49 protein-coding genes and 3 tRNA genes (1 of these 52 running past the window's edge) are annotated in these 57,262 nt (G+C 64.1%); 19 read left to right on the forward strand and 33 right to left on the reverse strand.

Features of this window, described 5'->3' with window-relative positions:
- Both DOM32_RS00690 and DOM32_RS00695 read right to left on the reverse strand, forming a co-directional pair.
- On the reverse strand, positions 1-1,928 hold a 1,928-nt coding region (locus tag DOM32_RS00690; RefSeq protein ID WP_157956993.1), incomplete at its 3' end, for a GGDEF domain-containing phosphodiesterase.
- Positions 1,925-2,491: a heme NO-binding domain-containing protein gene (locus DOM32_RS00695; protein WP_110630315.1), complete on the reverse strand. Its 567-nt coding sequence runs from the start codon at positions 2,489-2,491 to the stop codon at positions 1,925-1,927. The genes DOM32_RS00695 and DOM32_RS00690, both read right to left, overlap by 4 nt.
- Positions 2,492-2,713: 222 nt before the next feature.
- Between DOM32_RS00695 and DOM32_RS00700 the strand changes: the two genes are divergently transcribed.
- Positions 2,714-3,601 carry an ion transporter gene (locus tag DOM32_RS00700; protein WP_110630317.1) on the forward strand — a complete coding sequence of 296 codons (888 nt, stop codon included), beginning with the start codon at positions 2,714-2,716 and terminating at the stop codon, positions 3,599-3,601.
- A gap of 117 nt (positions 3,602-3,718) precedes the next feature.
- Positions 3,719-5,413, forward strand: coding sequence for a methyl-accepting chemotaxis protein (locus tag DOM32_RS00705; protein ID WP_110630319.1), 1,695 nt, complete (start codon positions 3,719-3,721; stop codon positions 5,411-5,413).
- A gap of 12 nt (positions 5,414-5,425) precedes the next feature.
- Here DOM32_RS00705 and DOM32_RS00710 read toward each other — a convergent pair whose 3' ends face one another.
- The gene (locus DOM32_RS00710; RefSeq protein ID WP_071230671.1) at positions 5,426-6,046 is read right to left on the reverse strand and encodes an L-threonylcarbamoyladenylate synthase; all 621 of its coding nucleotides are present in this window, start codon (positions 6,044-6,046) and stop codon (positions 5,426-5,428) included.
- A gap of 117 nt (positions 6,047-6,163) precedes the next feature.
- Complete coding sequence (locus DOM32_RS00715) at positions 6,164-7,087, reverse strand: PHP domain-containing protein (protein WP_071230670.1); 924 nt, start codon at positions 7,085-7,087, stop codon at positions 6,164-6,166.
- A gap of 110 nt (positions 7,088-7,197) precedes the next feature.
- Here DOM32_RS00715 and DOM32_RS00720 point away from each other — a divergent pair, with 110 nt between their 5' ends.
- From DOM32_RS00720 to mnmC, 3 genes are all read left to right on the forward strand, one after another.
- Positions 7,198-7,749 (forward strand): septation protein A, encoded by a 552-nt coding sequence (locus DOM32_RS00720; RefSeq protein ID WP_071230669.1) that lies wholly within the window; start codon positions 7,198-7,200, stop codon positions 7,747-7,749.
- Positions 7,749-8,048, forward strand: coding sequence for a YciI family protein (locus tag DOM32_RS00725; protein WP_071230668.1), 300 nt, complete (start codon positions 7,749-7,751; stop codon positions 8,046-8,048). Before DOM32_RS00720 ends, DOM32_RS00725 begins: the two co-directional genes overlap by 1 nt.
- 203 nt (positions 8,049-8,251) lie before the next feature.
- Positions 8,252-10,306 (forward strand): bifunctional tRNA (5-methylaminomethyl-2-thiouridine)(34)-methyltransferase MnmC2/FAD-dependent 5-carboxymethylaminomethyl-2-thiouridine(34) oxidoreductase MnmC1, encoded by a 2,055-nt coding sequence (mnmC, locus tag DOM32_RS00730; protein WP_110630321.1) that lies wholly within the window; start codon positions 8,252-8,254, stop codon positions 10,304-10,306.
- 76 nt (positions 10,307-10,382) lie between these two features.
- Here mnmC and DOM32_RS00735 read toward each other — a convergent pair whose 3' ends face one another.
- Both DOM32_RS00735 and DOM32_RS00740 read right to left on the reverse strand, forming a co-directional pair.
- Positions 10,383-11,114, reverse strand: a complete 732-nt coding sequence (locus DOM32_RS00735) for a response regulator (protein ID WP_071230666.1) — start codon at positions 11,112-11,114, stop codon at positions 10,383-10,385.
- Between the two features lie 3 nt (positions 11,115-11,117).
- Positions 11,118-12,719: an ATP-binding protein gene (locus DOM32_RS00740; RefSeq protein WP_244179748.1), complete on the reverse strand. Its 1,602-nt coding sequence runs from the start codon at positions 12,717-12,719 to the stop codon at positions 11,118-11,120.
- Positions 12,720-13,063: 344 nt separating this feature from the next.
- Here DOM32_RS00740 and DOM32_RS00745 point away from each other — a divergent pair, with 344 nt between their 5' ends.
- A complete protein-coding gene (locus DOM32_RS00745; RefSeq protein WP_110630323.1) occupies positions 13,064-14,377 on the forward strand; it encodes a 2-hydroxycarboxylate transporter family protein in 1,314 nt (437 codons plus the stop codon).
- Positions 14,378-14,741: 364 nt separating this feature from the next.
- On the opposite strand, the gene DOM32_RS00750 is transcribed toward DOM32_RS00745, so the two are convergent.
- The 4 genes from DOM32_RS00750 to smc all read right to left on the reverse strand — a co-directional run bounded on the left by DOM32_RS00750 (position 14,742) and on the right by smc (position 22,229).
- On the reverse strand, positions 14,742-15,011 hold the full coding sequence (locus tag DOM32_RS00750; RefSeq protein WP_071230665.1) for a YheU family protein: 270 nt from the start codon (positions 15,009-15,011) through the stop codon (positions 14,742-14,744).
- Positions 15,008-17,044, reverse strand: a complete 2,037-nt coding sequence (gene ligA, locus DOM32_RS00755) for an NAD-dependent DNA ligase LigA (RefSeq protein WP_110630325.1) — start codon at positions 17,042-17,044, stop codon at positions 15,008-15,010. The genes DOM32_RS00750 and ligA overlap by 4 nt, the downstream gene beginning before the upstream one ends.
- A gap of 166 nt (positions 17,045-17,210) precedes the next feature.
- A complete protein-coding gene (gene zipA, locus DOM32_RS00760; RefSeq protein ID WP_110630327.1) occupies positions 17,211-18,518 on the reverse strand; it encodes a cell division protein ZipA in 1,308 nt (435 codons plus the stop codon).
- A 207-nt stretch (positions 18,519-18,725) separates the two neighbouring features.
- The gene (gene smc / locus DOM32_RS00765; protein ID WP_110630329.1) at positions 18,726-22,229 is read right to left on the reverse strand and encodes a chromosome segregation protein SMC; all 3,504 of its coding nucleotides are present in this window, start codon (positions 22,227-22,229) and stop codon (positions 18,726-18,728) included.
- A 261-nt stretch (positions 22,230-22,490) separates the two neighbouring features.
- Here smc and DOM32_RS00770 point away from each other — a divergent pair, with 261 nt between their 5' ends.
- Both DOM32_RS00770 and DOM32_RS00775 read left to right on the forward strand, forming a co-directional pair.
- Positions 22,491-22,964, forward strand: a complete 474-nt coding sequence (locus DOM32_RS00770) for a LexA family protein (protein WP_087718159.1) — start codon at positions 22,491-22,493, stop codon at positions 22,962-22,964.
- 89 nt (positions 22,965-23,053) lie between these two features.
- On the forward strand, positions 23,054-23,665 hold the full coding sequence (locus tag DOM32_RS00775) for an IMPACT family protein (RefSeq protein WP_110630331.1): 612 nt from the start codon (positions 23,054-23,056) through the stop codon (positions 23,663-23,665).
- 20 nt (positions 23,666-23,685) lie between these two features.
- Here DOM32_RS00775 and DOM32_RS00780 read toward each other — a convergent pair whose 3' ends face one another.
- Positions 23,686-24,387 carry a GntR family transcriptional regulator gene (locus tag DOM32_RS00780; protein ID WP_110630333.1) on the reverse strand — a complete coding sequence of 234 codons (702 nt, stop codon included), beginning with the start codon at positions 24,385-24,387 and terminating at the stop codon, positions 23,686-23,688.
- Positions 24,388-24,581: 194 nt separating this feature from the next.
- Between DOM32_RS00780 and DOM32_RS00785 the strand changes: the two genes are divergently transcribed.
- The 7 genes from DOM32_RS00785 (at position 24,582) to DOM32_RS00815 (ending at position 31,853) form a co-directional block, all read left to right on the forward strand.
- On the forward strand, positions 24,582-26,213 hold the full coding sequence (locus DOM32_RS00785; protein WP_110630335.1) for a gamma-glutamyltransferase family protein: 1,632 nt from the start codon (positions 24,582-24,584) through the stop codon (positions 26,211-26,213).
- Between the two features lie 3 nt (positions 26,214-26,216).
- A complete protein-coding gene (locus tag DOM32_RS00790; protein WP_110630337.1) occupies positions 26,217-26,795 on the forward strand; it encodes a chromate transporter in 579 nt (192 codons plus the stop codon).
- Positions 26,792-27,322, forward strand: a complete 531-nt coding sequence (locus DOM32_RS00795) for a chromate transporter (protein ID WP_071230657.1) — start codon at positions 26,792-26,794, stop codon at positions 27,320-27,322. The genes DOM32_RS00790 and DOM32_RS00795 overlap by 4 nt, the downstream gene beginning before the upstream one ends.
- A 113-nt stretch (positions 27,323-27,435) precedes the next feature.
- A complete protein-coding gene (locus DOM32_RS00800; protein ID WP_208625269.1) occupies positions 27,436-28,449 on the forward strand; it encodes a Bug family tripartite tricarboxylate transporter substrate binding protein in 1,014 nt (337 codons plus the stop codon).
- On the forward strand, positions 28,446-28,994 hold the full coding sequence (locus DOM32_RS00805; RefSeq protein ID WP_071230656.1) for a tripartite tricarboxylate transporter TctB family protein: 549 nt from the start codon (positions 28,446-28,448) through the stop codon (positions 28,992-28,994). The genes DOM32_RS00800 and DOM32_RS00805 overlap by 4 nt, the downstream gene beginning before the upstream one ends.
- Before the next feature lie 82 nt (positions 28,995-29,076).
- Positions 29,077-30,582, forward strand: a complete 1,506-nt coding sequence (locus DOM32_RS00810) for a tripartite tricarboxylate transporter permease (RefSeq protein WP_244179749.1) — start codon at positions 29,077-29,079, stop codon at positions 30,580-30,582.
- 278 nt (positions 30,583-30,860) lie between these two features.
- On the forward strand, positions 30,861-31,853 hold the full coding sequence (locus DOM32_RS00815) for a tRNA dihydrouridine synthase (protein WP_110630492.1): 993 nt from the start codon (positions 30,861-30,863) through the stop codon (positions 31,851-31,853).
- A gap of 167 nt (positions 31,854-32,020) precedes the next feature.
- Here the strand turns inward: DOM32_RS00815 and DOM32_RS00820 are convergent.
- The 9 genes from DOM32_RS00820 to DOM32_RS00860 form a co-directional block, all read right to left on the reverse strand.
- A tRNA-Arg gene (locus DOM32_RS00820) sits at positions 32,021-32,097 on the reverse strand.
- A gap of 47 nt (positions 32,098-32,144) precedes the next feature.
- Positions 32,145-32,221, reverse strand: a tRNA-Arg gene (locus DOM32_RS00825).
- A 71-nt stretch (positions 32,222-32,292) separates the two neighbouring features.
- Positions 32,293-32,385: transfer RNA gene (locus DOM32_RS00830), tRNA-Ser, on the reverse strand.
- Between the two features lie 217 nt (positions 32,386-32,602).
- The gene (csrA, locus tag DOM32_RS00835; RefSeq protein WP_075570877.1) at positions 32,603-32,800 is read right to left on the reverse strand and encodes a carbon storage regulator CsrA; all 198 of its coding nucleotides are present in this window, start codon (positions 32,798-32,800) and stop codon (positions 32,603-32,605) included.
- 229 nt (positions 32,801-33,029) lie between these two features.
- Positions 33,030-34,274 carry an aspartate kinase gene (locus DOM32_RS00840; RefSeq protein ID WP_110630339.1) on the reverse strand — a complete coding sequence of 415 codons (1,245 nt, stop codon included), beginning with the start codon at positions 34,272-34,274 and terminating at the stop codon, positions 33,030-33,032.
- 74 nt (positions 34,275-34,348) lie between these two features.
- Complete coding sequence (gene alaS, locus DOM32_RS00845) at positions 34,349-36,952, reverse strand: alanine--tRNA ligase (protein WP_110630341.1); 2,604 nt, start codon at positions 36,950-36,952, stop codon at positions 34,349-34,351.
- A gap of 385 nt (positions 36,953-37,337) precedes the next feature.
- On the reverse strand, positions 37,338-37,829 hold the full coding sequence (locus DOM32_RS00850; RefSeq protein WP_110630343.1) for a regulatory protein RecX: 492 nt from the start codon (positions 37,827-37,829) through the stop codon (positions 37,338-37,340).
- 19 nt (positions 37,830-37,848) lie between these two features.
- On the reverse strand, positions 37,849-38,913 hold the full coding sequence (recA, locus tag DOM32_RS00855; protein WP_071230651.1) for a recombinase RecA: 1,065 nt from the start codon (positions 38,911-38,913) through the stop codon (positions 37,849-37,851).
- 179 nt (positions 38,914-39,092) lie between these two features.
- Entirely contained in the window at positions 39,093-39,623 is a 531-nt protein-coding gene (locus tag DOM32_RS00860) for a CinA family protein (RefSeq protein WP_071230650.1), read from the reverse strand.
- A 368-nt stretch (positions 39,624-39,991) separates the two neighbouring features.
- Between DOM32_RS00860 and DOM32_RS00865 the strand changes: the two genes are divergently transcribed.
- On the forward strand, positions 39,992-40,597 hold the full coding sequence (locus DOM32_RS00865) for a hypothetical protein (protein WP_110630345.1): 606 nt from the start codon (positions 39,992-39,994) through the stop codon (positions 40,595-40,597).
- A gap of 68 nt (positions 40,598-40,665) precedes the next feature.
- On the opposite strand, the gene DOM32_RS00870 is transcribed toward DOM32_RS00865, so the two are convergent.
- From DOM32_RS00870 to DOM32_RS00900, 7 genes are all read right to left on the reverse strand, one after another.
- The gene (locus tag DOM32_RS00870; protein WP_110630348.1) at positions 40,666-41,526 is read right to left on the reverse strand and encodes a universal stress protein; all 861 of its coding nucleotides are present in this window, start codon (positions 41,524-41,526) and stop codon (positions 40,666-40,668) included.
- 67 nt (positions 41,527-41,593) lie between these two features.
- Complete coding sequence (locus DOM32_RS00875; protein ID WP_110630350.1) at positions 41,594-43,081, reverse strand: SulP family inorganic anion transporter; 1,488 nt, start codon at positions 43,079-43,081, stop codon at positions 41,594-41,596.
- A 435-nt stretch (positions 43,082-43,516) separates the two neighbouring features.
- Positions 43,517-43,939 (reverse strand): manganese-binding transcriptional regulator MntR, encoded by a 423-nt coding sequence (mntR, locus tag DOM32_RS00880; protein WP_071230646.1) that lies wholly within the window; start codon positions 43,937-43,939, stop codon positions 43,517-43,519.
- Positions 43,940-44,015: 76 nt separating this feature from the next.
- On the reverse strand, positions 44,016-45,293 hold the full coding sequence (locus tag DOM32_RS00885; protein WP_244179750.1) for an Nramp family divalent metal transporter: 1,278 nt from the start codon (positions 45,291-45,293) through the stop codon (positions 44,016-44,018).
- A 231-nt stretch (positions 45,294-45,524) separates the two neighbouring features.
- Positions 45,525-46,229 carry an HAD family hydrolase gene (locus DOM32_RS00890; RefSeq protein WP_110630352.1) on the reverse strand — a complete coding sequence of 235 codons (705 nt, stop codon included), beginning with the start codon at positions 46,227-46,229 and terminating at the stop codon, positions 45,525-45,527.
- Between the two features lie 71 nt (positions 46,230-46,300).
- Complete coding sequence (locus DOM32_RS00895) at positions 46,301-47,089, reverse strand: slipin family protein (RefSeq protein WP_071230644.1); 789 nt, start codon at positions 47,087-47,089, stop codon at positions 46,301-46,303.
- A 71-nt stretch (positions 47,090-47,160) separates the two neighbouring features.
- Positions 47,161-48,531: an NfeD family protein gene (locus tag DOM32_RS00900; protein WP_110630354.1), complete on the reverse strand. Its 1,371-nt coding sequence runs from the start codon at positions 48,529-48,531 to the stop codon at positions 47,161-47,163.
- Positions 48,532-48,746: 215 nt separating this feature from the next.
- On the opposite strand from DOM32_RS00900, the gene DOM32_RS00905 reads away from it, so the two are divergent.
- Positions 48,747-49,745, forward strand: a complete 999-nt coding sequence (locus DOM32_RS00905; protein ID WP_110630356.1) for a GlxA family transcriptional regulator — start codon at positions 48,747-48,749, stop codon at positions 49,743-49,745.
- Between the two features lie 156 nt (positions 49,746-49,901).
- Here the strand turns inward: DOM32_RS00905 and DOM32_RS00910 are convergent, their stop codons facing one another.
- From DOM32_RS00910 to DOM32_RS00920, 3 genes are all read right to left on the reverse strand, one after another.
- On the reverse strand, positions 49,902-50,372 hold the full coding sequence (locus DOM32_RS00910; protein ID WP_110630358.1) for a thioesterase family protein: 471 nt from the start codon (positions 50,370-50,372) through the stop codon (positions 49,902-49,904).
- 17 nt (positions 50,373-50,389) lie between these two features.
- The gene (locus DOM32_RS00915) at positions 50,390-51,361 is read right to left on the reverse strand and encodes an L-carnitine dehydrogenase (protein ID WP_110630360.1); all 972 of its coding nucleotides are present in this window, start codon (positions 51,359-51,361) and stop codon (positions 50,390-50,392) included.
- A 97-nt stretch (positions 51,362-51,458) separates the two neighbouring features.
- On the reverse strand, positions 51,459-52,340 hold the full coding sequence (locus tag DOM32_RS00920; protein WP_110630362.1) for a beta-keto acid cleavage family enzyme: 882 nt from the start codon (positions 52,338-52,340) through the stop codon (positions 51,459-51,461).
- A 280-nt stretch (positions 52,341-52,620) separates the two neighbouring features.
- Between DOM32_RS00920 and DOM32_RS00925 the strand changes: the two genes are divergently transcribed.
- Positions 52,621-53,841, forward strand: coding sequence for a pyridoxal phosphate-dependent aminotransferase (locus DOM32_RS00925; protein WP_110630364.1), 1,221 nt, complete (start codon positions 52,621-52,623; stop codon positions 53,839-53,841).
- A 62-nt stretch (positions 53,842-53,903) separates the two neighbouring features.
- Positions 53,904-54,905 carry an N-acetyl-gamma-glutamyl-phosphate reductase gene (gene argC, locus DOM32_RS00930; protein ID WP_110630366.1) on the forward strand — a complete coding sequence of 334 codons (1,002 nt, stop codon included), beginning with the start codon at positions 53,904-53,906 and terminating at the stop codon, positions 54,903-54,905.
- Positions 54,906-55,023: 118 nt separating this feature from the next.
- Here argC and DOM32_RS00935 read toward each other — a convergent pair whose 3' ends face one another.
- The 3 genes from DOM32_RS00935 to DOM32_RS00945 all read right to left on the reverse strand — a co-directional run.
- Positions 55,024-55,911, reverse strand: coding sequence for an NAD(P)-dependent oxidoreductase (locus DOM32_RS00935; RefSeq protein WP_110630369.1), 888 nt, complete (start codon positions 55,909-55,911; stop codon positions 55,024-55,026).
- Positions 55,912-55,983: 72 nt separating this feature from the next.
- On the reverse strand, positions 55,984-56,490 hold the full coding sequence (locus DOM32_RS00940) for a cupin domain-containing protein (protein ID WP_110630371.1): 507 nt from the start codon (positions 56,488-56,490) through the stop codon (positions 55,984-55,986).
- Positions 56,491-56,548: 58 nt separating this feature from the next.
- Positions 56,549-57,262, reverse strand: partial view of an MFS transporter gene (locus DOM32_RS00945; RefSeq protein WP_208625270.1) — the 3' portion only. It continues 459 nt past the right edge of the window; 714 of the gene's 1,173 nt are visible here — the last part of the coding sequence; its start codon lies off the right edge, out of view; its stop codon occupies positions 56,549-56,551.

Below are 57,262 nucleotides of genomic sequence, written 5' to 3' on the forward strand. Positions count from 1 at the left end.
CAACAGACCCTAGCGCTCTCGGCATCAATGTCAGGCCGACAAGGCTTGAGTGACGGGAAGTCATCGACCAGCCGATCCAGCGATAGCGGCCGGGCGTAGACATAGCCCTGAATGTCGGTGACGCCCCATGCACACAGAAGGTTCAGGGTTTCGCACTCCTCGACACCTTCCACGACAATGCCGTAGTCGAGGCGCTGACAGAGCGCGATCACTGCCGACAGCACATGGCGCTTGCGCGGCAGCGTGGTGACGTCCGTGACCAGCTCGCGATCGATCTTGACCGTATCCATCGGCATCGAGGTCAACTGCGCCAGCGAAGAATAGCCGCTGCCGAAGTCGTCCAGCGCCACACGGATGCCGGCAGCCCGGATCCGGTCGAGAATGCGAAACGCCTTGACCGGATCGCTGAGCACCGAGGTTTCGGTGACTTCGATCTGGAGTCGATGACAGGGAATCCCGTGGTGGTCCAATGCCTCGAGCAGGGTGTCGAGAAGGCTCGGGTCCATCACCTGGCGCGTCGAGAGATTGACGCTCAACAGAAAGCGGTCGCCGAAGCGCTGACGGATGGCATCGTCCTTGAGCATCGGCAATGCCTGCTTCATCAGCGCTTCCCATAGCGGGGAGATCAATCCGGAACGTTCAGCGACTTCGATGAAGCTGCCAGGCTCCACGATTTTCCCGCCGGGCGCTTGCAGGCGCATCAGCGCCTCGAAGCAGCGCACCTCGCCCTTCGAAACATCGATGATCGGCTGCACGAAGCAGCGAACCCCGCGAGTCGCCAGCGCTCCGCGAATCAACTGCTCGGCCTGGCTGTTCTGTCGCTCCCACTGCCGCAGCGACTCGCTGTAATAGCGCCGCGAGCCGATATCCGACTGGCGTGCATTGGCCAGGGCCAGACGCGACCGATGGCGCCATTCGTCGACACTCACCGGCTCTGACGGGCTCAATACCGCCACCCCACTGACGTGCGACAGCCAGACCTGCTGCCCGTCTATCTCCACCGGTTGCGCGAGCAGCGCCTCCAGGGGTTCGAGAACGTGATCGAGCCGTTCGGCATCACCGATCTCGAAAATCATTGCAAAGGTGTGTTCCGGCAAGGCGGCCAGAGCCACCTGCAGGGGCAACTGGCGGCGCATCTGCTGGACCAGCCCCCGTAGCGCAGTGATCGCGTCCTCAACCGCTACGCCGTCGAACAGCGAGGCCACGTTGAGCAGTTGGAACTTGACCAGCGCCATCGGTGACAGTGGCGAATGCGACAGGCGTTCTCGCAGCAGCAGATCGAGATAATCGCCATTGGGCAGCAGCGTCAACGGATCGACGAGTCGCTGTTCGGTGGTATCGGTCTGGGTGCCGGCCATGCGAGTCGCCACACCATGATCATCGCGCTGGCACAATCCCCGGCATAGCATCATTCGCCAGCTGCCGCGAGCGTCGCGAATGCGGTATTCCACGTTGACCGACGAGGTCAACCCGTCGAGATGCTGGTACAGCGACTGCTGGACCTTGGCGCGATCGTCATCGTGAATCCGCCGTAACCATTCATCGACATCCTGCTGCCCTGCGGCATACGGCAACCCCAGCATGCTGGACCAGCGCTGCGACAACGTGATGTTGCCACTGGCGATATCCCACTCCCAGACACCGTCGTTGGTGGCGGTCAGCACCAGGTTCAGGCGTTGCGTCCGCTCCTCGACGCGAGTCTCGAGCTCGTCTCGTGAGGCCTGGAGATCCCGGATCGTGCGCCGCACCGAATCGAGGACGAAGTTATTGAGCTGAGCCAGCTTCTGCACCGCGATTTCGTCGCTGTCGGTATGGACGTGGAACTCGAAATTGCCGTCCACGGCCTGACATAGCTGGTTGCTGATGGAGTCGACCTCCTCCAGCAGGTGCCGCTCGCGCTCTTCCGAACCCCCAGGCCCTCTTCTCATGCCACCGCCTCCTCCGCGAACGTCATTTCGAATCGACAGCAATCGTCACCGCGATGCCGACAGCGCGTCTCGACCAGCTCGCCGGTCTGACCATACACCTCGAGCACCCGGGGGAAGATGGCGCGGTAGAGCGAACAGAGCCCATTCGGCGAACGGTATTCGACGACCAGCCAGGACGCGCTCTGCTCGACGACCCGAAACTTGTCATTCACTCGGCTACGCAGTTTGGGGTCACGCACACCGGCGCCGAGGGACGCATGAATGGCCGGCTGGCGCCCCAGCAGGGCTTGCGCCGATTCGGCCATCGAGAAGAACATGGGGTAGTGTCGGCGCGTCCATTGGATGAACAGATCCGCGTACAGCGCCATCAGCGCCTCATGATCGAGCTCGAGGTAATCGCCGACTGCAGCGAAGAACGCCAGCGTATCGGCATCGTCGTAATCCGTGTCGATACGTCGCCCGGGCGACGGCACGCCTGCCCGCTCCGCGATCACCTGTACGGCAGTTTCGCCGTAGTTGGCCTCGACATGGTCAATGAGAACACGTTGAATCAACCCGATCATGAAAATACTACCCTCGCGTCAGTTTATGCCTGGGCATGGTACCGGTACATCGCAATGACTCGACGAACTTCAAATGCGCATGAGCTGACGGCCAATGACATCCAGCAATTCTAAGTAATCTTAGTATTATCGGTATCCACGCCGAGAACTGAAATGTGCCGTAAACGAATTGCCAGGCGCGCGCTACGGCGCCACTCAACACCAGGGACGGGAACTCAATCGATGCAATCGGGCGACTCATCGCTACGCAAACGGCTATTCCAGATCATCTTCGAATCGGACACGCCACAGGCCAAGGCTTTCGACATTGCGCTGATCACCCTCATTCTGGTGAGCGTGGGGACCGTCTTCCTCGACAGCGTGCCGGGGCTGCATGAACGCTTCGGAGACATTTTCTATGTCATGGAATGGGGCTTCACGCTGATCTTCACGCTGGAGCTGGCGCTCAGGCTCTACTGTCTCGAACGGCCCTGGCGCTATCTGCGCAGTTTCTACGGCATTCTCGACGTGCTGGCGATTCTTCCGACCTGGCTCAGCCTGCTGATACCCGGCGCCCAATCGCTACTGGTGGTGCGCGTCCTGCGCGTCCTGCGCGTGTTCCGCGTTCTCAGGCTCATGGAGTTCGTCGGCGAGGGCCGCATGCTGATGCAGGCGCTGCAGCGCAGCCAGCGCAAGATCCTGCTGTTTCTGACCACGGTGTTGTTGATCATCACGATCTTCGGCGCTCTGATCTACATGATAGAGCCGCCGGAGGCGGGCTTCACCAGCATGCCGCGTTCGATGTACTGGGCGATCGTCACGCTGACCACGGTGGGATACGGCGATATCGCTCCGGTGACGCCGCTGGGACAGTTCATCTCCGCCTTCATGATGATCCTGGGCTACTCGATCATCGCCGTGCCGACCGGGGTCTTCTCGGCCGAAGTGATTCGCTCGATCCAGCGCGAGCGCTATTCCGAGGAAGCCTGCCCGGGCTGCGGCCGCGAAGGTCACGAGCGCGACGCCAGATACTGCCGCTTCTGCGGGACCTGGCTCAATGAAGAGACGCCGGACCCGAACGCGCGCAACGAGGGCGAGACGCCGGCCAACGACGACCAACCGTCGCACTGACCCTGTCGCACTGACCTTGGGCCAGAGAAACGTTACCGTTGTCATCATTCTGTGACATGACCGCGACAGACTCCTTCGAGCCCGCCTCGAGCGGTGCGTATTCATCGGGAGTCTGTCATGAAATCGTTTCGTTTCACGCTGCGGGGCGGCCTCATCGCCATGCTGCTGCTCTTCGCCCTGCTGACGTCGCTGATTGGCGGCGGCAGCTACCTGGCGATGAAGCAAGCCAGGGATGCCTTCGATTCCGTCCATGCGCTCAATGTCGTCCAGCTCGGCACCGCGCGCGAGATCTACGCGGCGCTGATGCAGACCCGCGTCCTGCTGGACAGCTACGAGACCGACTACAACCGCCTGCGCGTCAAGCCCGCCAAGAAGACCTGGGCACAGGCCGAAGCCACCTTCGACCACGCGAAACAGCGGCTTGCCGACCTTTCCCCGACGGGCGACCCCTCTTCGGAGCGCAGCCGGACCCATCGCGACCTGCAAAGCCGTTTCCAGGCACTGATCGACGACGGCATACAGCCCGGTTTTGACTCGCTCAAGGCCTGGGACGTCTCGGCGTACCAGGCCAGCGTGCAGAGAGCCAGCGACCTGACCGCGGCGCTGGATGCCAGTCTCGCAACGCTGACCGCCGCCGCGAACGCCAACGCGGCGTCGGGCGCCGAGGCCATGGCACGCAACGTTCGTCACCTGCAGCTGGGGCTATCGGCGACCGCAGCGGTCACCGCGCTGCTGGTCCTGCTTGCTTTCTACCTGTTTCAGCGCCATCTGCTGCGCCCGCTTGGCGAAGTCAGACGGCACTGCGCCGATATCGCCCAGGGCAATCTCGGCACGCGCCTGTCGACCCGCGGCGTGCGCGAAATGGCACTGCTCAAATCCGGCGTGGATGCCATGCAGCTCGCGCTGCTGGATCTGGTCTCTCAGCTGCAGCAGGGAAGCCGGGCACTACGTGACGACGCGCTGGAATTGACCGACGCCAGCCACGCCCTCAACGATCAGAGCCGACAGCAGGCCCAGGCGCTGCAGCAGACCACGGCGAGCATGGAAGAGATCACCGCGACCGTCTCGCATACGGCAGAGCATGCCGATCAGGGGCGGGCCCTGTCGGCGGAAAACCAGCGCCGGATCGATTCCAGCGGAGAACAGGTCTCGACGGCGATCAGTGAAATGCAAGCTGCCCGGGCTCGCTCCGAGGCCTCGCTGGAAGTGATCGCCATGATCGACTCGCTGGCTTTCCAGACCAACCTGCTGGCGCTCAACGCATCGGTCGAGGCCGCCCGGGCCGGCACGCAGGGGCGCGGATTCGCGGTGGTCGCCGAAGAGGTTCGCCGCCTGTCGGCTCGCTCCGCCGAGGCCGCCGGAACGATTCGCGAGCAGATCGAAGGCACGCATCGCCAGGTACAGCAAGGCACCCGCGTATTGGTCGACGCCGGGGAAACGCTGACCACGGCCATGGGCTCCAGTCAGCAGCTCAGCGAGCTGCTGGACGGCATCACTCTCTCCTGCCAGCAACAGCGCGACGGCATTCGCCAGATCGACCAGGCCATCAACGCCATTGATGCCGCCACCCAGCGCAATGTCGCGCTGGCGGAGCGGACGCTCCACGCCACGCGGGATCTCGACGACCGCGCTCAGCGCCAGCAGGAACGCTGCGACGCGTTCAAGCTGATGGCACCGCCACCCGCTGCCGCAGCCGCGACGCTCCTACCGGAACCGCTCTCCCCTGCCGCGCCCGCCGATACGGACTCGACCGTCGACTCGAGGTCGGTCGCCGATACGAGGCACAAGGCCCCTGAACCGTTACCGGCTTGATAGAGATTTCGCTCAACGGAAGGCTTCGGAATCGCCCCGCCCTTCGCGGACGATCACCGGCGGGATCTCGCGCAGGTCGACCACGGTGGTCGGTTCGAGCTGACAGGCGCCGCCGTCGATGATCAGCTCCAGATGCGCCCCGAAGCGCTCGCGGATCTCTTCCGCGTCGGTCATCGGCAAGGTCTCTCCCACCGGAATCAGCGTCACGCTCATCAGCGGCTCGCCGAGAGCATCGAGCAGGGCGTGGGTGATCTTGTGGTCCGGCACCCGGACACCGATCGAACGACGCTTGGGATGCAACAGCAGACGCGGCACTTCGCTGGTGGCGGTGAGAATAAAGGTGTAGGCGCCGGGCGTATGCGACTTGAGCAGGCGGAACACGCTGTTGTCGACCTTGGCGTAGGTGCCGATTTCCGACAGGTCGGAGCACACCAGGGTAAAGTTGTGGCGGTCGTCGAGCTGGCGCAGCCACTTGATCTTCTCGATCGCTTTCTTTTCGCCCAGCCGGCAACCCAGCGCATAGCCGGAGTCGGTGGGGTAGGCGATCACGCCGCCCTGGCGCAGGATCTCGATGGCCTGATCGATCAGGCGCTTCTGCGGATTCTGCGAATGAATCTGGAAGAATTGGGTCATTGCACGCTCTCCTGAAACCGCTTTGGAAACCCGCCACGACACGCATGACAGCGGTCGTCCGTAGGATGACCCTCGCTTTTCCGAGCGTCACCGCCTTTCAGCGTAACAGACGCCGCGTCATTCGCCGCAGGCAAAGCCTCGCAGGGACGGATGACACCACACCGGCTTGACGTGGGAACGCGGCGGCGGGCTGATCGTTCCCGGCGACAGCGCACCGCCGGGATAGTGGAAATCGCTGCCGATCGAGCCGTACAGGCCATGGAAGTCGAGCTGCCGGGCCAGATCGTGGGTCGTATCCGGATTCTGGTAGCCGCTGACCAGCTCCGCCGCCTCGCCGCCGGCCTCGATGAAGGCCGAGAACATCAGGTCCCGCTTGCGCCGGGTCATGCCGTAGCGCAGCGGATGCGCAACGACGGCGATGCCTTGGGCGTCGCGAATCCAGCCGACCACCGTCGCCAGCTCCGGCCAGTGCATCCTGACGTCGCCGCGCTTGCCGGCGCCAAGGTAGCGCTTGAACGCCGTCTTGATATCCGGCACCACACCGGCGGAGACCAGCGCTGCCGCGAAGTCCGGCCGCCCCAGCGGGCGCTCGCTTCCGGCTTCCCGCCGCGCCCTGGCGAGCCCGTCGTCCAGGCCGACCTTTTCCAGACGGTGGGCAATTTCTCGGGATCGCAGCTCGCGGGCGTGGGCCAGCGACGCCAGGCCGGCATCGAGGGCGCGGGAGGTGCCGTGGGGCAACAGCGCCACGATGTGAAGCGCGATGCCCCGCCACTGGCAGGAGAGCTCGGCGGCCGCCATCAGGTGGATGCCATGGTGACGGCATCGCTGTCGCGCTTCCTCGACGCCATCGAGCGTGTCGTGGTCGGTCAGCGCGACGTGCGTCATCCCGCGGGCATGGCACAGGTCCGCCAGTTCGGTGGGTGAAAGCTTGCCGTCGGAAGACGTGGAGTGCAGGTGCAGATCGACCCCGCGAACGCTTTCCAGCGTTTCTGGCAGCGTCAACGAACGAGTCTCGCGATCATCGGTGGGAAAAACGCTCATGGGCATGACGCCAGCCAGCGTCTTTGTCAGAATAGATCGACTATGGTGACGGGCGCGACGAGCCGGGTCAAACGTCTGCGCCGCCACCACCCGCCAGAGGCCTAGCCCGTATGAAACTGCTGTTCGACTTTCTGCCCATCGCGATCTTCTTCGCCGTGTACCACCTGAGCGGCGACATCATCATGGCAACGATGGTGCTGATTCCCGCTACCGTGGCGCAATTGGGCATCGTCTGGTGGCGTCAGCGCCGCATCGAGAAGATGCTGCTGATCACCTCGATCATCGTGATCGCCTCGGCCGGCGCCACCATCGCGTTTCGCAACCCGGCCTTCATTCAGTGGAAACCCACCGTCATCAATGCACTGTTCGGCGTCGCATTTCTGCTGTCTCCGCTGTTCGGCGGGCAGACGCTGACCCAGCGGATGATGGGCAAGGCGGTAGCGCTGCCCGCGGCCGTGTGGCGGCGGCTCAATCTGGCGTGGGTGCTGTTCTTCTTCGCCATGGCGGCGCTCAATGTCTATGTCTTCAGCTACTACGACGAGGCGACCTGGGTCGACTTCAAGCTTTTCGGCATGCTGGGACTGACGCTGCTGTTCGTGGTCGGGCAGGCCCTGTTCCTGGCCCGCCATCTTTCGCAATCACAATCGGAGGAAGGTTCCTGATGCTATACGCCATTATCAGTGACGATGTCGACGACAGCCTGGAAAAGCGGCTCTCGGTTCGCCCGGCGCACCTCGAGCGTCTGGAAGCGCTGAAGGACGAAGGCCGACTCGTGCTCGCCGGGCCTCATCCGGCCATCGACAGCGACAATCCGGGCAAGGCCGGCTTCAGCGGCAGCCTGATCGTGGCCGAGTTCGGATCGCTCGAAGCCGCGCAGCGCTGGGCCGACGCCGACCCGTACGTCGCGGCCGGCGTCTACTCACAAGTGCAAGTCAAGCCGTTCAAGCGGGTTCTGCCGTAAGTCGGACGCACCCGTCGCCCCGTTATCCACAACCGCTCGCGTCACGGTTTTGCACAATGGCTGTGGATAACACTGTTAAGATCCCGCGGACGTCTTTCCGTGCCGCCGACAAGCCGCCGCCTGGCGGAAAGTGTTCAATTTTTATACAGCTCGCCGCCTGGCTTTCCTGAAGCGATTGCCTGGCGGCGCTGGACGTGGAAACCATGACCGGCAACTCGGTTCCTCCTCATCGCCATGCCATCCGCTACTCCATCCGACATGCCGAACTGGACTGGCGTGTCGACGATGGCGACGTCGAGGCTCCCTTCTCGACCGCTTACGACGATGTCTATTTCTCGCGTCAGGATGGCCGCGAGGAGAGCCGTTTCGTCTTCATCGACAACAACGATCTGCCACGACGCCTGGCCGCCTGGCGGGCTCGGCGGCCGTTCACGATCGGCGAGACCGGCTTCGGCACCGGGCTCAACATGCTGTGCGCCTGGGCGTGCTTCGATGAGAACGCTCCTGCCGAGGCCAGGCTGCATCTGGTCTCGACCGAGAAGCATCCGCTCACCCGCGAGGCGCTGGAACGCGCCTGGCGCAGCTGGCCGCAGCTGTCGTCCCGGGCCGCTTCGCTGCTCGAGCAGTGGCCCCCGGCCGTGGCTGGTGTCCACCGCCTGCAGCTGGATGCCCGCGTCATCCTGGACCTTCACTTCGGCGATGCCGCGGACTGCCTGTCGCAGCTGGACGGCCAGGTCGACGCCTGGTTCCTCGACGGTTTCGCGCCGTCGAAGAATCCCGACATGTGGCGCCTTGAGCTGTTCGAGGCCATGGCCGCCGCCAGCCGGCCGGGGGCGACCTTTGCCACTTTCACCTGCGCGGGGTTCGTTCGCCGCGGCCTGGCCGCGGCCGGCTTCCACTGGCGCAAGGTGCCGGGCTTCGGCCGCAAGCGGGAGATGCTGCGCGGCGAGCGGGACGAATCGATGCGACCTGCGTCCGAGTCGACGCGACCTGCGTCCGAGACCATTTCCGCTCGAGCGGCGACCCCCTGGTTCCAGCCGCCGCCCGCTCGGCCGGCGGCGCACGTGGCCGTGATCGGCGCCGGTATCGCCGGCACCAGCGTGGCGGCGGCACTGGCGCGCCGGGGCAGTCGGGTGACGCTGGTGGATCGCGCGGGCATCGCGGCCGGGGCATCCGGCAATCCTCAGGCCGCGCTCTACGTCAAACTGGCGGTGGAACCCAATCTCCAGAGCCGCTTCTATCTCGCCGCGCTGCTCTACACGCAGCGCTGGCTGGCGCGCCTCGATCCCCAGCGCCGCTGGTGGTCGGACTGCGGGCTGCTGCAACTGGCCGGGGACGCGCGTGGCATCGAACGCCAGCGCCGGTTCCTGGACCTCTACGATCTGCCGTCGACGGTCGTCTCCGCCAGCGAGCCCGCCGACGCCACGTCACTCGCCGGCATCGATCTGGAAGAGGCTGCCCTCCATTATCCCCAGGCGGGCTGGGTGGATCCGGTGGCGCTGTGTCGTCACCTCGCGGCGACGCCCGGCGTCGAAATACGCCAGGCCGAACTTCGTTCACTGCGGGAGACGGAAAGCGGCTGGCAGTTGCAGCTGGGCCAGAGCCCGCTGTGCGTCGACCAGGTCGTGTTCGCCACCGGCCACGCCAGCCGCGACTGGCTCGATGGCCTGCCGCTGCAATCGGTTCGCGGCCAGGTGTCCACCCTGGCGCTACCGCAGCAGGCCGAGTCCGGCAACGGTCCGGCCCTGGAGCGCGTACTCTGCGCCGAGGGCTACGTGATGCCGGCCCGCAACGGAATGCTCACCTTCGGCGCGACCTTCTCGCCCCACGATGCCGATACGACGCTGCGCGAATCGGATCATCGCCGCAATCTCGACGAGCTGACCCGGACGGCTCCGACGCTGGCCCGCCAGTTTGCCGGAATCAATCCCGCCAGTTGCGGCGGCCGCGCCAGCGTTCGTGCCGCCAGCCCGGACAAGACGCCCTACGTCGGGCCGCTGCCGGACGTCGCACGCTGGCGCAACGACTACGCCGCGCTGGGCAAGGACGCCAGGCGCCGCTTCGAATGCCCCGGCAGCCACTATCCGGGATTGTGGGTCACGACCGCGCACGGCTCCCGCGGCATGGTCAGCGCCCCGCTGTGTGCCGAACTGATCGCCTCACGGCTATACGATGAACCAATGCCGCTGGAACGCGAGCTGGTGGATCACCTCCACCCCGGTCGACGCATCATTGCCGACCTGATTCGCGGGCGCTGAAACGCCCTCTGCGTTCCGGGGAGCCTCCGATTGACGCCGTATTGCCCAAGGGAATCGTCAATCAGGTTTGCTGGCCTCACGAGCCCGGCATGCCGGCCTCTCCCAGATGCGCCAGCGTCTCGCCATCGAGGCAGCGGTAGGTGAAGGAGGGGCGGCCGATCTGGCCGTAATGGAAGGACTCCTCGAGCACGCCGCGATCCACCAGATGCTTGAGGTACTTGCGCACCGATACCCGCGACATGCCGGTGTTCTCGCTCAGCGCCTCGGTGGTGAAAGGTTCGCCGTCCTGTTCGGCGGCGGCTCTCGCCACCTGGGCGAGCGAGTTGGTCGTCAGCCCCTTGGGCAGGTCGCCGGGGCGGGCCGGCTGGGCAGCGACCGAGTCGCGACGGAACAGCGCATCCAGATCGCGCTGGTGTGCGCGCGCCGGCAGCCGGGACAGCCGCCGGTGGGTATCGAGACAGCGGGTCAGGGCCTCCTTGAAGCGCTCGAACTCGAAGGGCTTGACCAGATAGTCGCTGACGCCGAGATGCTTGGCTTCACGCACGGTTTCCATTTCCGAAGCCGCCGTGATCAGCACGATCTGGATATCCCTGGCCTGGCGACGCAGGTCGCGCACCAGCGAGAGGCCATTATGCCCGCGGAGATAGACATCGAGCAGGAGCAGATCCACCGACTCCCGCGCCAGCAAGTCTCTGGCCGCCGGCAAGTCTTCGCACTGCGCCACCAGATCGATGCCGTCAATGCGATTGAGAAACTCGACATTGAGCCGCATCACCATCGGATCATCTTCTACTACCAATACGCGCATGGATCACGTCACTCCGTCGGTTACCCGCGTTACCGCCATCGCATAGGGTACTGTCACCTCGATCAGCGTGCCACGCCCCAGCGTCGAATAGAGAGCCAGCGAGCCACCGAGCGATTCCACGTGCGTCTTGACCATGGCCAACCCATAGCCTCGACCCTCGCCCTTGGAAGAAACCCCCTGCTCCATGGCGAGCCGCTGCTGATCCTCGGCCATGCCTTTGCCGTTGTCCGACACGTGCAGCGAGAGCGCGCCGGCGTCGACGCCCAGTGTCAGGCTCACCTGGGGCGCCTCGCGCCCGGCCACCGCCTCGAACGCGTTCTCCACCAGATTGCCGATGATCGATACCAGCAGATGGATGGTCTCGCTTTCGTCGGGCGCCGGAATCTCGCTTTCCAGATCGATCTCGAACGCCACTCGCCGCTCTCTGGCCTCGCTGCCCTTGGCCAGCAGAAAGCCGGCCAGGACCGGATCCCTGACCCCGGCGATCCGGGCCGCTGCCGGCGCGATCAGGGTGTCGTCCAGCTCACGCAGATAACGCTCCAGGCGCCCCAGATCACGCAACTGCACGAGCCCCAGGATGACGTGCAACCGGTTCTTGAATTCATGGGTGGAGGCACGCAGTGCCTGGGCGTATCGGCTGACGCCGGTCAGCTCTTCGGCGAGCCGATTCACTTCGCTGCGATCTCGCAGCGTCACCACGCTCCCGTCGGCGCCGCGTTCGCCGCGAATGGGCACCCGATTGACGATCAGCGCTCGCCCGTTCAGCGTCAGCCGGCGGTCGAGCGAGGAAACGCCGCTGTCGAACAGCTCCTTTAGCGTCGCGGCCGGAATCCCCGCACCGTCCTCTGCCGCCGAGGAACCCAGCAATTGGCAGGCCGCCGGATTGACCAGCGTGATCTCTCCCTCGCCATTGATCGCCAGAACTCCTTCGTGCAGCGAGGAGAGCATCGCCTGACGCTCCCGAACCCACTGGGAGATCTGGTGCGGCTCGAATCCCAGCAGGATCCGCTTGATATAGCGCGCCAGGCACCAGGCGCCCGAGGCCCCGATCAGCATCAGTAGTGAAATACCCAGCAGCAAACCCTGGCGCCGCTCGGCCAGCAACAGGCCGACACGGCTGAGCGTGACCCCGGTCGAGACGGCACCGATGACCGTGCCGCCGGCATCGAGCACGGGCGAGAATCCGCGAATGCTGACGCCCAGCGTGCCCTCCGAGCGAGAGACGTAGGATTCCCCGGCCAGCGCGGGGTCTTCGTCGCCACCCCGGAAGTGCCGCCCGACCTCGTCGGGATCGGGATGCGTCAGGCGTAGATGATCGAGATCCATGACGGTGATGAAATCCACCCCCAGGCGCTCGCGCAGTCTCTCGATCTGCTGACGCAGGGCGGAATCGGGGTCGTGGACGATGGGGCGGGCGGAGAGCGCCGCCTTGATATCACTGCGGTCGGCCAGCACCGTCGCCAGCCCCATCACCCTCTCGCCCTGGGTGTCCTCGAGATTGGCGCGCAGCTGGTAGTTGAACAACAACAGCGCCACGCCCAGCGTCAGCACGATCATGCTGGCGACCAGGATGAATATCTGGGCACTCAGACGTAGCCGTTTCACGCCACGTTCCCACCAGCCGGGCGCATGGACCCGATCTCGAAAGGCCTGCCGCCGCGTCGAGCCAATTCGGACATCTTCCACTACTCCTCTTTGCGATACCGACCCGCCAGCTGCCCCTTGAGGTAACCAGCCGGTAACCGCCATGGCTTTAGACCATGGTGGTATACCCTCCAGACCAGGCCTGTGCAGCCTTCAAGCACGTTTCTTTCAATAGTTTATAAAGGCTTTAATAATTTCCTAAAACTTGGTCGACACCGTGAGGTCACTATCCTCGGCACCGTACTGCCCGCCGGGCAAGAATCCCGCTTACCGCCCTTTGGGCGAGAATCCATGGGGAGCCAACCATGACTTCAACCGTGACGCAAACTGCACAGGCCGATTCCGGCCATCGAGACAGCTGGCTGTCGACGCCGATTTTCGGCATTCCCCTACCACTTTTCGCCATCGCCACCATTGTCTTGATCATCTCCATGGCGACGGACACGATCCCGACCGGGATGATCGGCGCCCTGCTGGTGATGATGATCCTCGGTGAGCTCATGGGCTTCATCGGTGATCGGCTGCCGATCGTCAAGAGCTATCTCGGCGGCGGCGCGATCCTGGCCATCTTCGGCGCCGCCGCGCTGGTCTATGTGCAGTGGCTGCCGACCGGCGTCGTCGACAACGTGACCCAGTTCATGAAAGGCGGCGGCTTCCTCAATTTCTATATCGCCGCGCTGATCACCGGCAGCATTCTGGGCATGGACTCCCGCGTGCTGGTCAAGGTCGGCTCGCGCTACGCCTTGCCGCTGGTCTGCGCCGTGCTGTTCGCCGCCCTGTTCGCGATCGCCGTCGGCTGGGTGATGGGCTTCTCGCCGCAGGACGCGGTCGTGGTCATCGCCCTGCCGATCATGGGCGGCGGCATGGGCGCCGGTGCGGTACCGATGAGCCAGATCTACGAGCAACTGCTGGGTCAGCCGGCCAGTTACTACATCTCCATTCTGGTACCGGCACTGGCATTGGGTAACGTCTTCGCCATCATCATCGCCGGCCTGCTCAATGGCCTGGCCAACCGCATGCCGAGCCTGACCGGCAACGGCCAGATGATGCCGGGCGTGGAAATCGAAGAGCGCGAGAGCAAACCCGACCTCTCCAAGCTGGGTATCGGCGTCGTCGCTGCGCTCACCTTCTTCGTCGCCGGCGAGATTCTGGGCGGATTCATTCCGCTGCATCCGTACGCGCTGATGATCATTCTGGTCGCCGTTCTCAAGATCGCCAACGTCGTGCCGGAATCGATCAACGACGCCGCGGCGCAGTGGTTCCAGTTCGTCGCCAAGAACTGGACCTTTGCCCTGCTGTTCGGCATCGGCATCGCCTACACCGATCTCGGCCAGGTGATCGACGCCATCTCCATCACCTACGTGCTGATCGTCTTTGCCGTCGTCGCCGGCGCAGCCTTCGGTGCCGGCCTGGTCGGCAAGCTGGTCGGCTTCTACCCGATCGAGTCCGCGATCACTGCCGGGCTGTGCATGGCCAACATGGGCGGCACCGGGGACGTGGCCGTGCTCTCCGCTGCCAAGCGCATGCAACTGATGCCGTTCGCGCAGATTTCGTCACGCCTCGGTGGTGCGCTGATCCTGCTCATCTCCAGTATCGTGGTGCCGCTATTCTTCACCTGAACCGGCTCTGACCGCAACGGCAATGGCGCCCCGTTCTCAAGAACGGAGGCGCCGTTTTGGTTTGCTGATAAACCGATACGCTTGAATTCCCCACCCGATGACGCCTTCCAGAACGGCGCTGAACGACGATCGCCGCGCCGGGTCTCGCGTCATGGATGACGCGAGAGGCGCGTTGGGCAGGATGCCCTTTCGCGCCGACCCGAGCACGGGCGGTTGGCGTTCAGGGGCTCGCCGTCTGGGGCGTCAAGAAAGGGGAGCGCGAGGGGCTTGCCCCTCGCAATAATGAGCAAAAGGGCGGTTGATGCTCGGTCAGTGGTAAGCAAATGCTGCTCGAATTAGTCACCTGGCAAAACGGACACACCGTTTAGCCTTCCTCCTCGTCATCGGCCAGGTCCCGCCCGAAGCTGCGCCATTGGGTCAGGGTCATCACTTCGGTGCTCTCGGTCTGCAGGTCATGAACGATCAACAGCTCGCCCCGCTCCAGTTGTCGCTTGAGATCCCGCACCCAGTCATGCATGTCCGTCGCGACATCGGTGGTGTCGTATCCCTGCCGCGTGACGAACGTCTCCAGCAGCGCATCCAGCGTCTCCGCGGGCAGCATGCGGTGCGGGACTTCGATGAAGCGTCCACTCATGTTCCTGCCTCCCATGACTTCAGCCGTTCGATGAACGTGGCTTCGTCGATCACCTCGACGCCCAGCTCTTCGGCCTTGGCCAGCTTGCTGCCGGCGCCGGGCCCGGCGACGACGGTGGCGGTCTTCTTCGAGACGCTGCCGGCAACCTTGGCGCCGAGCGCCTGCAGGCGTTCCTTGCCTTCGTCACGGGTCATCGCCTCCAGCGTGCCGGTCAGCACCCAGGTCTGCCCTGCCAGCGGCTGCGGCCGTTCGCCGATATCCTCCTCTTCCCAGGTCACGCCCACCTTCAGCAGATCGTCCAGCGTCTCCTGATTGTGCGCCTGTCGGAAGAACGTATGGATATGGTGGGCCACCACCGGGCCGACGTCGTCGACGGCCTTCAAGGCCTCCAGAGAGGCCTCGCGCAGCGCCTGGAGCGTACCGAAGTGGCGCGCCAGGCTGGCCGCCGTGGCTTCGCCCACCTCACGGATGCCGATGGCGTAGACGAAACGCGCGAGCGTGGTGTGCTTGGCTGCCTCGAGGGAGTTGACCAGATTGCTGGCGGACTTTTCCGCCAGCCGGGGAAGCTCGGCCAGCCGCTCGGCCCTGAGCCGGAACAGATCCGCCGGCGTCTTGACCCAGTCGCGCTCGACCAACTGATCGATCAGCTTCTCGCCGAGACCGTCGATATCCAGCGCACGCCGGCTGGCGAAGTGCTTCAATGCCTCCTTGCGCTGCGCCGGGCAGTAGAGGCCACCGGAACAGCGTGCCGCAACCTCGCCTTCCAGTCGTTCGATCTGCGAGCCGCAGACCGGGCAGGCCGTCGGCATCTCGATGGCGCGGGTCCCCTCCGGGCGCTGCGACTCGACGACACCGACGATCTGCGGAATGACGTCGCCGGCTCGCCGCACGATCACGGTATCGCCGATACGCACACCAAGCCGCTCGACCTCGTCCATGTTGTGCAGCGTGGCATTGGAGACCGTCACGCCGGCGACCTGCACCGGCTCCAGCTTGGCCACCGGCGTCAGCGTGCCGACGCGGCCGACCTGGAACGCCACGTCGTTGAGCGTCGTGGTCTGTTCCTGGGCCGGGTACTTGTAGGCGATGGCCCAGCGCGGCGCGCGGGAGACGAAGCCCAGCTCGCGCTGATCGCGCAGGCTGTCGACCTTCAGCACGGCGCCGTCGATGTCGTAGTCGAGCGTCTCGCGCTGCTCGCCCAGCGTCCGGCAGAACGAGACGACACCGCTCGCACCTTCGACGACATCGAGCAGCGGGCTGGTGCGAAAGCCCAGCTCGCGCAATCGCTTCAGGTAATCCGAATGGGATTGCGCGCTATCGTCGCCCTCAAGCCGTGCGACCTGATAGGCGCAGAATTCGAGTGGCCGTTTGGCGGCGATCGAGGAATCCAGCTGCCGCAGGCTGCCGGCAGCGGCGTTGCGCGGGTTGGCGAAGACCTTGTCGCCGTTCTCCCGCGCGCGCTGGTTCATCGCCTCGAAACCCGAATGGCGCATATAGACTTCGCCGCGCACCTCGATCAGCGACGGCACCGACTTGCCGCGCAACTTGAGGGGAATGGAGTGGAGCGTACGCAGGTTGAGTGTGACGTCTTCGCCGGTCCGCCCGTCGCCGCGCGTCGCGCCCTGGACCAGCCGGCCGTTCTCGTAGACCAGCGATACCGCCAGCCCGTCGAGCTTGGGTTCGCAGCAGAAACTCAGCGTCTCCGGATCGCTTTCGAGCTTGTCGGCGACACGCTTGACGAATGCCTCGAGCTCTTCCGTGCTGAACGCGTTATCGAGCGACAGCATCGGCACGGCGTGCGTCACTTCCCGAAAGCGTTCGGCTGGCGAGGCACCGACGCGCTGCGTCGGCGAGTCCGGCGTCACCAGTTCGGGATGATCGGCTTCCAGCGACTGCAGCTCGCGCAGCAGCTTGTCGTACTCGATATCCGGTATCTGCGGCTGATCTTCGACGTAATAGTGGTAGTTGGCATCGTCCAACTGCTGGCGCAGGGCATCGGCCCGTTCGAGGACCGCTTGGGGGATCTGGCTCATGACGCTCGATTCGATCGCTGCACAAAGTGACCCGCATTGTAGCGGAAGCCGGTCATGGCTGCCGTAACGTCAGGGCCGGACCCAGCCCGAGCCCCTGAAACGAAACGACGACGGGGCCTCGAAGGGCCCCGTCGTCAAGTTCGGCTCGGTTCGAGCCTTTGCCAACTCAATTGGCTTGATAGCGATGCAGCCGATGGCGACGCTCGAACTCCTGCACCCGCTGGCGCGCGAACTCGATCGTCTGGGCGGTCATCACGCTGTGGTTCTCGTCCTTGAGTTCGCCACCGAGGTTGCGCACCAGCACCATCGCGGTTTCCAGCATCGCCTCGAAAGCGGCCGCGGTGTCGTTGGCGCCCGGCAGCGGCATCAGGAAGGAAACCCCCGGCGTCACGATTTCCTGCATGCTGTCGAGATCGAAGACGCCCGGCTTGACCACGTTGACCATCGAGAATTGAAGCTCGCTGTCATCGGCTTCGGTCTCGTAGCGATGGAAAATGCCCATCTCGCTGAAACGCAGGCCGCAGGCCAGCATCAGGTTGAGCAGGTCGGCACCGTCGAATCCGTCGTCGGTTCTCGCCAATACGCTGATGACGATGATCTCTTCGGCGTGCGACAGGGTCTCGCGAGCGCGGGCGGCACTCACGTGGTGACGCTTGGCGCGCTCCACCGCCGGATGCGGCGTCACGACGTCGTGTCGTGGCGACACGCTGAGCTCGTCGGCTGGCGCGACGGGCCGTTCGGCCATCTCCGGTTCGACACGGCGTTCCGCAAGGGTCGGCTCGGACTGATCGACCGGTTGCACCTCATCGGCTCCACGGTCACCGTCATACGCCATTGGCGCACCTTCCGGCGGCACCAGCGTCGTGATCTTCAGGCGGCTGGCGTGATCGGCGGCATCGGCCTCCCGAGACGCCGGACCTGGTTGCTGATGGCGTTCAGCTTTCTGAATCCGCGCCGCTTCGGCGTCGCGACTGACTGCTTCCGGTTCACGGCCGGCATCGTCGCGTCTGGCATCGTCGCGTCGGTGACTCAGGCGATGCGCCGAATCACTGACACGCTTGGCACCGGCACGAACGGCATTCTTGAACTTTTGCTGCACATCGACACTGTGCTGCTTGTCGGCAAACGAAGAGCGCGTTCGGCGATCGACGATACTGCTCTGCAGTTCCTCTTTCGGAATTCGCGCCTGCCGCTTGGGTTCGGAAGGCCTGATCGGCTCCGAGCCGTTGCCGCTGCGTTCAAACGTCGCCGGACGTACGACACGTGCCCCTCCATTGGGCAATTCCCAGTTGACCTCGGCCTCGCGGGCCGCCTGCTCCGGATCCCTTTCGGATCCGCCGTCGATCTCACTGTCTTCGATCGTCTGATCGAGGCGTGGAACCCGACGTTGGCGCTGAAGACGACGGAAACCATCGATCACGATGGTCGCCACCAAAACCAGCCCCAGGATGATCAGCCACTCTCTTAGTTCCATGGGTCGTCTTGCCTGTTCGCGGTGCCACTATGCTGGAAGAGGACAACATGCTCATGCATGTCCGCACTAGCATAGCGTGATTTGTCAAAAATGGGCCACTTTTTTTCTTTGTCAAGCGAAGTTTTGCCCACCAGCAATCACCCTTCAATTCATCCCGTGCGCGATATCCTATTACGCCGTAAGCCGGTTTGGCTATTTTCGCCAGTATCAGGATGTATCCGCCATCGATGCCGCTTCTTCCACGCCCACCGATACCAAGCGTGACACCCCCGGCTCCTGCATCGTCACGCCCATCAAACGCTCTGCCGCCTCCATGGCAATCTTGTTGTGCGTGATGAAGATGAATTGCACGCTCTCCGACATTTCCTTGACCAGTTTCGCATAGCGCCCCACGTTCGCATCGTCGAGCGGCGCGTCGACTTCGTCGAGCATGCAGAAAGGGGCCGGATTGAGCTGGAAGATGGCAAACACCAGCGACAGCGCCGTCAACGCTTTTTCGCCGCCGGACAGTAAATGAATGGTGCTGTTTTTCTTGCCTGGAGGGCGCGCCATGATAGCCACGCCCGTTTCCAGCAAATCCTCTCCCGTGAGCGTCAACCATGCAGTCCCGCCGCCAAAGACTCGGGGAAAAAGTGCCATCAGGCCCTGGTTCACTTCTTCGAAAGTCTGCTTGAAACGGGTGCGTGTCTCTTGATCGATACGCTTGATCGCACGCTCCAGCGTTTCGATCGCTTCGCTCAGCTCGGCGTGCTGGGCTTCGAGATAATCGCGGCGTTCGGCCTGCTGCTCGTACTCCTCGATGGCCGCCAGGTTGATGGCGCCGAGCCGCCGAATGCGTTCGCCGGTCTCTTCCAGACGGGTCTGCCAGGCGGATTCCGTGGCATTGGGATCGAGATTTTCCTGTAAGTGTCGGGCGTCCTGCTGCTGTTCCGCCAACGTCTCCTGTTGCGCATCCGCCTTGAGCGTCAACGCCTGCACCTGCATCCGGCCTTCCTGCAACCGCTGGCGGAGCCCTTCCAGGTTGCGCTCGTGCTGCTGACGCTCTATCTCGGTCTGGCGCAGCGTTTCGCCGATCTGGTTGGCGCGATCCCGGCAGCGGTTGAGCGTGGCCTCCTGTCGGGATCGCGTCTCGAGTAATTGCGCCAGCCGTTCACGCTGATCGTCGTCGGGTTCGCGCAAGGTTTCCAGCTGTTCCCGCAGCAGTTCGACGCGTTCGTCGAGTCGCGACAGCTGCTCCCCACTGCGCTCGGCCTGCTGTCGAAGTTCGCCGCGCTGGGCCTCGAGACGTTGACGTTCGAGCGCCAGTTGCTGCTGGGTCTGGCGGGTCTGCTGCTGTTGCTGGCGCAGCTCCGCGAGCCGCGACTGGCTCTGTTCGCGGGCCGCTTGCAGCGCGTCGCGCTCGGCGCTGTTGGCCTCGACCTGATCGAGCGCCTGCTGCCAGCGCTCCCGCGCGCTCTCCAGTTCCAGCTCCTGCTCCGCGTGTCGCTCCTGACCGTGGGCCTGCTCGGCATCGAACTCCTGCAGCCGCGAGGCGACATGTTCGAGACGACTTTCCAGCGTCGCCAGTCGGGTCGACTGCGCCTGACGCTGCTGGGCGATTTCGCGTTCGTCCTGTCGCAACGCTTCCAGCGCCGCTTCGCTGGCCTCGAGTTCGGACTGCCAGCGAGCGATCGCTGATTCATGCTCGGCCAGTGTGGCGTCGAGCGTCGCGATTTCCTCGATCAGGGCATCGCGACGCTGTCGCTGCAGCAGGACGCTATCCGCGTTGGCGTCGTCCCGGCCGAGACGCCGGGCCCAGCCCCGCCCCAGCCACAGGCCATCCTGCGTGATCACGCTCTGCCCCGCGGGAAGGTCGGCGGCCATCTGCCAGGCCGCTTCCGGATCCTCGACGCAATGGATCGCCGACAGCAGCGTCGACAGCGCGCCGGCGCCCTCGACCCGGGCGCCCAGCGATCGGGAAGGCGCGGCCTCCGGTGCCTGTTCCGACACCACCGGCAGTTCTCCGCTGGTCAGTGAATTCAGCGGTTCACGTACTGCTCCCGGATCCGCCAGACGCGCCTTGAGCCACGGCGCGAGCACCCAGGCCACGGTGCGCTCCCAGCCCGCCGTCACCTGAAGACGCTCGGCGACTCGCGGCGCGTTGCCCAGCGGGTGATCGCCGAGCTGTTCGGCCAGACTGGCGTCGTCATCGTTGAGCGCCGCATCGATCAGCGCCTCCAACGAGGCAATCTCTCCCTGGCAGCGATGTCGACGCTCGCGTTCGCCGTCCCTTGCCGCCTGCGCCTCGGCCTGGCTTTGCCGAGCCCGCTCGCGGGACTGCCGATGCGTTTCGCGACGAATCTCCAGCGCCTGCTGCCGTTCGTCCAGCATTGCCAGGGCTTCCCGGAGCGCGTCTCTTTCCGCCTCCAGATCACCGACATCCGGCAGTTCGGATCGCTGTTGCCGGCGCCGCTCCAGTTGGCGGGCCGCCTCTTCGAGCTGGCGTTCGAGACGCCGGATCGTCTCCTGCTCACGCTCGGCCCGGTGATGAGCGTCCCGGTCCCGCTCGCTGAACGATTCCCACTGTTGCCGGTGCTCGTCGGCCCGGGCCTCGGCCTCTTCCAGCTGCAACTCCAGCGTCAGCAGCGATTCATCCGCGATCTCGGCTTCGGGCAGCAGCGTCTCGAGTCGCATGTCGAGTTCCGCACGGCGCGCCTCGTCCTGCTCGACCAGCTGTGCCAGCGCATCGCGCTCGCGTCGGGCGCTCTCCTGATCGTCGGCGAGCTGCTGCTCACGCTGCCGGGCGTGTTCCAGCGACTGCTCCAGCCGGGCGATACCGGCGCCGGTCTGGTAGAACGCGGCCTGATGCGTTTCCAGCTCCGCCGCCACCGCATCGTGGGCCTCCCGGCCTTCCGCCAACCGGGTTTCGCACTGCCGCTGGCCGAGGATCTCGCGCTCGACCTGGATCTCGCAGTCGCGCACGCGCGCCTCCTCTTCGCGCTGCTGGCTGCGCAGCGCGCGTTCCCGCAGTACCGCAAGCTCTCCCCGCAGGCGATGCTCTTCCTCTTTCAGCGTGCGATAGCGTTTGGCCGCTTCGGCCTGACGCTTGAGCCGTTCGAGCTGCTTGTCGAGCTCTTCGCGGATATCGTCGAGACGTTCGAGATTCTCCTGGGTGCGCCGCAGGCGATTTTCGGTCTCTCGCCGGCGCTCCTTGTACTTGGAGATTCCCGCCGCCTCTTCCAGCGTGTTGCGCAGCTCTTCCGGCCGCGCCTCGACCAGCCGGGAAATCATGCCCTGGCCGATGATCGCGTAGGAACGCGGCCCGAGCCCGGTGCCCAGGAAAATGTCGGCGATATCGCGGCGGCGGCATTTCTGGCCATTGAGGAAATAGCTGGACTGGGCCTCGCGGGTGACCTGGCGCTTGACCGCGATCTCGTTGTAGCCGGCATAGGCACCGCCGAGATCGCCGTCTCGATTGTCGAAGATCAGCTCGATGGAGGCCTGGCCGACGGGAGAACGGCCGGTGGAACCGTTGAAGATGACGTCTGTCATCGACTCGCCGCGCAGGGTCTTGGCGGAGGACTCGCCCATGACCCAGCGCACGGCGTCGATGACGTTGGACTTGCCGCAGCCGTTGGGTCCGACGATGGCGGTCATGTTGCTGTCGAACGGCACCGTGACCGGATCGACGAACGACTTGAAACCGGCCAGCTTGATGGACTTGAGACGCATGCAGGGAATCGAGCTCCTGAACCGATATGGCGATGGCGAACTACCCGGTCGGTAGCCCGCCATCGCCGGTTTCGGCAGAGCCTAAGGCACCGTGTGGTCGATATCCAGCGTCAATGTCCTGGCGCCATCGATCTCGACGCCATCCAGCCGCCCGCCGAGCAATGCCGCCATGGCGAAGGCGAACGACTGCCGCTCATACCGGACCGACTTGCCGATGCCGTTTGCCTTGCTATGATGTCGACACCACCTCGGGAGAAGACGATGACAAACGCCGCACCGAGCTATCTGCAGCGCCAGCCGAACCTGCCGCTGATCGACGGCAACTGGGAACCCATCGATGCCACCGATCTGGTCGAGATTCCCCTGCTCGGGCAGGTCGCCGCCGGGCTGCCGATGGAAGCCTGTCTCGACGATGCCACGGTTCATGTCCCCGCGAAGCTGGTCCGTCGAAACACCTATGCGCTACGCGTCCGGGGCGATTCGATGGTCGACAGCAACATCTTCGATGGCGATGTCATCATCATCGAGCGCTATGAGTCGGCCGAAAACGGCGAAACGGCGGTAGTCCTGATCAACAATCAGGAAGTGACACTGAAGAAGCTGTTCATCGAGAAATCCGGTGTCCGCCTGCAGCCCGCCAACGACAGCATGCCGCCTATCTACCTGAAGAATGAGGATGTGCAGGTACTCGGCCTGGTCATGGGCGTGATGCGCAACCCACCTCAGGTGGCCTGATTCCCCGGAATCGCCCCAAGTCTTCCAGGCCGAGCGAAAATCTTCCAGGCCGAGCGAAAGGCTTGAGCCGAGTCAGCCAAGAGATCTCCATGCGCTACCCGATTCCCGATCTTGCTCCGCGTGCGCGACACGCCAATACCGTCGAGATCGAGAAGAGCCGTTTCATCTGCTGGCTCTGTCACGCACCCGACAACGCCGCCTTCGACGCGCTGCTGAACGACGCGCGTTCGACCTATCCCGATGCCAGCCACCACTGTTCCGCCTTCATTGCCGGCGCGCCCGGCGAGCAGATCGCGATCGGCTTTTCGGATGACGGCGAGCCGGGCGGCACCGCCGGACGCCCCATGTTTCAGGCGCTGGAAGGCAGCGGACTGGGGCAGATCGGGGCGGTGGTGACGCGCTACTTCGGCGGTACCAAGCTGGGAACCGGAGGGCTGGTGCGCGCCTACACCCAGGCCGTGCTCAAGGCACTCGATACCCTGCCCCGGCGCGAATTCACCGAGCGTCGCGACGTAACGATCCAGGTCGATTTCAGCAACGAAGCGGAAGCCCGCCGCTGGCTGGCGGAGCACGACATCCCGGTGGTCAGCGCCGACTACGATAGCCAGGGGGCGCGTCTGCTACTGGCGTGGCCGGCCGATGACAGCATTTCGCTGGCCGTGCTGGAGCGGCGCCTGAAAGGAGCACTCGTGCAGCTCTGATCACGCCGTTGTGGTCGTCGTCATGCTTTCCCTGTCGCCCCGCCTTTCCCTTCGCTCACCTCGTTTTCTTGGCAAGCCCCCTGCGCCACCTCGTAGGAGAGCCGTATATGCTCTTCGAGCAGTGCTCGCGCCGCAGCGGTATCGCGTGACATGGCCAGATCGACCAGCTGGCCGTGCTGGTCGTTGAGTGTCTCTCGCATCGCATTGTTGGCCGGCGCCATGCGCCGGTAGCGATCGAACTGGTCGTGCAACTGTTCGATGAAACGCAACAGCCAGGGTGAACCGCAGGGCTCCAGCAGATGACGATGGAACTGCAGATGCATCTGCTCCCAGTGCTCCAGCTGATCCGGCGTCTCGTCGGCCCGCTTGAGACGGTGAAACGCCGCCAGCAGGCCGGCTTCCCATTCATCGTCGCCCGCCTCGAGCGCCTGCGCCAGCGCCTGCCCTTCGAAACGCTGCCTCAGTTCGGCGATGTCGTCCAGCTCGGCACGCGTCAATGCGGGAACCCGGAAGCCACGCTGGTTTTCCTGCACCAACAGGCCATAGGCAGCCAATCGATTGAGCGCCTCGCGCAGCGGGCTGAGCCCGACCCGGTAACGTTGCTTGAGCGTGGTGATCGCCAGCTTCTGCCCGGCGGCGAAACGCCCATCGATCAAATCGCGCTTCAAGGCCGTGTACAGCTGGCTGGCCGTCGTGTTGGCGGTGGGTGCTTCAGCTCTCATAAGTGCTGACCTTCCGATCCAGTGACAGAAACTCACTATCTTGCCGACTCAGGTCTTGACCTGCACAAGAATTCGACGCCATAGTAAAAAATCGATTTTTTACATCATAAACGATTAACATCAATTTACCGTATGACCTTCGCATTCAGCGATGCGCCTTACGATGAATCGGCTCAAAATAATCGAGAAACGCCATGTCCCTCACTTTCGACCACAACAATCCTTATCCCTCTCGCCGTAGCGCCACCTATGCCAATCGCGGCATGGTCGCGGCATCGCAGCCCCAGGCCAGCCAGGCCGGGCGAGACATGCTGGCCCAGGGCGGCAATGCCATTGATGCCGCCATCGCGACGGCGGCGGTGCTGACCGTGGTCGAACCCAGCGGCAATGGAATCGGCGGTGATGCCTTTGCCCTGGTCTGGATTGCAGAAGGCAACGACGGGCATGGCAAGCTCCACGGTCTCAACGCCAGCGGCCACGCGCCGAAGCGGCTGACACCGGAAGCCGTCAAGGCCGCCGGCCACGACGAGATGCCGCTGCACGGCTGGACGCCGGTCACCGTCCCCGGCATTCCTGCCGCCTGGGCCGAGCTGTCGAAGCAGTACGGCAAGCTGGACTTCGCCACTCTGCTGGCGCCGGCAATCCGTATCGCCCGGGAAGGTTTCCCGGTTTCGCCGGTGATCAGCCAGCTCTGGCAACGCGCCGAAATCGAATTTCGTGCCAAGGCAAGCGATCCTGCCATTGCGCCATGGCTGGAGGCCTTCGCACCCGAAGGGCATGCGCCTCGCCCTGGTGAACTCCACCGCAACGAAGCTCAGGCCAGAACCCTCGAAGCTCTGGCCGAGAGCCGCTGCGAAAGCTTCTACCGCGGCGAACTGGCGCAGAAGATCGATGCGTTCTCGCAAGCGACGGGCGGCTACCTTCGCGCCGACGACCTTGCGGATTATCGCCCCGAATGGGTCGAGCCGATCTCGGTCAACTACCGGGGCTATGACGTCTGGGAAATTCCGCCCAACGGTCAGGGCATGGTCGCGTTGATGGCCCTGCGCATGATGGAAGGGTTCGATGTCACGGTCCGCGACGACCCGCAGTTGCTGCATCGTCAGCTGGAAGCGATGAAGCTGGCCTACACCGATGGCCACCATCACATCACCCAGGCCGAGTACATGCGCACGAGCGTCGCTTCGCTGCTCAGTGACGAGTATTCCGATACCCGCCGCCGCCTGATCGGCGAGAATGCCATCGACCCCGAACCCGGCCAGCCGCAGGCCGGCGGTACGGTCTATCTGGCGACCGCCGACAGCGATGGCAACATGGTCTCCTATATCCAGAGCAACTATCACGGCTTCGGCTCCGGCGTCGTGGTGCCCGAAGCCGGTATCTCGCTGCAGAACCGGGGCCACGGCTTCAGCCTCGAGGCGGATCATGTCAACGTGCTGGCGCCCGGCAAGCGCACTTTCCATACCATTATCCCGGGCTTCCTGACTCGAGGCGATACCGCGCTCGGCCCGTTCGGCGTCATGGGCGGCTTCATGCAGCCCCAGGGACACATGCAGGTCGTCATGAATCTGATCGACTTCGATCTCAATCCGCAGGCGGCGCTGGATGCGCCACGCTGGCAGTGGATGGGCGGACGCAAGATCGGCATCGAACCCGGCTATCCGCTTCACGTGATCCGCGAGATGGCGGCACGCGGCCACCAGATGACCATGGCCGTGGACAGTACCGCCTATGGCCGCGGCCAGATCATTCTGCGTGACCCTCGAAGCGGGGTTTATTGCGGCGGCACCGAGCCGCGCACCGACTCCAGCATCGCGGTGTTCTGATCCATGTCTTCGTCTTTGACAACCCAGCGTCATCTGTTCGTGGCGTTCCTGCGCATCGGCCTGCTCGGATTCGGCGGCGGGCCGTCGATGATTCCGCTGGTTCGCGCCGAGGCGGTCACTCGCTATCAGTGGATGAACGATGAGGAGTTCGGCGACGTGCTGGCCATCGGCAACACCCTGCCCGGCCCCATCGCCACCAAGATGGCCGGCACCATCGGTTATCGGGTCGGCGGCGTGGTCGGCTGCCTCAACGCCGTTCTGGCGGTCATCGTGCCGTGCATCGTGGCGATGGTGGTACTGCTGGGGCTGTTCACCCGTTACCGCGATCAGCGCTGGATCCAGGGCATGAGCGAAGGCGTCATTCCGGTGGTCATGGTGATGATGGCCCAGCTCACCTGGGACTTCTTCCAGAAATCCCGCATCGTGCTCGGCTGGATCGCGACCCTGATCATGGGGGCGGTCGCCGGCGGCCTGATCTACGGACTCGGCATTCATCCAGGCCTGGTGATTGGCGCGATCCTCATTGCCGCACTGCTGCGACCGGAACGGTGGCGCAAGCGCAGCGGGGAGGCGAAGTCATGATCTACTGGGATCTCTTCGTCGCCTTCTTCATTCCCAACATCATCGGCTATGGCGGCGGGCCGGCGATCATTCCGCTGGTCGAGAACGAAGTCGTTGGCCGCTATGGCTGGATGACTTCCCAGCAGTTCGCCGAGACGCTGGCGCTGGGCAATACCCTGCCCAGCCCCATCGCTACAAAAATGGCCGGCTATATCGGCTATGACGTGGCCGGCATCGGCGGCGGACTGGTGGCCACGTTCGCCACCGTTGCCCCTTCACTGATCCTGATGCTGGTAGCGCTGGGGACCCTGTATCGCTACCGGGATTCGATCAAGGTCAAGTCGATGAGCCAGTGGGTCAGACCGGTGATCATGGTACTGATGGGCTATCTCACCTGGTCGTTCCTCAACGAAGGCGTCAGTGACTCCGGCTGGATTCACACCGTCATCATCGGCGCGATCGCCGTGGTGATGCTCTGGCGTCTCAAGCTCCATCCGGTGTGGGCCGTTCTTCTGGGACTGATCTATGGAGGGCTACTGCTCGGGTAGAGGCCGAAGCGCGAGCGCTCGCGTCCTCGACAAGCAGCAATACAAGAAGCGAAGAAAGTTAACGGAAAAATTCGATACGACGTCAAAACCTACAAGCCAAACAAGGACAACTCATGTTCTACGACGTACTCCGTAACGCCGCCCAGGGCAAGCTGGGCCGAATGCTCGCCTCCAGTGGCGCGATCGCCTCTCTGACGCTGGGACTCGGCGCGACCGGACTGGCGACCAGCCAGCTCGCACAAGCCGACGACTATCCCGACCATGCCATCGAGTTCATCGTGCCCTGGTCACCCGGCGGCGGCAGCGATGCCCTGATGCGCATCATTTCCAACGCTGCGCCGAAAGATATCGGCCAGCCGATGCCGGTGATCAACATGCCTGGCGTCAGCGGCACCATCGGCCTCAAGGAGCTGGCGCAGAAAGATCCCGACGGCTACACCGTGGGCCAGATCCATGAAGGGCTGATGGCCTCCAACGCCACCGGCCTGACTCAGCTCAACTGGGACGACTTCCAGCCGATCGCCTCGCTGGCCTCATCGCCCCAGTATCTGGTGGTCAATGCCGACAGCGACTGGAAGACCTTCGAGGATTTCGCCGAATATGCCAAAGCGCACCCGGGCGAGATTCGCGTTGGCGCCACGCTCGGCGGCATTCCTCACGTGCACGCGGCGATGATCGAGGACGCCATCGGGGCACAGTTCCGATACGTCGGCTTCGAGGGGACCGGCGCTCGCATTCGCGCGCTGGTCGGCGGCCATATCGACGCCTCGATCGGTGATATCTCGTCGAGTCTGGAGTTCGTCAAGAATGGGGATCTGCGCTTCCTGGCCGTCGGCAGCAAGGAGCGCCTCAAGCAGACGCCCGACGTACCGACCTTCAAGGAACTCGGCTACGACAATCTCAACCTGAGCATCAACCGCGGCATCGTTGCTCCCAAGGGGATCGACCCGGCCAAGGTAGAGACGCTGGCTCAGGGCTTCGAAGCGATGTCCAAAGATCCCGAGTTCATCAAGCGGGTCAATAACACCGGCGCCGAGGTCGACTTCATGGGGCCTCAGGCCTACGCCGACTATCTCTCTGACGTCGACGCAACGATCAAGCGCCTCTCTGGAAAGTTGGCAAGATGAACGCTGGCAAGATGAACGATAACGCCGAGATGGTCTCCCGCCCTGCGCGGGAGGCCAGCAGCGAGCGCGGCAAGGCGCTCGCCAACGTTATTTTCAACATCGCCCTGGCCGCGCTATTCCTCGGGCTTTTCGTGCAGGCCGGCGACTTGCCATCATCGATGTGGGAACCGCTGGGTGCCGGCTCGTTCCCGCGATTGGTTCTCGGGGCGCTGGTGATCTTCAACCTGGCGATCGTGGTGCAGTCGATGACGGCGCTGCGCAACACTGACCGATCGGCGAGCGTCGGTGCAAGACAGTGGTTCCTGCAGCGACGCCTGGCTTTTGCCACCCTGGCGGCATTTTCCGTTTACGCACTGCTCATGCCGTGGATCGGATTCGCTCTGGCGTCGTTGCTGTTCCTGCTCGCGGTCCAGTTCATTCTGGGGGCTCGTCGCGGCCGCCGATTGTTGATCGCCGCGATCATCGCCGTCGTCTTCGGTCTTGGCCTGCACTTGCTGTTCAGCCAGGTGTTCCTGATTTCGCTACCTCCGGGACGCCTGTGGTAATCCGAAGCCGGTAACCCCGGGTCGATCGCCCGGAACTGCCGATCCGAATCGAACAAGATCAACGGGATCAAGAGAGCTTTCCATGCCGATGACAGATGCGCTGCTCAGCAGCGTCGAACAACTGTTTTCGCTGGCGACCCTCGTCAGCATGATGATTGGCGTCGTGGCAGGTGTCGTGGCCGCCGCCATTCCCGGTTTCACGATTACCATGGCGATCGTGCTGACACTGCCGGTGACTTTTACCATGTCGCCGCTTCAGGGCGTGGCCACCATGCTTGCCGTATATGTCGGCGGTGGCTCGGGCGGGTTGATCAGTGCCGCCCTGCTGGGCATTCCCGGCACCCCTTCCGCCGTCGCGACTACCTTCGATGCCTACCCGATGGCGCGCAAGGGTGAGCCAGGACGGGCGCTGGCGCTGGGTATCTGGGCCTCGTTCTTCGGCGCCCTGGTCAGTGCCGTGGTGCTGATCGTCGCCGCCCCGCCGCTGGCGATGATCGCGGTCAAACTCGGCCCCTGGGAGTACTTCTCGCTCATTCTGTTCGCGGTCACCGTGGTGGCGAGCCTGGTGGGCAAATCGATCCTCAAGGGGTTGATGATGAGCCTGCTGGGACTTTTCATCGCGACCGTGGGCCAGGATCCGATGATGGGCGTTCCCCGCTTCACCTTCGGTGTCGACGTGCTGGCTGCCGGTATTCCGTTCCTGGTAGTGCTGATCGGCATCTTCGCGGTCAGCCAACTCGCCAGCGAAGTCGAGAATCCCGAAGAACTCCATCAAGGAAAAGCGCTGGTGGGCGGCAAGATACGATTCCACCCTTTCGCGGTGATGCGTGAAGTGCTGAGCCGTCCGGTGAATCTATTGCGCTCTTCGATGCTGGGCGTGGTCATCGGTGCCGTACCTGGCGCCGGTGGCAGTATCGCCAATCTGATCGCTTACGATCAGGCCAAACGCGCCTCGAAGACACCGGAACGCTTCGGTACCGGCATAGCCGACGGCGTGGTGGCCTCCGAGTCCGGGAATTCCGCGACGGCCGGCGGCGGTCTGATCCCGATGATCGCACTGGGCATTCCCGGCAGCGCCGTCGATGCGGTACTCATGGCAGCCTTGATGGTGCAAGGTGTCAGCGTGGGCCCCAGGCTCATCATGGACAACGCCGACCTGGTCTATGGCATGTTTCTGGCAATGTTCCTGGCCGCCGGCATGGTGCTGGCCTTCTGTCTGATCAGCATGCGCTGGTTTCTGCGGATCACCGAGATTCCCAAGTCGATCATCGTACCGGTGGTACTGGTCTGCTGCGCAGTCGGCGCGCTGGCGCTGAACAACCGGGTTACCGACCTCTACCTGCTGATCGGCGTCGGCCTGGTGGGCTATCTGCTGGCCAAGCTCGATTATCCGCTGGCGCCGCTGGTGCTCGGCGTCATTCTCGGGCCGATCGCCGAGACCAATCTGCGTCGCGCACTAATGGCCGACGGGGACTGGACGCTGTTCTTCACGCGGCCGATTTCGGCCGGGCTCCTGATTCTGGCCGTGCTGTCGGTGGCGTTTACCGCCCGACGCATCCTCCAGCAACGAGCCGCCGCCCGCGCCTGACAGAAGCGAGCGGTACTCCCGCACTGGGCGTACCGCTCATCCGTTCATCTTTTCATTCGCGCTCAGCGAGAGATGTGCCAGGGCCTGATGCCGGTTCAGCGCGGCCGTGCATGAAACGGCAATAGGCCCTAACATGGCGACCGATCATCGGAGGTCGCATGGCACAGCCTTTCCCCTATCCAGATACGGCCACTTTTCGTGGCGACACGCTCAATTTTCGTGGCGAAACGCCGTTTTCCCGAGCCGCCTCGGCGACAGGCCGAATCGGTCTGGCGCCAATGGAGGGCGTCATCGATGCCGACACCCGTGCGCTGTTGAGCGAGGCCGGCGCGCTGGACTGGTGTGTCACCGAATTCGTGCGGGTCGTCGATGCGAAATTGCCGCCGAGGGTGTTTCTGCGCCACTGCCCCGAGCTGGCGACGGCAGGTTCGTGCGGGCCGATCACTCCCTCGGCCACGCCCGTCACGCTGCAGTTGCTCGGCTCAGATCCGCAGGCACTGGCGGCCAATGCCGAACAGGCCATCGCACAGGAGGCGACGCGGCTCGATCTCAACTTTGGCTGCCCGGCCAAGACCGTCAACCGTCACGATGGCGGTGCGTCGCTGCTGCGTACGCCAGCGCGCGTCTACGCTGCCGTCGCGGCGGTATCGGATGTCGGGAAACGATTCGGCGTTTCGGTCAATGCCAAGCTGCGCCTCGGCTTCGATGACAAGCAATTGGCCCTGGCCTGCGCGCAAGCGGCCGAAGCCGGCGGTGCGGACGAGCTGGTCGTTCACGCCCGAACGCGACGCGAGGGCTATCGCCCGCCGGCTCACTGGGAATGGATAGCCCGGATTCGAACCGCCGTGAGCGTGCCGGTGGTGGCCAATGGCGATATCTGGTCGCTGGAGGATTACTGGAAGGCGCGCACGCTCTCGGGCTGCCGTGATGTGATGCTGGGTCGCGGCATGCTGGCAGACCCCTGGCTGGCACGGCGTATCCGTCATTGGCAGATCTCGGGCGGCGAGCGCCTGCCCGCTACGCCGTGGTCGGCACGTAGCGACATGCTGAACCGCTATGCCGAGACCAAACGAAGCGCGGGAATGTCGGAGAAGGTGATCGTGTCACTGTTGAAACAGTGGCTGAACATCATGCGCGGCCGAGATACGGAGGCGGCAACGCGCTTCATGGCATTGCGCCGGGAGACAGCACTGGATGCCTTCCTCGCGGGCCTGAACGCCTCCGAACCGGCTCCGCCGCCGACTAGCGACACCTCGACAGCGCTTGCCTAGAAAGCGTCCTCACCGTCTCCAGCCGGCTAAACCGCCACATGTGGCCGGCGCGTCGAAGTCCCATCGGTGGTTCGGCCGCGATCGGCCAGATACCGCCGATCAATACCCGACAAACAAAACCCCCCGCATCCTGTATGAGAACAGGAGTGCGGGGGCTTTCGTCTATATGGCGCGCCCGGGAGGATTCGAACCTCCGACCACCTGATTCGTAGTCAGGTACTCTATCCAGCTGAGCTACGGGCGCTTGAAATCTTGTGAAGCAGCGATGCCGGTTTACCCGACTTCAGTGAGTGGCGCGCCCGGGAGGATTCGAACCTCCGACCACCTGATTCGTAGTCAGGTACTCTATCCAGCTGAGCTACGGGCGCTTGATCCACTAACTTCTTTTACACTGTCTTTCTTCACACTGTGTTGATCGCGGTTTCCGATTTCCCGGAAATGGCGGAGAGGGAGGGATTCGAACCCTCGATAGGGCTATAAACCCTATACTCCCTTAGCAGGGGAGCGCCTTCAGCCACTCGGCCACCTCTCCCCGATCAGCACGGCGCGTAGATTACCGATTCCGATGAGTGTTGTCCAGCCAACAGACAAACTTTTTTCGAAAAAAACCTTAGAGGATGAAGAAGTTACCAGAAAGCCAAGTATAGAAGGCTGATACCTGTGGACGAAGAAGGTCTTCAGGGGTAGCCCGAGCCGATAAAGGGGACGACTTCACCAGCCCAGACGGAACCAAAGCGCCTATCCAGCACTCACGCGCCAGGATCGCCGTCTTCGTCTTCGGATTTCTCGCGCTGAATGCGCTGATAGATCTCTTCACGGTGGACGGCCACATCCTTGGGCGCATTCACGCCAATACGCACCTGATTCCCTTTCACTCCCAGAACCGTGACGGTAATGTCGTCGCCGATCATGAGAGTCTCTCCCACGCGGCGGGTCAGGATGAGCATTATCTGATCTCCTTCTCAGGGCCTTCTTCCATTCTCGGGTCACGTTCTCGGGCTTCCGCGAGGCAAGCCTGCCACCCGAGAAGCGATTATGCGTCATACGAACCTTAAGGCCAATGACGCCGTTCCTTGCAAACCCGCGGCAACGTTGAAAGAACGCATGTTCCTTTCACTTCCTTCCAACTCACCCTTAGCGTAGAACGCCTGAGACATTGTTGAAGGTGTTATTCAGCTATTCGCTCTGAATACTGTCTTTGTCGAGGCTAAAAGCGGTGTGCAATGCCCGAACGGCAAGTTCCATCGCCTTCTCGTCGATCACCACGGATATCTTGATCTCGGATGTCGACACCATACGGATGTTGATGTTCTCTTCGGAGAGCACCCGGAACATCCTGGACGCCACGCCGGCGTGAGAACGCATGCCGACACCGACCAGCGAGACCTTGGCGATGTTTTCGTCGCCACGCAGCTCCCCTCCACCAAGCGCCGGGATGACGTCATTCTGCAGAATCCGCATGGTCTGCTTGTAGTCGCCCTTGGCCACGGTGAAGGTGAAATCGGTGTAGTCGCCTGCCGGGGCCACGTTCTGCACGATCATGTCGACTTCGATATTGGCATCGGCGATCGGCCCCAGGATGCGCGAGGCCACGCCGGGCACATCAGGAGTATTGAGCAGGGTCAGCTTGGCTTCGTTCGCCGTGAAGGCGATACCGGAAATGAGCGGTTCTTCCATCGATTCGAATTCCTCGTCTGCCACGATCAGCGTGCCCGGTCCTTCCTCGAAACTCGAAAGCACGCGTAACGGTACGTTGTATTTGCCGGCGAACTCCACGGCGCGGATCTGCAACACCTTGGAGCCCAGGCTGGCGAGTTCCAGCATCTCCTCGACCGTAATCTTCTCCAGGCGCTGAGCCTTGGAGCAGACGCGGGGGTCCGTGGTGTAGACGCCGTCGACGTCAGTGTAGATCTGGCACTCATCGGCATTCAGGGCCGCGGCCAGGGCGACACCGGTCGTGTCCGAACCGCCGCGCCCCAGCGTGGTGATGTTGCCTTCCTCGTCAACGCCCTGGAAACCCGCGACGACGACGACCTGACCATCGTTCAGATCGTCCTGAATCTCATCGGTCTCGATGCGCTGGATCCGCGCCTTGGTGTGCGCGCTGTCGGTACGGATTCCTACCTGAGCACCGGTATAGGAGGTCGCCGGCACGCCCAGCTGATGCAGAGCCATGGCCAGCAGCGAGATCGTGACCTGCTCCCCGGTCGAGACCAGCATGTCCATCTCGCGAGGCGTCGGGTCCTCGTTGATCTGGCTGGCCAGTTCGATGAGCCGGTTGGTCTCGCCGCTCATTGCCGACACCACAACCACGACCTGATGCCCCGCGTCGCGGTCCCGCTTGACCTTCTCGGCTACCGCCTTGATCCGCTCGACCGAGCCGACCGATGTACCTCCAAACTTTTGTACGTATAGCGCCATGAGTCTGCTTATCGCTCCCTAGCGTTGTCGGCCGGCGCTGGCGCCGGCCGTGAATGCATTTAGCTCGGCTGCGCTCAGCCCAGCTTCGCGGCAACCCAGTCTTGCACAGCTTTCAACGCAGCCGGCAACTGGGCCGGATCGCTACCGCCGGCCTGCGCCATGTCGGCTCGCCCGCCGCCCTTGCCGCCCACCTGCGCAGCGACGTGATTGACCAGCTCGCCGGCCTTGACCTTGGCGGTCAGATCGTCGGTCACGCCGGCAATCAGGCTGACCTTGCCATCCTGAGCCGTCGCCAGCACCAGGACTCCCGAGCCCAGCTTCTGCTTGAGTTGATCGTGCAGGCTCCGCAGCTCCTTGCCCGAGATTCCCTCGACCTGCGTTGCCAGTACCCGAACCCCGGCAACGTCCTGTGCTTCGGCCAGCAGGTCATTGCCTGCCGCGCTCGCCAGCTTGGCCTTGAGTCGCTCGAGCTCCTTTTCCAGCGTGCGTTGACGCTCGAGCACGGCATCCAGGCGTTCCACGACCTGCTCCGGCTTGGCTTTCAGCCGCTCGCCGACCGCATTGAGCTCCCGCGACTGGGCATCGAACCAGGCCAGGGCGCCCTCGCCGGTGACCGCCTCGATGCGACGCACCCCAGCGGCCGTGCCCGACTCCGAGACGATATGGAAAGGCCCGATATCGCCGCTGCGCGCCACATGCGTGCCGCCGCAGAGCTCGATCGAGAAGTCGTCGCTGCCGATCGTCAGTACGCGCACGCTATCCAAGTACTTGGCTTCGAACAGCGCGCGGGCCCCTTTGGCCTTGGCTTCGTCGAGCGTCATCAATTCGGTCTGCGTCGGCGCGTTGGCCAGCACCTGAGCATTGACGATACGCTCGATCTGCGCCAGCTGTTCCGGCGTGACCGGTTCGAAATGGCTGAAATCGAAACGCAGCCGCTCGGCGCTGACCAGCGAGCCCTTCTGCTGCACGTGGTCGCCGAGCGTCAGGCGCAGCGCCTCGTGAAGCAGGTGAGTGGCCGAATGGTTGCGCATGGTGGCCTGACGCAGCGTGGCGTCCACCTGGGGCGTGAGTACCTCGCCCACGGCCAGACGGCCGTCGATCATGATGCCTTCGTGGAGATGATGTCCGGCCTGCTTGCGGGTATCGGTGACCTGGAAACGGCCGCCACCGGCCTTCAGATAGCCGGTATCCCCCACCTGGCCGCCGGATTCGCCGTAGAACGGCGTGCGATCCAGCACCACGACGCCCTTCTGGCCCGCCTCGAGCGCGTCGAGGGCATTGCCCTCTTCATCGACGATCGCCGTTACCGTCGACGAATCCTCGAGACGGTCGTAACCGGTAAACTCGGTGCTGCCCTCGAGCTCGAGCGCGGCACCGTAGTCGCCGCCGAACTGGCTGGCGGCCCGGGCGCGCTGACGCTGCGCCTCCAGCTCACGCTCGAAGCCTGCCTCGTCGAGCGTGACGCCACGCTCGCGGCAGACGTCCGCGGTCAGATCGTAGGGGAATCCGTAGGTATCGTAGAGCTTGAAGATCGTCTCGCCCGCCAGGACATCGCCTTCCAGCGTGGCAAGCGCCTCTTCGAGCAGCCCCATGCCATGATCGAGGGTACGCGCGAACTGCTGCTCTTCCTTCAGCAGCACGCGTTCGATCTGATCGCGAGCCTGATGGAGTTCGGGATAGGCCTCGCCCATCTCGGCATCCAGCGCCGCGACCAGCTTGTGGAAGAACGGCTCGCTGGCGCCCAGCTTGTGACCGTGGCGTATCGCACGGCGGATGATGCGACGCAGCACGTAGCCACGCCCTTCGTTGGACGGCAGCACGCCGTCGACGATCAGGAAGGCGCAGGAGCGGATGTGATCGGCAATGACGCGCAGCGAAGGCGTCTTGATATCGTCGTGGCCGGTCAGCTCGGCCGCGGCCTTCAACAGGTTCTGGAACAGATCGATTTCGTAGTTGGAGTGCACGCCCTGCATCACCGCCGCCATGCGCTCCAGGCCCATGCCGGTATCGATCGACGGCTTGGGCAACGGCGTCATCTTGCCGGAAGCGTCGCGGTCGAACTGCATGAACACCAGATTCCACACTTCGATATAGCGATCGCCGTCCTCTTCCGGACTGCCCGGCGGGCCACCCCAGACTTCGGGACCGTGATCGTAGAAGATTTCCGAGCAGGGTCCGCAAGGGCCGGTGTCGCCCATCTGCCAGAAGTTGTCTTCGTCCAGACGCGACAGACGCGCCGGATCGACGCCGATGTCTTCGATCCAGATTCTGGCCGCTTCATCGTCGCTGATATGGACGGTGACCCAGAGCTTGTCCTGGGGCAAACCCAGCACTTCGGTGATGAACGTCCAGGCATAACGGATGGCATCGGCCTTGAAATAGTCGCCGAAGCTGAAGTTGCCCATCATCTCGAAGAAGGTGTGATGGCGGGCAGTGTAGCCGACGTTGTCCAGGTCGTTGTGCTTGCCGCCGGCGCGCACGCAGCGCTGTGCCGACGTGGCACGCACATAAGGACGCGGATCCCGACCAAGGAACACATCCTTGAACGGCACCATGCCGGCGTTGGTGAAGAGAAGCGTCGGGTCGTTTTCCGGCACCAGGGAGGCGGAAGGCACGATGGTGTGTCCGCGCTCCTCGAAGAAGCTCAGGAAAGCCTGTCTGATATCTGCACTTTTCATAAACAATCCGTGGCGATAGGCGCGTCCACGGCGGCTAGCAGACCACGTGGCGACGCAAAATCCGGCAACGGAAAGGCGCTATCAACACCTTTCCGGCCATCGCAAAGCGCATTAGTATAACGTGGAGGGCCGATAGTCTGTCGAGTGCGACACCGTCGTTGCCGGGATTCACCATGACTCTCCCTTCGCTACCGACTCCGCGAAACGACCGAAGAGGGTATGAGGAGAAAAGGTGGTGCGAAGGAAAGGTGGCACGAAGGAAAGGGAATGCGAGAAGGGAATCAGCGACACATCAGAGATAGCGTGCCGCGTAGAAGCAACGACACGAGGCTGTGAGCGAACCCGTAAACAGGGATCCAGAAGGCCGAACTTCAGGAGCCGAAGGTCACGCCTCGTCGTTCCAGGCATGTCTCATGGCATGGCGAACCTGGTCGAATTCGAAGCCGCGCCCCGCCAGAAAGCGCTCGCGCCTGGCGCGTTCCCGTGGCGTTGCGCCAGGGCCGTCGAAACGCTTGGCCAGTGCCTCGCAAGCCAGACTTCGCCAATCGGGAGATTCCGCCTCGAAAGCCAGCACTATCAGCGGTTCGGCGATGCCTCGCTGGCCCATGTCGACACGAATCCTGACAGGCCCCTGCCCCCGCGCGATGCGCGAGCGTACGAAGACCTCGGCGAAACGCGCATCGGACTGAAGGCCTTCATCGGCCAGATCATCCAGCAAGCGATGGATATCGTCGCCGTCGACGCCTTTGGCGCTCAGCCGACTCGCCAGCTCGGCGCGAGAGTACTCGCGCCGGGCCAGATACTGGATAGCCATGTCCCGGGGAGAGACCTCTCGGGACCTGGCGCCGTCGGAGGGCTCGCCGCCGTTACCGAACATTCGTAGCTCCCGGAAAGCCTTACAGCAACGAATCGTTGGCGTCGTCGCTTTCGGCAGCGGCAGCCTCGGGCGCCTTTTCCTGCGTCGTCGGCGTGGCGAGCAGCTGGGCCCGGATCTGGTCTTCGATCTCGGTCATCGTCTCGGGATGCTCCTCGAGATACTGCGCGGCATTGGCCTTGCCCTGACCGATCTTGCTGCCCTTGTAGCTGTACCAGGCACCGGCCTTGTCCACCAGATTGCACTGGACGCCGAGATCGATGACCTCGCCGGCGTGGTAGATGCCCTTGCCGTACAGGATCTGGAACTCGGACTGCCGGAACGGGGGCGCCACCTTGTTCTTGACCACCTTGACCCGGGTCTCGTTGCCGGTGACCTCGTCGCCCTGCTTGACCGAGCCGATGCGACGAATATCGAGGCGCACGCTGGAGTAGAACTTCAGCGCGTTACCACCGGTGGTGGTCTCCGGGCTGCCGAACATGACACCGATCTTCATGCGGATCTGGTTGATGAACACCACCATGCAGTTGGCGTTCTTGATGTTGCCGGTGATCTTGCGCAGCGCCTGCGACATCAGACGCGCCTGCAGACCGACGTGGGAGTCGCCCATTTCGCCTTCGATCTCGGCACGCGGCGTCAGGGCCGCCACGGAGTCGATGATGATGACGTCGACACCACCCGAGCGCACCAGCATGTCGCAGATTTCCAGCGCCTGCTCGCCCGTGTCGGGCTGCGACACCAGCAGGTCGTCGAGATTGACGCCCAGCTTCTCGGCGTAGCTGGGATCGAGTGCGTGCTCGGCATCGATGAAGGCGCAGGTCTTGCCGTCCTTCTGCGCCTGGGCGATGACCGACAGCGTCAGCGTCGTCTTGCCCGAAGATTCCGGGCCGAAGATCTCGACGACACGGCCGTAAGGCAGGCCGCCGACACCCAGTGCGATATCCAGCCCCAGAGAGCCCGTCGAGACTACCGGGATCGCGGTACGCGGGGTGTCACCCAGGCGCATCACGGTGCCTTTGCCGAATTGGCGATCGATCTGTGACAGAGCCGCATTGAGTGCCTTGCTGCGGTTTTCGTCCTGTGCCATGAACGTCTCCTATGAATGCGCAGGGTGAGACGGGGCAACGCCGGTCACGGCGCTCGGCTCACATACTGTATGATTAGACAGTAGTATGGCGAAAAAACCGTCGCGCGCCTATCCCCGTTCGAAGTTTTTCGATCAAGTTCTGATAACGGTCGCAACGTCAGCGTCGTCGCCGATGCGGATCATGCCTCAGGGCCACTTTGCGACAGCAATTCTATCAACCCGGCCAATGCCACCGACACGGCCAGCTCACGCACGCCCTGGCGATCGCCGGGCAAGCGAAGGCAGCGTACGTGCTGGTCTCTTTCATCGCCCCAGGCGAACCACACCGTACCCACCGGCTTCTCGGCGCTGCCACCCTCCGGGCCGGCAATGCCGCTGACCGCAACGCCAAGCTCCGCGCCGCTGTCACGGCAGGCGCCAGCGACCATTTCGCGCACGGTCGCCTCGCTGACGGCGCCGTGCGTCTCCAGCGTCACGTTCGAGACTCCCAGCAGGCGCTGCTTGGCGGCATTGGAATAGGTCACGTAACCGGTTTCGAAATAAGCGGAACTACCGGCGATCGCGGTGATGGCGCTGGCGACGCCGCCGCCGGTGCAGGATTCCGCCGTCGTCACCCGAACGCCTCGTGCCAGACAGGCTTCGCCCAGACGCCGGGACAGCTCGTCGCACCCCAGTTGGACCTCGGAAGGCACCGTGGATTCCAGTGACATGACCTCTCCTTCTTCTAATCCCGACACGCTTCTTCTAATCCCGACACGCTTCTGTCAATGACAATGGTTGTCCTATCGGCGGCACGATTCCCGAAACGCTCTCCGGATGATCGTATCTGAATGAAAGCGCCCAAAGACCACAGGAAGCCAACTGCCATTCAGTATGCGGAGAATCGGCATTCGTGCAATGCAGAGGATGAACCCACATTCGAATTGGCCACGTGTGCAATGCCTCCCTATACGGGACGCATGAAGACCCATTTTAGACAATGCTCAAGGATCGCCATCCAGCGCCGATAAAGCGTCATGGAGACGACGTCTCTCTTCTAGGCGCCCTCTTCTAGACGCCCCTCTTTTATGGACATCGCATGAAATCTGGCATTTCCATTGCTCTGATCATCATCGTGCTGCTGGCGCTGGCCGCTGGCGGCGTGCTCGCCAGCGACCTGCGCTGGCCGCTGCCGGCCGATGCGCTGGCACCGTTGGGCCTGTATCTACTGACGCTGGTACTGGCCGGCTGGCTCTGCGTGCAACTGGTGATTCTGGTGAGAGGGCTGACGCACCAGCAGCAGGCGCTGATCGAAAGCCAGGATGCGGTGCGCCGCCAGCTGGAAGCAGCCGAACTGTCCCAGTTGATGAGCCAGTTCGTACAGCATGCCGAAGCGTTGCTGGACAAGGAGGGTCTCGATCCCAACAAGCGCAGCGTCATGCGCTGTCTGGCGGTCGATGCCCTGCGCGGCAACAGCGGCCGGGGTGACGTGAATTACACTCGCCTGGCGCAACTCTTCGAATGGCTGGACGCCGAGGCACAGCGCCACGAGAACGACGCACATCGCCTGCAGCTGATGCTGCCGACACTCATGCAGTACGCCGAAATCGCCTGGCAGCTGTGTCAGGTCGGCGAGAGTCAGGCGGAGCGGCTGTCGCGCTTTCTGCAACATCAGCCGGCGCCGCCCTCCCGCCACGACGTCTGATCGGAAGCCACGACGAGCGTCGTGGCGATCGGTCGGTTACAGGTACCCCAGTCAGCGCGGTACCAATATCAACGCAGAATGAGCGTTGCCGTCCGCGCATGGCGCAGCATGGCCGTCGTGGTGCTGCCGACCAGCAGGTGGCGAATCCGCGAGTGGCCGTAGGCTCCCATGATCATCAGGTCGATCCGATGCTGGTCGGCGTAGTCGGCGAGCATCTCGTCGACGTCGCCGGCCAGAATCGTGCCCTGGGCGTCGACTTCTCCCTCGCGAAGCCGATTCAGCGCCCACTCGAGCTGGGCTCGCTGATCGTCGGTACCGGCCCCGACCATGATCACGTGACAGATCAGACCGTTGAGCAGCGGGCTCTCGGCGATCATCTCGACGCCCTTGCGGGTCGTCCGGCCACCGTCGAAAGCCAGCAGCAGTCTCGAAGGCGGCTGGAATTCCGGAGGCGTCACCAGAATCGGGGTATGCAGCGTGCGCACGACCCGCTCCAGATTGCCGCCGAGATGTTCTAGCGTTTCATCCTCCGACTCGCCGCGCTTGCCCAGCACGACCAGGCGTGCCTGAGGCTCACGCTCGACCAGGGATTCGATCAGATTGCCGTGACGCAGCGCAGTGGGGACCGTGGTATTCGGGGCCAGGCGCTCGGCCTGGCCGCGGGCGGCTTCCAGCAATTCGCGACCGTGCTGCTGAGCCAGCCTGGCACGCTGCTCGTCGAGCTCGGTCAGCTGTTCGCGCAGGTGCTCGCGGCTTCCGAGCCCGATCTGCCCGCTGGCATCGGTTGCGCCGAGACACGGCGCCTTACTCAGCACGTGCATCAGCTCGAGCGGGGCGCCGATCCGTTCGGCGGCCCAGGAAGCCGCGGCGCACACCGCGAAAGCGTGACGCGAATCGTCGATGCAGGCCAGAACCTGACGTTCACTCATGGGATTCTCCTCTCAGCCGTTCTTGGTTGATGATCGAAAGCGGACCAGCTCGGCCCGATAATCGGGGTCAGTGACCCATGAGCTTCTCTACGGCATCCGGCTTGTCATGCACCCCGAAACGATCGACCAGAGTGGCACTGGCCTGATTCATGCCCACCACTTCGACCTCGGCGCCTTCGCGGCGGAACTTGATCACCACGTTGTCCAACGCCTCGACCGCCGTGATATCCCAGAAGTGGGCGCGGGAAACGTCGATCGTGACGCGCTCGACCGCCTCCTTGAAATCGAAGCCGGCATTGAAGCGGGTCGATGATGCGAAGAACACCTGTCCCACGACCTCATAGTTGCGCGTCTTGCCGTCATCGTCCATGCGACTCCCGATGTAGAGAATCTGCCCCACCTTGTTGGCGAAAAACAGCGACGCCAGCAGCACGCCGACCAGCACACCGATCGCCAGGTTGTGAGTGGTGACGACGACGGCGACGGTGGCGATCATGACGATGTTCGTCGACATCGGGTGGCGGCGCAGGTTGACGATCGACTCCCAACTGAACGTCCCGATCGAAACCATGATCATCACCGCGACCAGGGCGGCCATCGGAATCTGCGAGACCCAGTCGCCCAGGAAGACGACGAGAATCAGCAGAAAGACACCGGCCACCAGCGTGGAGAGACGCGTGCGTCCACCGGATTTCACGTTGATCACCGACTGGCCGATCATCGCGCAGCCCGCCATGCCGCCGAGCAGGCCGGAGAAGATGTTGGCGATGCCCTGCCCCTTGCACTCGCGGTTCTTGTCGCTCGAGGTATCGGTCAGTTCATCGACGATCGTTGCAGTCATCATCGACTCGAGCAGGCCGACAACGGCGATACCCAGCGAATACGGCAGGATGATCATCAGCGTATCGAGATTGAGCGGCACGTCGGGCCACAGGAACACCGGCAGGGAATCCGGCAGCTCGCCCATGTCGCCCACGGTACGGATATCCATGCCGCTGACCATGTAGACGATCGTCAGCACCACGATGCATACCAGCGGCGATGGCAACATCTTGCCGACGACCGGCAGGTACGGAAACAGGTAGATGATGCCGAGCCCGGCCGCCGTCATCGCGTAGACATGCCAGGTCACGCCGGTCAGCTCCGGCAGCTGCGCCATGAAGATCAGGATGGCCAGGGCATTGACGAAACCGGTGACCACCGAGCGCGACACAAAGCGCATCAGCTCGCCCAGCCTGAGATAGCCGAACACGATCTGGATCACCCCCGTCAGCAGCGTTGCCGCCAGCAGGTACTCCAGACCGTGATCGCGCACCAGGGTCACCATCAACAGCGCCGTGGCGCCGGTGGCGGCAGAGATCATCCCCGGCCGACCGCCGGCAAAAGCGATCACCACCGCCATGGAAAACGATGCATAGAGACCAATCTTGGGATCGACGCCGGCGATGATCGAGAAGGCGATCGCCTCGGGGATCAGCGCCATCGCGACGACGGTGCCGGCCAGCACATCGGCGCGAATATTGGAAAACCAGTGCTGTTTTATCGTTTCTAACATGGGCAGTTCCCTGTCATGAGCCGCGATAGGCCGTTGCCGATGGCGCCGATCCGCCCGTCAGCCAAAGCGGAATGGCCACCGGTATCGCCCGGTCGTCGACGGGATCGATACAGCGTGCAGTCGAACGACGGCCACGCAGTCGCGGCAAGAGTTTGATTTGAATGGGTCGAACAAGAACATGCCGTCGTGCAGATACAGGGGTATCGGAGACAGCGAAGCGCGCGCAAGAGGCACGCCGGGGTGGGGCGTTACGCTAGGGTGGCGTCATACTGGCGATGACATTGTCGAATCGGTCTGGCATGACAATCGACCTTGTCGAATACGTCGTGGAATGATCGTGGCTGATAGCGCGCAGGAGTCTACCACCAACGTCGAAAGGTTCCCAGACGGAATTCCCGGGAACGGCTATCGGCAGATCAGGAAAGTATCGGCGTATCAGCGATCATGCACTTCGAGAAAGCGCTGCATGGCTTCGACGGTGGCATCGCTGCAGTGGTGCTCGATCCCTTCGGAATCGGCTTCGGCCACATGGGGCGGTACACCGAGCGCCAGCAGTGTCGACAGCACCAGCTGGTGGCGCGCCTCGACCTTCTCGGCCAGTTCGCTGCCCTTCTCGGTCAGAAAGACGCCGCGATACGGGCGCGCCTCGGCCAGACCGTCACGCTTGAGCCGGGCGATCACCTTGGAGACCGCAGCGGCACTGACGCCGAACCGTTCGGCCAGATCGCTGGCCCGGGCCTCGCCGTGGTCGCGGTGCAGCTGCGCGATCTCCTCCACGTAATCTTCCACCAGCTCCTGCTGGTGATCGAGACGCGTGCGCTCGAAGCGGGCATAACGTGGGCGTGGCGTTGCTGACATGGTGTTCTCGTCGACGGGCAGAAATGATGGGCGGCGGGGGTCGTTCAGGAGTCCGCCCGCGCGCGTCCTAGAGAGCCTACAGCAACTCGAAGGCCAACACATAACCATTCAGCAAGATGATGACTGCCGCAATGACGCATCCCAGCCCGGTCACCCAGGGGCGACTGGTCAGATTGCCCATCAGACGGTGCTGGGCAGTGAAGTGGATCAGCGGGATCAGCGCGAAGGGGATCCCGAAGCTCAGCACCACCTGGCTGGCGACGAGAACCTGCTGCTCGGGGAATCCCAGCATGATCACCACGATCGCCGGCAGCATGGTCATCAGGCGCCGCAGCCACAGCGGGATGGTGAAACCGACGAAGCCCTGCATCACCACCTGCCCCGCCAGGGTGCCGACGATCGACGAGGACAACCCGGCCATCAGCAGCGTGAAGCCGAACAGGGTGCTCGCCAGCTCCTGGTTCATCAGCGGCGCCAGCAACTGGTAGCTCTGCTCGATCGTGGCGACGCCGGTACGCCCGTTGCCGAAGAAGACCGAAGCGGCCAGTGCCAGCATCGAAAGGTTGATGACACCGGCGATTCCCATGCCGATCACCACGTCCCACCGATAGTAGCGCATGGCGCGGCGACGCTGCTCGTCGGTATGGGTCGCGACGCGTCGCTGCGACAGCGACGAGTGGAGATAGATGACGTGCGGCATCACCGTCGCGCCCAGAATGCCGGCGGCGAGAAATACCGCATAGCCATCCGGAAACCCGGGCAGCAGCAAGCCCTCGAGCGCCGGCGCGGCCTCGGGGCGCCCCATGACGATCTGGATGACGAACCCGGCAGCCACCGCCAGCAGCATGCTGCCGATGATGATCTCGAGCAGGCGAAAGCCGAAACGCTGCATGTAGAGCGCCGCGTAGGTGATCGCCCCGGTCAGCAGCGCCCCTTCGAGCATCGTCATGCCGAACAGCAGGTTGAACGCCAGCGCGGCACCGAGAAATTCGGCCAGATCGGTAGCGATCGCCACCAGTTCGGCCTGGACCCAGTAGAACCAGACCAGCGGCCGCGGATAGCGCTCCCGAATCATCTCCGCCAGATTCTTGCCGGTTGCCAGCCCCAGCCGCACCGACAGCGTCTGGATCACCATCGCCATCAGGTTGGCCCACAGCACGACCCACAGCAGCACGTAGCCATAGCGCGAGCCGGCTTCGATGTTGGTGGCGAAGTTGCCCGGATCGATATAGGCCACCGCCGCGATCATTGCCGGCCCGAAGAACGGCAGAAAGCGCGACAGCGTCGAACGACGCCGCGCAGCTGCTGGCGCCGTCAGGTGTTCGTCACGGGCTTGGGTCAAGGAGTTGGACACGATTGCCTCTGGAGATGGTCAACACCAAGGTGATGATCCCCTGGTTATCAAGTTAAACCTTGGTTGACAAAATATACCCCAGTTACCAACGACGCAACGGTGTCACGTCATGAGTTATTTCAATCAGGACGATTGATTCCCATGGTTACCTCACCCAAGCCCGATGACCCTGCGTTGCGACAACGGGCAGGCCCAGGCGGCTTTCAGCCGCAATCTGGAGTCGCACGAAAACTAGCGCCACCGCAGAATCGGCCAGCCCCGCGCCTCGGCGGTTTTGCGCAGACGCTCGTCCGGCTGCGTGGCATGCGGATGATCGACGAATTCGAGCAATGGCAGATCGTTGAAGGAATCGCTGTAGCCCCAGGTCTCCCAGCCTTCGGCGAAGCCGGTGTCGTGCGCGTCGAGCCACTGGGCAAACGCCTCGAGCTTGCCGCGCTGGTAGGTCTGGATGCCGGTCGGCTCGCCGGTGAAGCGATCGTCGGCATCGAACTCGGGCAGCGAGGCTAGCGCACCGTCTGCGCCGACAGCGTGCGCGATGGGCTCGACCAGATGGTGCATCGAGGCGGAAATCACCAGCGTGGCGTGTCCATCCCGGCTGTGTGCCTGGAGCCGTTCCACCCCTTCCCGCATCAGGCGCGGACGCACCCTGGCATCGACGAACGCCTCGACCTGTTCCCGCACGACCTGACGGGAACGGCCGACCAGCGGCGCTAGCGTGAAACGCAGATGGTCGGTCATGTTCAGCGTACCGGCGTGGTACTGTCTGTCGTGCTCGCGCATCCGTGCCAGCAGCGCCTCGCCATCCTCGACCCAGCCGCAATCGATGATCCACTCGAGCCACAGATGCGTGCAGTCGCCGTCGAGCAGCGTGTCGTCGAGATCGAAGATGGCGAGCGCGGATGGCCGGTGTGGCGAAGGAGGTTGTGACGTGGCCAAGCGAGACTCCCTGTTCTATCGGCGGAATGAATCTCAAGCATACACGCTCCCGCCGCCACGGTGACCCGGAGTCAGATCTCTTCCGGCGGCCTGGAGTCGGACTTTCGGGGATCGAATCCCGCCATGGTCTTGAACGCCTCCATAATGTCCATCGGCAGCGGAAAGACGATGGTCGAGGCGTTCTTGTTGCTCATGTCGCTCATGGTCTGCAGATAGCGCAGCTGCAGCGCCGCCGGGTTGCGCGACATGATATCGGCCGCCTCGACCAGCTTCTCGGCCGCCTGCTGTTCGCCCTCGGCGTGGATCACCTTGGCCCGGCGTTCGCGTTCGGCCTCGGCCTGACGGGCGATGGCCCGTATCATGCTCTCGTCGAGATCGACGTGCTTGATCTCGACATTGGCCACCTTGATGCCCCACGCCTCCGTCTGGGCGTCGATGATCTCCTGAATGTCGTCGTTGAGCTTGTCGCGCTCGGAGAGCATCTCGTCGAGATCGTGCTTGCCCAATACCGAACGTAGCGTGGTCTGGGCCAATTGGCTGGTGGCGTTGACGAAATGCTCGACCTGGATGATCGCCTTCTGCGGATCGACGACGCGGAAATAGAGCACCGCGTTGACGCGAACGGTGACGTTGTCCTGGGAAATGACATCCTGTTCCGGCACGTCCATGGTGATGACGCGCAGATCCACGACCTCCATTTTCTGAACCACCGGGATCAGGAAGAACAGCCCCGGGCCCTTGACGTCCTGAAAGCGGCCCAGGAAAAACACCACGCCGCGACGGTACTCCGGCAGAATCCGGATCGAGGCCAGCAACAGCAGAATCAGCAGTACCACAGGTACCAGATAGGCGAACATCATCTCGTCTCCTCCATGGGAAAACCGATTGCCGCTTCTTCAGCCTGATATCGAAAGGCTTCGGCATATCGGTTTCAAATCGACGTCGGGGAACGCTCGACGCTCGTGGGTTCCACGCTGACGGTCAAGCCGTCCAGCGCCATGACGCGCAGCCTGTCGCCTTTCCGGATAGGCCCCTTGCCACGCGCCTGCCAGCGCTCTCCGTGCAGCAGCACCTTGCCGCGTCCGGCGGAAAAATCCCCCAGCGCCACGGCCTCGGCACCGATCAACTCCTCGCGACCGGTCAAGGGCATGCGCCGCCGCACTCCCATCAGGCGCATCACGCCCCACAGCAGGAAGCCGGCCGCCACCAGCGCCGTGCCACCGATCAGCGGCCACGCCACGGCACTGTTGGCCTCGTCCATCAGCAGAATGGAACCGATCACGAACGCAGCGATACCGCCCGCGCCGAGCGCGCCGAAACTGGGCAGGAAGGCTTCGCCGATGATCATGGCCAATCCCAGCAGCACCAGCCCCAGGCCGGCCAGATCGATCGACAGCACCTGAAAGGCAAACAGCCCCAGCATCAGGCTGATGCCGCCCATGACGCCCGGCACCAGCGTGCCGGGGCTGGCGAGTTCGAATACCAGCCCGTAGAAGCCGATCAACAGCAGGCCGTAGGCCACGGTGGGGTTGGCGATCAGCGACAGCAGCGACGTGCGCCAGTCCGGCGCTTCGCGAACGAGTTCGATCTCCGCCGTCGAGAGCGTTCGCATCCCGTCTTCCAGCTCGACCTGCCGGCCATCCAGTTGCGCCATCAGATCATCGAGATCCACGGCCACCACGTCGATGACATTGCGCTCGAGCGCCTCCTTCGCGCCGAGATTGGCCGCCTCCCGTACCGCCTGCTCGGCCCAGTCGGCGTTGCGGCCGTGACGTTCGGCGTAGCCACGAATCGTGGCCACGGCATCCTCGATCATCTTCTGGCGCCTCGCCTGGCTGTTGGCGTCCTCGGGCGTCTCTCCGCCCAGGGTCACCGGCGTGGCCGAACCGAGATGGGTGCCCGGCGTCATCGCCGCGATGGGGCTGGCGTAGAGCAGATAGGTGCCGGCGCTGGCTGCCCGCGCCCCGCTCGGAGTGACATAGGTCGCGATCGGCACCCTGGCGGCGAGGATCGTCTGCGCCAGCCGACGCATCGACTCGACCTGACCGCCGGGCGTGTCGAGCTCGACGACGAGGAGTTCGGCGTCCATCGACTCGGCGCGACGGATGCCGCGTTCGACGTAATCCCGCGTCGCCGGATTGATGCTGTCGTCGAGGGTGAGCACCAGCGCCCGATTCGCGGCCGGCGACTGGGCCAGCGCCGTCATTGCCAGGATGCCGCCCAACAAGAGACAGACGAGCCAACAGGCGCAGCGCTGTCGGCGCGTCAGGAATCTGCGAGAGTGGCTCGTGGAATCGATCATGTTCGCAGCGTAGCCAGTTTCCCGTGTTCGTGCCGCTGGATCATGGTGTCGTATCGGCTCGCCGACGCCCGAGCGTATCCAGGACAAGCGCCGGTATCGGCGGCGCGGCTCCCGCTCCTCGTGTTTCCCCTTGGTTTTTTTGTCATCATGAGCGCAGCAGTCGTACGGATCCCCCAAGTCCACCGCTGTGTTCCGCCGCTTCGGAGTAACGAATCATGCGCCTGGACTACGCAGGCCCCTTCCCCGAGCCCGTGGGCTTTCTCCTCGTCCCGCGCTTTTCGATGATGGCGTTCTTCTCGGCGGTGGAGCCGCTGCGAATCGCCAATCGACTGGCCGGCCGCGGGCTCTACCGGTGGCTGCTGATCAGCGAAGACGGCCAGCCGGTCACCGCCAGCAACGACATGACCCTGCTCGTCGATTGCGGCCTGGCCGATGCCCCTTCCCTGCCGACCCTGGCGGTGTGTGCCGGTTTCGAGCCGGAGCGCGACCTGTCGCGTCGCCTGTCGCAATGGCTGCATCGCCAGGCCAGCGAAGGCTGTCTGCTGGGCGGCATCGATACCGGCCCGCTGATCCTCGCCGAAGTCGGCTTGCTCGACGGCCATCGCCTGACGCTGCACTGGGAAAGCCTGCCCGCCTTTCGCGAGCGCTTCCCGGGGCTTGACGCAGTGGAATCGCTGTTCGAGATCGACAACCGCCGCTTCACCTGCGCCGGGGGTGCCGCCGCCATGGACATGACATTGAGCATGATCGCCAGTCGCCACGGCCAGGACCTGGCCGACGCTATTTCCGAACAGCTGATCCACGCCCGCCTGCGCCCGCGCCAGGAACATCAACGCCTGCCGTTGGCAAAACGCCTGGGCACGCACCGCCGCCCGCTGGTCGATGCCGTCGCGCTGATGGAGCAGCATCTCGAGCAGCCGCTGTCGATGACGGCGCTCAGCGAACGCATCGGCCTGTCGCTGCGCCAGCTCCAGCGCCTGTTCCTCGAGGAACTCGGCAAGCGCCCGCGGGATTACTATCTCGAACTGCGCCTGGACCGCGCCCGTCATTTGCTCGAAGAAACCGACCGCGACATCCTGAGCATCGGCCTGGCCTGCGGTTTCAGTTCGGCCTCGAGCTTCTCACGCGCCTATCGCCAGCGCTACGCCCAGGCGCCGAGCGATACTCGCCGCCCCGCCGAGGCGCCTTCACCCACGATCGATCGCGACCAATAACCGCAAGAAAATGGCGTTTTAGAGCAACCTTCGCGCCGGGGCATCCGCCACGCTGGTGCCGATATCACGCCGCTGGCTGCAGGGATGCTATCTGGAACGCATCGACCCCGCGGTTTCCAGCGGGGTCGATGGTGCTTCCAACGGCTGGTGAATCGATCAGCGTCGGATCCCGATTCTGCGGCCGGCGGCCTTCGGCCATTCCTCTCCGGCTTTCGGTAGCACCTCGACGCTCGCGGCCACCGGCTCGGGAAACGGCGCCGGGCGGCCGCTGGCCACGTCGATCCCCATCAGCATCTGTTCGCTGGTCGCCAGCGTATCGCCGTCGGCATTGGTCAGCGTGAACAGCAGGTGCAGACGCTTGGCGTCGCTGTCCAGCAGCGTCAGCGCCACCGCCAGCGCCTCGCCACGATGCGCTTCCTGGCAGTAGCAGAGATGCGTCTCGAGGGTGTAGATCGTGTAGCCGTGCTCGGCACGGCCGGCCTCGTCGAGACCGACGCGATCCATTAGCGCCTCCACCGCCAGCGAGAAGACCCTGGCGTATTCGGCATCGTTCATGTGGCCGTTGTAATCGACCCAGGCGTCCTGCACCCGGGTCTTGAACAGCGGTTCGGTCGTCGTCTCGCTCATCGGATACGCCTCGTTGATCAGATTCGACCCTGGAGCCCTTCGGCTTCCGGCCAATATTTCTGGGTCAGCTCGAGCAACTCGGTGAGAAACGCGTCACGGCGTGTCTCGAGCTCGGCAACGCTGCGTCCGGCCGCCTGATGCTCGCAGCCATCGGCCACCTTCTCGATCAGCTCGTCGGTCAGTTCGGGCGCTTCCAGCTTGGTCCACGGCAGTTTCAGCGCCGGCCCGAACTGGTGCAGCATGTGGCGCATGCCGCCATCACCACCGGCCAGGTGGAAGGTGAGAAATGTCCCCATTAGCGACCAGCGCAGGCCACAGCCGTAGACCACCGCGGCGTCGATCTCCTCGGTGGTGGCGACGCCGTCGTTGACCAGATGCAGCGCCTCGCGCCATAGCGCTTCCATCAGGCGGTCGGCGACATGACCTTCGATCTCGCGACGCACCACCAGCGGACGCATGCCCAGCGCGGCGTACCGGGCCTGGGCGCGTTCGATGACCACCGGCGCGGTGTGCTCGCCACCGACCAGCTCCACCAGCGGCAGCAGATAGACCGGATTGAACGGATGCGCCACGATCACGCGGCCCGGCGCCTTCTGGCAGGCGGACTGCAGATCGCTCGGCTTGATGCCGGAGGTCGAGGAGCCGATCACCACGTCCGGCTCGGCCAGCGCGTCGAGCTGGCTCAGCACGTCGTGCTTGAGCGCCAGCCGCTCGGGCACGTTTTCCTGGATCAGCTCGGCGCCCTTCACCGCGGCTTCCAGCGAGTCGACGAAGGTCAGCGCCTTCGGGTCGGCGTCATCGGCAAGCCCGAGTCGCTCGAGTGACGGCCAGGCGCGCTCGACGAAAGCGCGAGTGCGCGCGGCGGCAGCGGGATCGGGGTCGAAGGCGGTCACACGGCAGCCGGCGGCCAGGGCGCGGGCGATCCAGCCGTTGCCGATCACGCCGGTACCGATCACGGCGACGGTCTTGGGAAGCGTGGTAGCGTTCATCACATTTCTCGAAATCGGGTAGGGAAAAGGTAGCGGCCGCCGGACGATGCCGACGGCCGGTTCCGTGGGCGCGAACCCTGGGGACCATCAGTAGGGATCAGGGCTGGCGCAGTGCCAGCGACTCACGGGTCTGCTGCGGCGTCTGCACCTTGCCGCCGAGATTCTCGACGAGGGTCGCGGCCCGCTCGACCAGTTGCGCGTTGGTCGCAAACACGCCCTTGCTCAGATAGAGGTTGTCTTCCAGGCCGACCCGCACGTGACCGTCGAGCAGGACCGACTGCGCCACCATCGGGAACTGCTGGCGGCCGATCCCGAACGCCGACCAGATCGCGTTTTCCGGCAGCTTGTTGCGCATCGCCAGCATGGTTTCGGTGTCCGCTTCGGCGCCCCAGGGAATGCCCAGGCAGAGCTGGAACAGCGGATCGCCGTCGATCAGCCCTTCTTCGATCAACTGACGCGCGAACCAGACGTGGCCCAGGTCGAAGCACTCGAGTTCCGGCTTGACCCCGGCCTGCTGGATCAGACGCGCATGCTCGCGCAGCCAGTCGGCGCTGTTGAGGTAGACCATGTCGCCGAAGTTCAAGCTGCCGCAGTCCAGCGTGCACAGTTCCGGCAACAGCTGGCCGACCGGCTCGTGGCGCTCGGCCGGTGTCTGCAGGTCGGTCCCTTCGAGGCCATGGATCATGCCGTCGCGAATCTCGGGGAACAGATCGCCGCCGCCGCCGGCGGTGATGTTGATCACCGCATCGACATCGGATTCGCGGATGCGCTCGACGACTTCGCGGAAATGATCGGTGGAGTGGCTGACGCCGCCGGTTTCCGGGTCGCGGACGTGCAGGTGGACGATGCTGGCCCCGGCGCGGGCGGCGTCCAGCGCGCTGTCGGCGATCTGCTTCGGGGTGACCGGAAGATCCGGATGCTTGCCGGCAGTATCGCCGGCACCGGTGACAGCACAGGTAAGGATGACGTCGCGATTCATGGAGGAGCCTCTCGGTCCGGCCCCGAGCCGATCCCGGCACGGGGCAGTGTATGAGCGCACCGGCAGGTGCGTTGCGATGGCTCTCATTGTGGGTGCCGAGCGGGCCCACGTTTTGTCATGAGACGTCGTGACATTGACCGGAAGCGACAACCGGCAATTCGTATCTTGTAAAACTTTCGTTGCATAACGCTACCGCCACTGCATGGGCTGGACGCTCTGTTCGCCAAGCCGACGAACCGTTAGGCTGCCAAGATATCCTTGTCCGCAACACGGAACCGCCATGTCCTATTCCGCACTGACACAGCGCATCGCCGGCGAAGGCGCCAGCGCCTGGAACATTCACTTCCGCGCCAAGGCGCGTCAGGCCCGCGGCGAAGATGTCATCATCCTGTCGGTCGGCGATCCCGATTTCGACACGCCGCCTTCCATCGTCGAGGCCGCCGTCACCAGCCTGCGCAGTGGCGCGACCCATTACGCGGACGTGCAGGGGAAGCACGCCCTGCGCGAGCGCATCGCCGCCTTCCACCGCAGCCACGGTGGCCATGCCGAGACCGACGCAGACCACGTCGCCGTGCTCGCGGGGGCGCAGTGCGGTCTCTACGCCACGGCCCAGTGCCTGCTCGATCCGGGTGACGAAGTCATCATTCCCGAGCCGGCCTACGTCACCTACGAGGCCGTGGTGCAGGCCACCGGCGCCGTGCCGGTGTGGGTGCCGCTGTCCGCCGACGACGGTTTCCAGCCGCGGGTGGCCGCCATCGAGGCGTCGATCACGCCGCGCACGAAGGCGATTCTGCTCAACAGCCCGCACAACCCCACCGGCCAATGCCTGTCGCCGACAATGTGGGAGTCGATCGCCACGCTCTGTCGCGAACACGATCTGTGGCTGATCGTCGATGCGGTCTATGCCGATCTGATCTTCGACGGCGAACACGTAAGCCCCGACAGCCTGCCGGGCATGCGCGAGCGCACCGTGGTCATCAGCAGCCTGTCGAAGTCCCACGCCATGACCGGCTGGCGGCTCGGCTGGGTCATCGGCCCCCGCGAGCTGATGTCGCACCTGGTCAATCTCGCCCTGTGCATGCTCTACGGATGCCAGCCGTTCATCCAGGACGCCGCCATCGCCGCGCTGGACGAACCGCCGGCAGCGCTGGCCGCGATGCGTGATACCTACCGGGAACGCCGCGATGCCGTGGTCGAGACGCTGCGCGACAGCGAGACCGTCGCCACGCTGCCGCCCGCCGCGGGCATGTTCATGATGATCGATATCCGCGCCACCGGGCTCGGCACGCACGCCTTCGCCGACCGGCTGCTCGACGAGCACGACGTTTCGGTACTCGCAGGCGAGGCCTTCGGCGCCTCCGCCGCGGGCTTCGTGCGCCTGAGCCTGACCGTGGATGCCGAGCGTCTGCGCGAGGCCTGCCGCCGGATCGAGCGCTGCGCCCAGGAGTGCCAGGGAGAATCCCGACTGGCGGCCAGACCGCTCAACGGCATGACAAGCTGAGGCCGAATCCGCACAATACCGCGACCACGACCTCGTCAAAGATCAACGGCAGGACAACGCCCATGGCATCTCCGGACTCATTCAAGCGCCCATCCAAGGGCTCTTTCAAGGTCTATGTCGACGGACAGGAAGGCACCACCGGCCTGCGGCTGTTCGACTATCTCCAGGCTCGCGACGACATCGAGCTGCTGCGCATCGACAGCGACAAGCGCAAGGACCCGGCCGAGCGGGCACGGCTGCTGAACGCCGCCAACGTCGCCTTCCTGTGCCTGCCGGACGCGGCCTCCCGCGAGGCGGCGGCGATGGTCGAGAATCCGGAGACCTGCCTGATCGATGCCAGCACGGCGTTCCGCACCGATCCCGACTGGGTCTACGGGCTGCCCGAACTGAGCGACGACCAGCGGGAGCGGATTCGCGCCAGCAAGCGCATCGCCAATGTCGGCTGTCACGCCAGCGCGTTCATTCTGCTGGTACGTCCGCTGGTGGATGCCGGGTTGCTGCCGGCGGACTACCCGCTCTCCGCCTTCTCGCTGACCGGCTACAGCGGCGGCGGCAAGAAGATGATCGCGGACTACGAAGCCGCTATCGAAGAAAGATCCAGCAGCGAAGGCCGTCTCGACGCGCCGCGCCCCTATGCCATGGCGCTCGGCCACAAGCACCTGCCGGAAATGCAGCAGCACGGTCGCCTGGCCCGGCCGCCGGTGTTCTCGCCGATCGTCGGCCCCTTTCTGAAAGGCTTGATGGTCAACGTACCGCTGCAGCTTTCCCATCTGCCGGCCGGGGTGCGGGCGGAAGATCTGCTCGACGCCTATCGCGCCCATTACGCCGGCGAGCCGTTCGTCCAGGTCAGGCCTTTCGAGGAGATCGACAACCTGGACAACGGATTCTTCGACGTCCGGGGCGCCAACGAGACCAATCGCGTCGACCTGTTCGTGTTCGGCAACGAAGAGCGGGTCTGCCTGGTATCGCGGCTCGACAACCTCGGCAAGGGTGCCGCCGGCTCCGCGGTGCAGAACATGAACGTTCATCTGGGCGTGGACGAGACGACGGGCTTGAGCGTCTGAGGTCCGAGATCTGAGGACCGAGGTTCGAGATCTGAGGTCTGAAACGAAAACCGCCGGTCCGGACTCGAGCAGGTCCGGCCCGCCGGTTCAGCGCCTCGCCGAAGTTGATGACACCGCTTTAACGGCGCCGATACTTCTCCAGATAGGCGTGGATCGCCGCGATATCCTGCTCGCCGTATCCGGCGCTGACGGCATCGGACCAGAGATTGCGAATCTGCGCCAGCGATGGCAGAGCCTTGTCGTCGCCCGCTTCCAACGCCAGTCCTGCGTCCTTCAGCCCCCACTGCATCGCCATCTGCGGGTCGAAGTCGCCGCTGTCGATCATGTCCAGCTTGAGCTTCATGTAGGGCGTGGCCAGCGGCCCGCCATCCAACACCTGCCACAGGTCGTCGCCCGCGACGCCGAGCGTGTCGGCAAGATGGGCGGTTTCGGCGATTCCCTGCATCATCGAGATCAGCCAGGCGTTGATGACGACCTTCATCCGTGCGCCCTGGCCGGCCTGGCCCAGCCAGTGGGTCTGCTTGCCCAGCACGTCGAAGATCGGCTCGACCACGGCGCCGGCACGCTCGCGATCACCGCTGGCGAGGATGGCGATCTTGCCCTGCTCCGCCGGCGCCTTGGTGCCGGAAACCGGCGCATCGATGAAGACGACGTCGTCACGCGCTTCGCCGGCCTCGGCGATCAGTCGGTCGGTCTCGGCCACGCCGAGGGTGCCCATCTGGATCAATGTCGCACCTGCGGGCATCGCGGCCAGCGCACCGCCGCCGCCCAGCAGTACGTCACGCGTCACGGCGAAATCCGGCAGCATCAGGATCATTGCCTGGGCGTGCGCGACGGCGTCGCCCGGCGACTCGGCCAGCCGCGCGCCCGCTTCGACCAGATCCGTAGCCTTGGCGGCAGAACGGTTCCAGACGGTGACATCGAAATCGGCTTTCAGCAGATTGGCCGCGAAGGCATGCCCCATGGCCCCCAGGCCCAGCACGGCGACGGAACGAGAATCGGACATCGGGTTGATCCTTGGAAAAGTGTAGGCTCCTAACTATAGACGATACCGCCGTTGTTCAAGCGCAGGGCCGTTTCACTGCCATAGCGACAGTAGCGACCCGCCGACAGGGTCGGCGTCCGGCAGCGCGACAGCGGCAACCCGACGGCAGGCGGCCTCGATCTCGCCGGGATCGCCGCGCTCCACTTCCCACGACTGCCCCGGCGGATAGGCGCCCACCATGGTGAAATCCTCGCTGGCGTCGAGACAGGCGTGACCGACGCCCGCCGGCAGTACCAGCACGTCGCCGGCAGCGATATCGTGCTCGCTACCGTTGGGGCCACCGAGACGGATATGCGCGCGGCCGCGAAAGACGCCCAGCGCCTCGTGGGCGGTGGAGTGGAAATGATCGAAATCGTAGAGACCGTACCGCCACTGCGGCGGCCACTGGTAACGGTCGAACAGCGCTTCGAAGCGCGCCGCCGGGTTCTCCTCGGGGCCATCGAGGACCTGACGATAGAGCAGCACCGGCAGCGGCGAGTTGGGAAAGCCGCTGGCCGCATCCGGTTTTAGAACCAGCATCTCGGGTTGGGGCATCGTCATGGTTTCCTCCTCGATTCTCGATTCCGGGTTTCAAGCTCCAGGCTCGACACCTAGAAACCTAGGCGATAGCCGCGGAATCGCCAGCCCCCTTCGCCGACATCGGCATGCGCGGGATCGCGCAGAGGCTCAGCGCAGCAAACAGCAGCATTGGCCAGAGCGCCAGGTTTGCGTCGGCGAACCGTTCCGCTAGCCAGCCGCCGATCATTGGCATGACGAAAGCCAGGCAGTAGCCGACGAAGGACATGCCGGCGGTCAGCGAGGCCACTGCGTCACCTCGCTCCAGACACGGCGGCAGCGCCATGATCAGCGTGAGTTCGAGAGTGATGCCGAATCCGGAAATCACCAGCGCGACCAGCGCCGGCCATCCCTCCAGCGCCAGAAAGGCAGCCAGACCCAGCACGCCGAGCGTGGCGAACAGCCCCAGCGGCCAGCGGCGGGAGACCCAGCGTCGCCCCCGCCACAGCATGGAGAGCGAGGCCGCCAGCGGGCTCGCGTTGTAGAGCAGCAACGCCAGCGCCAACAGATCCGCCTCTCCGCGGGCATCGAGAATGCTGCTCATGTAGGCGTTGGTCGCCATGAAAAGCCCCACCGAGGCCGCCAGCGGCACGCCCATCAGCCAGACACGGGCGGTGCGCAACGAGATCGAGCGGCGCGGCGCGTCTTCGGGTATCGCGGTTTCGTCAGGGCGCTGCGGACGCCGCCGCAGGCGCCACACCAGCAGCGCGACGATCACCAGTGCCGGCAGCGACCACAGCAGCATCGCCACCTGCCA

The organism is Salinicola salarius (genome assembly GCF_003206135.1).
GTDB classification, from domain to species: Bacteria; Pseudomonadota; Gammaproteobacteria; order Pseudomonadales; family Halomonadaceae; genus Salinicola; species Salinicola salarius.

What these genes read in the sequence shown, in the direction of transcription:
- zipA (WP_110630327.1), bottom strand. Translation starts at nt 18,518, where the DNA reads ATGGAACTAAGAGAGTGGCTGATCATCCTGGGGCTGGTTTTGGTGGCG.
- DOM32_RS00910 (WP_110630358.1), bottom strand. Translation starts at nt 50,372, where the DNA reads ATGAGCGAGACGACGACCGAACCGCTGTTCAAGACCCGGGTGCAGGAC.
- DOM32_RS00705 (WP_110630319.1), top strand. Translation starts at nt 3,719, where the DNA reads ATGAAATCGTTTCGTTTCACGCTGCGGGGCGGCCTCATCGCCATGCTG.
- DOM32_RS00810 (WP_244179749.1), top strand. Translation starts at nt 29,077, where the DNA reads ATGCCGATGACAGATGCGCTGCTCAGCAGCGTCGAACAACTGTTTTCG.
- DOM32_RS00860 (WP_071230650.1), bottom strand. Translation starts at nt 39,623, where the DNA reads ATGTCACTGGAATCCACGGTGCCTTCCGAGGTCCAACTGGGGTGCGAC.
- DOM32_RS00725 (WP_071230668.1), top strand. Translation starts at nt 7,749, where the DNA reads ATGCTATACGCCATTATCAGTGACGATGTCGACGACAGCCTGGAAAAG.
- DOM32_RS00905 (WP_110630356.1), top strand. Translation starts at nt 48,747, where the DNA reads ATGCGCCTGGACTACGCAGGCCCCTTCCCCGAGCCCGTGGGCTTTCTC.
- DOM32_RS00790 (WP_110630337.1), top strand. Translation starts at nt 26,217, where the DNA reads ATGTCTTCGTCTTTGACAACCCAGCGTCATCTGTTCGTGGCGTTCCTG.
- DOM32_RS00850 (WP_110630343.1), bottom strand. Translation starts at nt 37,829, where the DNA reads ATGTTCGGTAACGGCGGCGAGCCCTCCGACGGCGCCAGGTCCCGAGAG.
- DOM32_RS00935 (WP_110630369.1), bottom strand. Translation starts at nt 55,911, where the DNA reads ATGTCCGATTCTCGTTCCGTCGCCGTGCTGGGCCTGGGGGCCATGGGG.
- DOM32_RS00775 (WP_110630331.1), top strand. Translation starts at nt 23,054, where the DNA reads ATGCGCTACCCGATTCCCGATCTTGCTCCGCGTGCGCGACACGCCAAT.
- ligA (WP_110630325.1), bottom strand. Translation starts at nt 17,044, where the DNA reads ATGAGCCAGATCCCCCAAGCGGTCCTCGAACGGGCCGATGCCCTGCGC.
- DOM32_RS00870 (WP_110630348.1), bottom strand. Translation starts at nt 41,526, where the DNA reads ATGAGTGAACGTCAGGTTCTGGCCTGCATCGACGATTCGCGTCACGCT.
- DOM32_RS00900 (WP_110630354.1), bottom strand. Translation starts at nt 48,531, where the DNA reads ATGATCGATTCCACGAGCCACTCTCGCAGATTCCTGACGCGCCGACAG.
- argC (WP_110630366.1), top strand. Translation starts at nt 53,904, where the DNA reads ATGGCATCTCCGGACTCATTCAAGCGCCCATCCAAGGGCTCTTTCAAG.
- DOM32_RS00840 (WP_110630339.1), bottom strand. Translation starts at nt 34,274, where the DNA reads ATGGCGCTATACGTACAAAAGTTTGGAGGTACATCGGTCGGCTCGGTC.
- DOM32_RS00895 (WP_071230644.1), bottom strand. Translation starts at nt 47,089, where the DNA reads ATGATGTTCGCCTATCTGGTACCTGTGGTACTGCTGATTCTGCTGTTG.
- DOM32_RS00770 (WP_087718159.1), top strand. Translation starts at nt 22,491, where the DNA reads ATGACAAACGCCGCACCGAGCTATCTGCAGCGCCAGCCGAACCTGCCG.
- DOM32_RS00865 (WP_110630345.1), top strand. Translation starts at nt 39,992, where the DNA reads ATGAAATCTGGCATTTCCATTGCTCTGATCATCATCGTGCTGCTGGCG.
- csrA (WP_075570877.1), bottom strand. Translation starts at nt 32,800, where the DNA reads ATGCTCATCCTGACCCGCCGCGTGGGAGAGACTCTCATGATCGGCGAC.
- smc (WP_110630329.1), bottom strand. Translation starts at nt 22,229, where the DNA reads ATGCGTCTCAAGTCCATCAAGCTGGCCGGTTTCAAGTCGTTCGTCGAT.
- DOM32_RS00695 (WP_110630315.1), bottom strand. Translation starts at nt 2,491, where the DNA reads ATGATCGGGTTGATTCAACGTGTTCTCATTGACCATGTCGAGGCCAAC.
- DOM32_RS00920 (WP_110630362.1), bottom strand. Translation starts at nt 52,340, where the DNA reads ATGAATCGCGACGTCATCCTTACCTGTGCTGTCACCGGTGCCGGCGAT.
- DOM32_RS00780 (WP_110630333.1), bottom strand. Translation starts at nt 24,387, where the DNA reads ATGAGAGCTGAAGCACCCACCGCCAACACGACGGCCAGCCAGCTGTAC.
- mnmC (WP_110630321.1), top strand. Translation starts at nt 8,252, where the DNA reads ATGACCGGCAACTCGGTTCCTCCTCATCGCCATGCCATCCGCTACTCC.
- DOM32_RS00735 (WP_071230666.1), bottom strand. Translation starts at nt 11,114, where the DNA reads ATGCGCGTATTGGTAGTAGAAGATGATCCGATGGTGATGCGGCTCAAT.
- DOM32_RS00795 (WP_071230657.1), top strand. Translation starts at nt 26,792, where the DNA reads ATGATCTACTGGGATCTCTTCGTCGCCTTCTTCATTCCCAACATCATC.
- DOM32_RS00715 (WP_071230670.1), bottom strand. Translation starts at nt 7,087, where the DNA reads ATGAGCGTTTTTCCCACCGATGATCGCGAGACTCGTTCGTTGACGCTG.
- DOM32_RS00750 (WP_071230665.1), bottom strand. Translation starts at nt 15,011, where the DNA reads ATGAGTGGACGCTTCATCGAAGTCCCGCACCGCATGCTGCCCGCGGAG.
- DOM32_RS00925 (WP_110630364.1), top strand. Translation starts at nt 52,621, where the DNA reads ATGTCCTATTCCGCACTGACACAGCGCATCGCCGGCGAAGGCGCCAGC.
- DOM32_RS00915 (WP_110630360.1), bottom strand. Translation starts at nt 51,361, where the DNA reads ATGAACGCTACCACGCTTCCCAAGACCGTCGCCGTGATCGGTACCGGC.
- recA (WP_071230651.1), bottom strand. Translation starts at nt 38,913, where the DNA reads ATGGCACAGGACGAAAACCGCAGCAAGGCACTCAATGCGGCTCTGTCA.
- DOM32_RS00875 (WP_110630350.1), bottom strand. Translation starts at nt 43,081, where the DNA reads ATGTTAGAAACGATAAAACAGCACTGGTTTTCCAATATTCGCGCCGAT.
- DOM32_RS00700 (WP_110630317.1), top strand. Translation starts at nt 2,714, where the DNA reads ATGCAATCGGGCGACTCATCGCTACGCAAACGGCTATTCCAGATCATC.
- DOM32_RS00710 (WP_071230671.1), bottom strand. Translation starts at nt 6,046, where the DNA reads ATGACCCAATTCTTCCAGATTCATTCGCAGAATCCGCAGAAGCGCCTG.
- DOM32_RS00805 (WP_071230656.1), top strand. Translation starts at nt 28,446, where the DNA reads ATGAACGCTGGCAAGATGAACGATAACGCCGAGATGGTCTCCCGCCCT.
- mntR (WP_071230646.1), bottom strand. Translation starts at nt 43,939, where the DNA reads ATGTCAGCAACGCCACGCCCACGTTATGCCCGCTTCGAGCGCACGCGT.
- DOM32_RS00800 (WP_208625269.1), top strand. Translation starts at nt 27,436, where the DNA reads ATGTTCTACGACGTACTCCGTAACGCCGCCCAGGGCAAGCTGGGCCGA.
- DOM32_RS00940 (WP_110630371.1), bottom strand. Translation starts at nt 56,490, where the DNA reads ATGACGATGCCCCAACCCGAGATGCTGGTTCTAAAACCGGATGCGGCC.
- DOM32_RS00720 (WP_071230669.1), top strand. Translation starts at nt 7,198, where the DNA reads ATGAAACTGCTGTTCGACTTTCTGCCCATCGCGATCTTCTTCGCCGTG.
- DOM32_RS00815 (WP_110630492.1), top strand. Translation starts at nt 30,861, where the DNA reads ATGGAGGGCGTCATCGATGCCGACACCCGTGCGCTGTTGAGCGAGGCC.
- DOM32_RS00745 (WP_110630323.1), top strand. Translation starts at nt 13,064, where the DNA reads ATGACTTCAACCGTGACGCAAACTGCACAGGCCGATTCCGGCCATCGA.
- DOM32_RS00785 (WP_110630335.1), top strand. Translation starts at nt 24,582, where the DNA reads ATGTCCCTCACTTTCGACCACAACAATCCTTATCCCTCTCGCCGTAGC.
- alaS (WP_110630341.1), bottom strand. Translation starts at nt 36,952, where the DNA reads ATGAAAAGTGCAGATATCAGACAGGCTTTCCTGAGCTTCTTCGAGGAG.